Below are 44,403 nucleotides of genomic sequence, written 5' to 3'. Positions count from 1 at the left end.
CTGAAGTTGTTTCAGCGAAGCCTTCGATTATGCACTGTTTTTTCAAACCGCGTCAACTTTCGAAGACTTTCTTCACCACTCACAACCAACGCTCCTGAGAGCACCAGTCGCTTCGAAACACCAGAGGCATTCAGCAGCGAAGCCCACGAGTATATGACAGATTTCGGCTCGTGCAAGCCAAACTGAAAGAAACTTGCAGAAGACCTTGGCCGCCCCGCTCACCGACAGCTTCACGCCTCTTACCTGCCTGCCAGCGTCTCTCCCAGGGACTCCAGCCCCTTCTATATAGAGAGCCATAAAGAAGCCTTCTCCCCCGGCCGCCAGGCGTCGTCACCCGCCCCTCCGATAATCCGTGCCACATGGCACTCATCACACTCCTCGACGCGCAGCTCGCGTTCGGTCACGTCCCGCTGCTGGATCATGCGGACTTCTCTCTTCTCGAATCGGAACGCATCGGCCTGATCGGCCGCAATGGCGCCGGCAAGTCGTCGATGCTCAAGATACTGGGCGGGCTGGAAAAGCCAGACGACGGCACGCTGCAGCTGCAGCAGAACTTGCGCGTGGCCTACGTGGCGCAGGAACCCGCGCTGGACATGGATGCGGACGTGTTCACCGCCGCCAGCCAGGGCCTGGGCGAAGTCATCGCCATCCGTGACCTGTATCTCTCTGGCGCGGATGGACTCGACCTGGACGCCCTGCAGTCCAAGATCGAAGCCTACGACGCCTGGAACTGGGAGCAGCGCGTCGAAGAGACGCTGCACCGCCTCCACCTCGACCCCACCGCGCGCGTCGGCTCCCTCTCGGGCGGCACGCGCAAACGGGTCGCGCTGGCCCAGGCCCTGGTGGCCGCGCCGGACGTGCTTCTATTAGACGAACCCACCAACCACCTGGACCTCGACTCCATCGAGTGGCTGGAGCAGTTGCTGATCGACTTCAAGGGCAGCGTCGTCACCATCACCCACGACCGCAGCTTCCTGAACCGCGTCGCCACCCGCATCGTGGAGCTCGACCGGGGCAAGCTGGGTTCCTACCCGGGCAACTTCGAGCAGTACCTCGTCCAGAAGGAAGAGCAGCTCGCCCAGGAAGCGATCATCAGCGCCAAGGCCGACAAGCTGCTGGCGCAGGAAGAGATCTGGATCCGCAAGGGCGTCGAAGCGCGCCGCACGCGCAGCCAGAGCCGCATCACGCGGCTGCAGGAACTGCGCGCCAGCCGCGCCGCGCGCCGCGAGGTGCAGGGCAGCGTCAACATGGATGTCGCCTCGGGCCAGTCCAGCGGCAAGATCGTGGCCGAACTCACCGACGCCACCAAGTCCTTCGGCGAGAAGACCGTGATCCGCGGTTTCAGCGGCACCATCCTGCGCGGCGACAAGATCGGCCTGCTGGGCCCGAACGGCGCCGGCAAGACGACGCTGCTCAAGCTGATCCTCGGCGAACTCGAGCCCGACAGCGGCAAGATCCGCCGCGGCACCAACCAGCAGGTGGCGTACTTCGACCAGATGCGCGACAAGCTCGACCTCGACGCCACGCTGGAGGACTTCATCAGCCCCGGCAGCGAGTGGATCGAAATCGGCAGCCAGAAGAAGCACGTCAAGAGCTACCTGTCGGACTTCCTGTTCTCCCCCGCGCGCGCCAACTCCCCCGTGCGCTCGCTCAGCGGCGGCGAACGCAACCGCCTGCTGCTGGCGCGCCTGTTCGCGCGCCCGGCCAACGTGCTGGTGCTCGACGAGCCGACCAACGACCTGGACATCGACACGCTCGAGCTGCTCGAAGGCCTGCTGCAGGACTACGACGGCACCGTGTTCCTCGTGAGCCACGACCGCACCTTCCTCGACAACGTGGTGACCAGCACGATCGCCTTCGAGGGCGACGGCCGCTGGCGCGAGTACGAGGGCAGCGTGGAAGACTGGCTGATCCAGTCCAAGCGCGCGCGCGAGATCGCCGAGCAGCGCCTCGCGTCGGCACCACCGCCGCCTCCAGCCGCCGCACCGGTCCCGGCCCCCGCGGCTGCACCCGCCGCCGCCGCCACGGGCGGACCCCGCAAGAAGCTCTCTTACAAGGAGCAGCGCGAACTCGAAGCCCTGCCCGCGCAGATCGAATCCCTCGAAACCGAGCAGAAGCGCATCAGCGAAATGCTCGAACTCGACGGCGGCGCCATCTATGCAAGCGACGCCTCGCGCGCGGTCGAGCTGAGCGAGCGCCACGCCAAGATCGACGACGAACTGCTCGCCGCGCTGGAGCGCCAGGAAGAGCTCGGCGCCGGGCGCTGAGCGCCGTCTTCCCTCACCGGTTGGCCGCCCGTCCCACCCACGGCGGGCGCCAACTCGGCTATACATGCGGCACCGCCTTCCCAAGCCCCCGGAAAGACCCCGCCGCATGCCTTCTTCTTCCTTCCACGCGTTGGTCCGCCGCAGCGTCACGCTGCTGGCCCTCCTGGTGCTCGGCGCCTGCGCGCAGCTGCCGAAGGAGGTGGACCGCCCCGTCTCGACCGCGCTCGCCTCGCCCGACGGCACGGCGCTGGCCACGCTGCTGCGGGAGCGCCGCAACGCCGACAAGGCGCGCTTCGACTCCGGTTTCCTGCTGTTGGGCGGCCCCCAGGCCGCCTACGGCAGCCGGCTGGCGCTGATCGAGAACGCACAGAAGACGCTGGACCTGCAGTACTACGCCATCCACGCCGACGCCAGCACCGGCCGGCTGGTGCGCGGGCTGCAGGCGGCGGCCGAGCGCGGCGTGCGGGTGCGCATCCTGCTGGACGACTTCCACACCATCGGCCGCGACGCGCTGGTGCTCGGCCTGGCCTTCATCCCGAACATCGAGATGCGGCTGTTCAACCCGCTGGCGGGTTCGCGCGGCACCGGCTTCAACCGCATGCTCAACGCCATCGGTGACGTCTCGCGCATCCAGCAGCGCATGCACAACAAGCTGTTCCTGGCCGACAACGTGATGGGCGTGACCGGCGGGCGCAACCTGGGCGACGCCTACTTCGGCAATGCCACCACCGGCAACTTCGTCGACGTCGACGTGCTGGCGGCCGGTCCGATCGTGCAGGACCTCTCGCGCAGCTTCGACAGCTACTGGAACAACGAGCGCGCCTACCCCGTGCAGTCGCTGGTCTCGCGCGAGGAGTTCCAGCGCATCCGCGACCGCGCGCGCCGCATCGACCAGGAACTCAGCGACGAAGCGGCCGAAGCACGCAACCAGCCCAAGCCCCCGGACGGCGAGCCGCGCCCCGGCGCCGGCCCCACGCCCGAGCAACGGGCCCGCGCCTGGGACGAGAAGCCGCTCGATCTGCGCAGCGCCGCCTTCGTCTGGGCCCCGGCCCTGATGCTGGCCGACGCGCCCGGCAAGATCCCGGCCGACAGCGGCCCCGGCGCGGTGCGCAACCCCGACCTCGTGGTGAGCCGGCCCGAGCTGCCCTCGCGCAGCGCCACCGCGCTGGCCGACCTGGCCTCCAGCGGCGACACGGTGGTCGAAGGCCTGCTGCACCTGATCGGCCAGGCGCGCACCGACCTGCTGATCATCTCGCCCTACTTCGTGCCCGGCCCCGACATGCAGCAGGCCTTTGCCGCGGCGCGCGCGCGGGGCGTGCGCATCCGGGTGCTGACGAATTCACTGGCCTCGAACGACGCGCCCATCGCCCACGTCGGCTATGCGCGCCACCGCAAGGCGCTCCTGGCCGCGGGCGTGGAGCTGTACGAGCTGCGCAGCGAGCAGGCCGACTTCGGCAATGTGTTCGGCTCCTCGGGCGGCAGCGGCGCGGGCAGCGTCAGCGGCGAATCGCGCGCGATGCTGCACTCCAAGGTGCTGGTGATGGACGGCCGGCTGCTGGTGGTCGGCTCGATGAACCTGGACCTGCGCTCGCAGCTGCAGAACACCGAGATCGCGCTGCTGATCCGCAGCGGCGAACTCTCGCGCATGGCGGCCGAGCAGATCGAGCGCGGCATGCGCGAGCGCGCCTGGCATGTCGAACTCGCGCAGGGCACGCTGGTGTGGCACGCGCCCGAGGGCAGCGGCCTGCAGGACACGGACACCGAGCCCGACGCGAGCGCCACGCTGCGCTTCCTGCTGCGGCTGTTCGGGCCGCTGGCGCCGGACCAGTTGCTCTGACGGTTCGGCGAGACCCCGTGGGGGTCAGTGCTTGTGCTGGTGCGCACCGCCCGCCGCTGGCGCAGCGGCAGCAGCGGCGCCTTCGGGCGCGCCGACCGGCAGCTTCAGCTCCAGCGTCGTCTTCGCGCCCTTGGCGTCCTCGAACTTCAGGGTCATGGGCACGGTCGCGCCCTTGGTCATCGCGCCCTTCAGGTCCATCAGCATCACGTGGTAGCCACCGGGCTTGAGCTCGACAGTCTTGCCGGCCGGCAGCTCAAGGCCGCCCGCGAGTTCGCGCATGCGCATGGTGTCGCCTTCCATCTTCATCTCGTGCACCTCGGCCACGCCGGCGGCAGGCGTCGAGATGCCGACCAGCTTCGTGCCCGTGGGCGCGGTGAGCTTCATGAAGGCGCCCGTGCCGCTCTGGCCCGGCACCGACTGGCGCACCCAGGCGTCGCGCACGTCGACCGTGGCCACGCCCTGCGCCACCACGTCGAGCTTGGCCGCGGGCGCCTTCAGGCCGGCCGTGGCGCTGCCCGACGCGGGCACTTCGGCCCAGTCGACGCTGCCGACGTCGCAGTCCTGGCGCACCTTGAACCACAGCGGGCCCGGCGTGGCGGGCACCTTGCCGCGCAGCACGAACTCGCCGCGCTCGCTGCCGGGCAACGCGTTCTGCGGCGTCTCTGCCGTCCAGCGCACTTCGCCTTCGGCGCTGCCGGCCTTGGGCGCGTCGAGCTTCCAGCCCTTGCGCGCCTGGGCGTCGGTGAGCACGAAGCCCTTGGGCAGGCGCACCGCGAGGCCGGTGGTGGCCTTGGCGCCTTCGCAGGCGTGGCCGACGCGGAAGGCGGCGTTGTACTCGCTGCCGACGGTGGCGCCGCCCGGGGGCAGGCTCACGTGGGCGCCGGCGGCGCCGGCACCGGCCAGCAGGGCGCAGGCGGCGAGGGTGTGGAACGTAGGGGTCGAAAGCTTCGTCATGGCGGGTGTCCTTGGAGAGGAAAAAGTGAGGATCAAAGGTCGAACTTGAGTTCGGCCACGAAGGTGCGTTGCGGGTACGGGTGGAAGGCCCAGTAGGTCCGGTTGTTCAGGTTGTCGATGCCGACGGCGGCGCTCCACTGGCGGTCGATGCGGTAGCGGATGCGCGCATCGACCACGAAGAACTTCGAGAAGCCCATGAAGGCCATGCCGTTCGGGTCGCTGTTGTCGAGCGTGCCGTACTGCCGGCCGCTGTAGCGCGCGCCGACGGTGTAGCTCCACTTCGCGTCGGGCCGGTAGGTGGCGAGCAGCGAGGCGCGCACTTTGGGCACGCGCGGCTGGTCGCGCCCGACGCTGGCCGGGAAGCCGCGGTTGGCGGTGATCTTCGAATCGGTCAGCGTGAGGCTGCCGCCCAGGTCCAGCCCCTGGATGCCCGCGTCGACCGTGTTGATCGCCACCTCCAGCCCGCGCGTGCGGATGGCGTCGACGTTCTGCACGGTGCTCACGAGGTTGGTGAGCGCCTGGGTGTAGAGCGCGTCCTTCGTGTGCTCGAAGAACAGCGTGGTGCGCAGCACACCGTCGACGCCCCAGCGCTTGAGGTCGCGCTCGGCGCTCAGCTCGGCGGTCCACGAGCGCTCGGGGCGCAGCTCGGGGTTGGTGTTGACGATGCGGTTGCCCTCGATCGAGCCCTGGTAGAGCTCGCTCACGGTGGGCATGCGCACGGCGCGGCCGACCGAGGCCTTGAAGTGCCAGTCGGGCGTGGCCTGCCAGGCGAGCGCGGCCTTGGGCGAGACGAAGCTGTTCTTGCGCGGCGCGAAGTCGAGCAGCCGCGCCGCGTTGCCGAGTTGGCCGCCGTAGGCCTCCCAGCGCTCGTGGCGCAGGCCCAGCGTGGTCTTCCAGTCTTTGGCGAAGCGCCAGGTGTCCTGCACGTAGAGCGAACGCAGCCGCGTGTTGCCGTTGAAGGCAGAGAACGGCGACACGGCCGGCCCGCCGATCCAGTCGCGCGTGTTGCCGATGGCGCTGCGCAGCCGTGCGGTGTCCTGCTGGACGCCAAAGTCGACCACGTGCGCGCCCACGCCTTCGGCCGAGCCTGTGGGCCGCCAGGTGCCCGCGGCCTTGAAGGTGTGCCAGCCGGTGCCGCCCATGTCGGTGGTGCGGCCGGGGCCGCCGTAGAAGGCGCCCGGCAGCGCCGTGGTCGGCGTGCGCGAGGTGTCCCTGGCGTAGTCGAACAGGCTCGCCGCCACCTCCCAGTCGAACACGCCGCCCGTGTGGCTCTTCACCGAGAGGCCGTGCATGTAGTGCGTGAGCGCCGTCTCGGTCGGCGCGAAGGCCGCCGCCGGTGCGTCCAGGTTGTAGGTGCGTCCGCCGAGGTTCACGCGCCCGCCGTACACCGGCTGGCCGAGCGCATCGCGCAGGTAGGTGTCGGTGCTGCCGTGCGTGGTGTTGTGCCAGGCGCCCAGCGTGTAGGTGGCGCGCACCGTGGGCGAGAAGTCGTAGGCCAGCTTGAGCTTGGCCTGCTCCTGGGTCGTGTCGTAGGCGGTGATGCCGCCCAGCAGCCACCACGGCTGGTTCGACGGGTTCAGCCCGAGCACCGCGCCGGTGACGGGCGTGCCCGCGCTGCCCACCGCGCCCGCGCTCACGAGCCGGTTGGCGAACGACAGCGACTGCCCCTTGCTGTGGGTGCGCGAGGCGCCGAGCCACCACGACCAGTCGCCGCTGCGGCTGCCCAGCGAGAGGTCGAGCTGCTGGCCGCCCGGCGATGAATGGCTGTTGTACAGGTCGAAGTTCGAGGTGAAGCCGCTGAGCTTGACGTGCGCCTCGAGCTGCGTGGGCATGCGCGTCACGTAGTCGACCACGGCGCCCACCGAGTTGCCCGGGTAGGCGGCCGAGAACGGGCCGTAGAGCACGTCGACGCGCTCGATCTCGTCGGGCGACACCATGCCCCAGCGCGGCGCGAAGGTGGCGCCGTTGCCCAGCGGGTTCGACAGCATGATGCCGTCGGCGTAGACCATCGCGCGGGCGCTGTTGCCCGTGCCCGAGGCGCGCGTGGCCAGCACCGCGTGGTTGAAGTCGCCGATGTAGCGCTTGCGCACCAGCAGGCTCGGCAGGTACTTGAGCGCGTCTTCGGCGTCGGTCGCGTTGACCGTCTCGGCGATCTGCTCGGCGGTCACGCCTTCGATGGTGGTGGGGATCTGCGTCGGCAGCGAGGTCGGCCGGCCGCCGCTGATGGTGACGGTACCCAGCGTGCGCCCCGGGGCGGCCGCGGCGCCGGCCTCCGGCGGATCAACGTCCGGCGGCGTTTGCTGCTGCGCCCACACCGGCGCGCTGAGGGGAAATGCCATGGCGATCGCCAGGGCGCGGGAGTGCTGCTTCATGGGGAACCGGCTCCACGAACTTCAAGCCAAAGGGACTGCCTGCGCGCACCCGGGGTGCACCGACAGACAGCGCTGTTGCTGATCGCTCAGGCGGAACGCGGAGGCCCACGGGCCGGCAGCGGCGCGGTCGTGGCCGCGGCATGGCGCGCGGCGGGAATGGGTTGAAGCACGCGCCCCAGCGGCAGGGGCGCATCGAACGCGGCCGCCACGAGCGGCGGGGGCGGCGCGCCGGTCAGCACGCACAGCGGGCAGTCCATGTGCGTGGCGCCCATGTCCTGCACGCCGTCTTCGGTGTGCACCACCACCTTGATGGTGCCGGCGCCGGAACACACCAGTTCCATCGCCTGCGGATGCACCACCGGCGACGCCACCGCCACGCCCAGCGACAGCACGAACCACAGCAGCACCCACCGGCCGAGGCGGCCGATCAGGCGGGGGTGGGGGCGCAACGTGTGCATGGCGGTCGCGATTATCGGCGCACTTTGCTGTTGGTGGCCTTGGGGGCGGCACGGGGTGCGGCCTTGCCTTTCGGCGCGGCAGCGGCTTTGGCGGCCGGCTTGGCCCCGCCCTTCGCGGCGGCCTTCTGGCCCGTGCCCTTGGCCGCCTTCTGTCCCTTGACGTTCTTGCCACCGCGCACCGCCTTGCGGGCCGGCGGCTCGGGCGCGGCGAGCGCCGGCATCGGCAGCGCCTGCTGCGCCTGCGCCTCGGTGAGCACCGGCGTGACGCGAAAGCCGCGCGCCGCCATCAGCGTGGGCAGGCCCTGCGCGCCGACCATGTGCAGCGCGCCGACCGCGGCGAACGCGCTGCGCCCGCCCGCATGCAGGCGCTCGATGCCGTCGGCCAGCCCGGGGTTGCGGTCGTCGAGCAGGCGCTTCATGAGACGCTGCTCGGCCGGCGTGTTCAGGCACTCGCACCACTCGGCGTAGCGCGCCAGCCGGGCCGCGTCGCTGCGCGCCCAGACATCGGCCAGCGTCTTGAGCTGGCCGCGCAGCCGGCCCGATTCGAGCTCGTCGAGCATGGCGTCGATCTGCTCGGCCTCCTCGGCTTCGGAGCCGCCGGTGAGCCAGCGCAGTTGGTCGGCCGCGTTCTCGAGCGCGACGATCGGCTTGTTGCTGTTGCGCGCCGAGACGGCCAGCGTCTCGTCGACGCCGAACTCCGCATACAGGCCGTCGGCGCGCGCCGCCAGCGCGGTCAGCGCCGTCACCTGCAGGATGGGCGGCAGCCGGGCGGTCGAGCCCGGCGACACGCAGGCCTCGGCGTTCTGGCGCTCGAGCCGGCGGGCGCGTTCGCCGGTGAGCACGCGCGCCACCGCGGCCGGGTCGGCCGGCTGGCTCAGGGCGCGCACCGTGGCGTCGTCGCGCGAGTCGAGTTCCAGCGCGAGCGTGTCGCTCTGCGCCATCGCCTTCTGCACGGTGGGGCCGGGGCGCACCCATTCGCCGCGCCCCAGGTGCAGGGTGCCGTAGAGCCACGAGGTGCGGCCGTCGCGCTCGATGCGCCACAGCAGGCCGCGGTCGATGCCGTTGCGCAGGCCGATGCCGGGCTTCTCGAGGCTGGCGATGGCCGAGGGCGGGCAGGCGGCGGCATGTGCGGCCACCGCGATGAAACAACCACCGACAGCCGCGAAGGCCTGGCGGGTCAGACGTGCAAGAAGGCGCTGGGGCGCCGGCCGGTCGGTGCCGCGCGACAGCAGGCGCAGCGGTGCGACGAGGGCTCGGAGTATCCGCAAGGCGAGCTCCATGATTGAAAGAAAGTCCGGCATTCTCACAGCACCGCTGCCCATAATCCAAAACCATGCAAAGCATCTTTCACCTTGCCTTCCACGTGCGCGACCTGGACGGTGCCCGCCGCTTCTACGGCGACGTGCTGGGCTGCGCCGAAGGCCGCAGCACCGACACCTGGGTCGACTTCGACTTCTTCGGCCACCAGATCTCGCTGCACCTGGGCGAGCCCTTCGCCACCACCCGCACCGGCCGCGTCGGCGACGCGATGGTGCCCATGCCGCACTTCGGCATCGTGCTCGCGCTGCCCGACTGGCAGGCGCTGGCCGGGCGCCTCGAAGCCGCCGGCACCGAGTTCGTGCTGAAGCCGCAGGTGCGCTTCGAAGGCCAGCCGGGCGAGCAGTGGACGATGTTCTTCTGCGACCCCTTCGGCAACCCGATCGAGGTCAAGGGTTTCCGTTCGCTCGACACGCTCTACGACAAGTGACCCTGCGCCCGCCCGCTTCCGATCTTCGGGCGCCCCGGGCGGCCGCGTCCCTCCTCGGCCCGGCCGCGATCGCATTGGCCGCGCTGCTGGGTACCCCGACGGCCCATGCGCAGCAGGAGTGCGAGCTCAACGGCCAGCGCGTGAGCCCCGCCGACGGCAACAGCACCGCCGGCAAGACCGGCCTGATGCGCTGCAAGGACCGCGGCACCGGCGAGCTCCAGCGCGAGCAGCAGGTGCAGAACGGCGTCTTCATGGGCCTGGTGCGCTTCTATGAAAAGGGCAAGCTCGCGCGCGAGCACACCATCAACGCCAAGGGCAACATGCACGGCCGCGCGCGCGAGTTCGCGCCCGGCGGCCAGGTGCTGCGCGACGCCATGTACGACGACGGCCAGGAGCGCGGGCTGGTGCGCAGCTTCTACCCCGGCGGCCAGCTGCGGCGCGCCACCTTCTACCCCGACCGCGGCACCGAGCGCGCCATGGTCGAGTTCACCGAGCGCGGCCAGATGTCGATGCTGCGCTGCGCCGAAGCGCCGGTGCTGGCGCCGGTGGCCGACGATGCCAGGCTGTGCGGCTTCACGGGCGGGCCGTCGAACGTCGATCTGTTCGACGCGCGCGGCACCCTGCGCTCGCGGCTGTCATACCAGGCGGGCAAGCGCGTGCGCACGCAGGAGTTCTACGACAACGGCAAGCCGTCGGTGGTCGACGAGACCACCGGCAACCGGCGCGTGGAGCGCAGTTTTTCGTCCGAGGGCGTGAAGCGGCGCGAAACCGTGTGGCTGCTGGTCGGTCGCTCGTCGATCCGCCAGCGCGAGCAGGAGTTTTCCGACCGCGGCTCGCTGGTGCGCGACCAGCGCTGGAACGCCGCGGGCGAGCCCCTGAGCGACGACAGCTACCACCTCAACGGCCAGCCGCGCAGCAAGGCCGTCTACAGCGGCGCCGGCAGCGAACGCATGGTCGACGTGACCGAGTTCTACGACAGCGGCCAGCGCGCCGCGCAGGGCCGCTACCTCGCGCCGGGGCGCGGCCGGCAGGTGCCCGTGGGCACGCACCAGCGCTTCAATGAAAAAGGCGAGCTGCTGGCCGAGTCGAGCTTCGACGACAAGGGCCGCGTGACGCGCGAACGCAGCTGGGACGAGAACGGCGAGCTGCAGCGCGACGACGAAGTCTTCGAAGACGGCTCGCGAAAAGCGTTCGCCCGCTAGGACGAACGCCCCTGGGCGGCATCAGTCCAGCTTGATGCCGGCCTGCTTGATGATCGGGCCCCAGCGCTTCGACTCGGCGCGCGACAACGCCGCGAACTGCGCCGGCGTGCCGGGCATCGCTTCCATGCCAAAGTCGTCGAAGCGCTTTTGCACGGCCGGCGTGCTGAAGGCCTTGTTCAGGTCGCTGTTGAGCTTGTTCACCACGGCAGCCGGCAGGCCGGCCGGGCCCAGGATGCCCTGGAACGCGAACACCTCGGTGTTGGGCACGCCCACTTCGGCCAGCGTCGGCACGTCGGGCAGGCGCTTGCTGCGCGCGCCCGAGCCGATGGCCAGCACGCGCACCTTGTTGCCCTGCATGATCGGCAGGCCCGAGGCCAGGTCCAGGAACATGCACGGCACCTGGCCGCCCATCACGTCGGCCATGGCCGGCGCCGCGCCGCGGTACGGGATGTGGGTGATGAAGGTGCCGGTGCGCGCCTTGAACATTTCCATCGCCAGGTGGTGCGGCGAGCCGTTGCCGGGCGACGCGTAGTTGACCTTGCCGGGGTTGGCCTTCACGTAGGCCAGGAACTCCTTGAAGGTCTTGGCCGGGAAGTCCGGGTGCACGACCAGCGCGAGCGGGAACTTGCCGATGGCGCCGATGTAGGTGAAGTCTTTCTCGGGGTTGAACGGCAGCTTGCTGAACAGGTGCTCGTTGAAGGCCAGCACGGCGTTGTCGGCCGACAGCACCGTGTAGCCGTCGGGCTTGCTCTTGGCGACCAGGTCGGCGCCGATGTTGGTCGACGCGCCGGGGCGGTTGTCGACCACGATCTGCTGGCCCAGCGTCTGGCGCATGGCCTCGGCCAGCACGCGTGCGATCACGTCGGTGCCGCCGCCCGCAGGGTACGGCACGACCCACTTGATGAGTTGCGCGGGGTAGTCCTGTGCGTGGGCGAAGGGGGCTGCGGCCACGGCGGCGCCGGAGGCGAGCGTGGCGAGAAGGGTGCGGCGATCCATGAGATCAATCTCCTGTTTTTTGTTCGGAAGCGGACAGCGATGGTACGGGCAGCGCGCGCAACGCGTCGGCCAGCGCGGCGCGGCAGCGCGCCTCGTCGCCGACCTGCTCGAACAGCAGCAGCGCGAGCCGCGCGAGGAACAGCGATTCGCGCTCGGCGCCGGCCTCGGTGATGGCGCGCGCGCACTCGGCGTACAGGCGGTCGCGGGCGTCGGGGTGGAGCGAGGGGGCGGAGGTCGTCATGCGGGAATGTCCTGTGAAGTGGCGACGGCCGCGCGCGCCAGCGCGGCGGGCAGCGCACCGGCCGGCAGCCGGTGCCAGCGCGCGGCCACGTGGCCGTCGGGGCGCAGCAGGTAGACGGCGCCATCGCCGGCGCCGAGCGCGGCGAAGACGGCGGGGGATGCCTGCGCATCGGTGCGGTCGTTGCTCCCCAGGCTGCCGATGGTGCGCACCTCGAAAGGCAAGGCGCCTTGCCGGGCCTGCGCGATGTCGGCGTCGGGCAGCGGCGCCAGGCCCGGCTGCAGCACCAGCAGCGTGAACACCGGGCCGATCCAGTCGGTGAGATGGCCTTGCGCGAGCGGCTGCTCGGGCATCGCCTCGCCCGGCAACGGACCGGCCGGCAGCGCATCGCCCGTGCTCGACAGCGCCGAGCCGTCGTAACGCACGGCCTGCGTCTGGCGCGGGTTGATGAGCTGCGCGATGCCACGGTGCGCCTCCGACAGCGACAGCGCCGCCTCGCGCAGCAGGTCGAAGCCGCGCGAGGGCGGCGACATGAACTCGGTGCTGCGCATCGCGGCCTCGGCGTTGATGTGGAAGGCCGCGATGCGCTCCTGCGAGTACGAATCCAGAAGCGCCGGGCCCGACAGGCCCTGGGCCACGAAGGCCAGTTTCCAGGCCAGGTTGTCGGCGTCGTCGAAGCCCGAGTTGAGCCCGCGCACGCCGAAGATCGGCATCGCATGCGCCGCGTTGCCCGCGAACACGACGCGGCCGTGGCGATAACTGTCGAGCGTCATCGCGCCGGCGCGGTAGACCGAGGTCCACACCGTCTTCCACGGCAGGTGGCCTTCGCCGATGGCGTCGAGGTGGCGCTGCACGAACTCGGCCACCGCCGCGGGCTGCAGCGCGTCTTCGGTGCTCTGGCCGGCGCGCAGCTGGTAGTCGATGCGCCAGATGTCGTCGGGCTGGCGGTGCATCAGCACGGTCGAGCCGGGGTTCCACGGCGGGTCGAACCAGGCGCGGCGCTCGGTCGGATGGTCGCTGTGCAGCTCGATGTCGATGATCACGTAGCGGCCTTCGTAGCCCGTGCCCTCCAGCGCCAGCCCGAGCGACTTGCGCACGAAGCTCTGGCCGCCGTCGCAGGCCGCGAGCCACTGGCCGCGCAGGCGGTAGGCGCCCTCGGCGTTGCGCACGTCGAGCGTCACGCCCTCGCCGTCCTCGTCCTGCGCGAGCGCGGTGAGCTCGGTGCCCCAGCGGATGTCCACGAGCCCCGGCGTCGCGGCGTTGCGGCGCTCGATCTCGTCCAGCAGGTACTGCTCGATGTAGTACTGCTCCAGGTTGATCATCGGCGGCAGCTTCTGCTGCGCGGCCTGCGGCATCTCGAAGCGGAACACCTCGGCCGTCTTGTAGAAGCTGCGCCCCACGCTCCACGGCAGCCCCTTGCCCATGAACGCCGGCAGCGCACCCAGGCGCTCGACGATCTCCAGGCTGCGGCGCGAGATGCAGGCCGCGCGGCTGCCCACGCAGACCGTGTCGTCGGCTTCGAGCACCACGCAGCGCACGCCGTGGTTGGCGAGCCCCAGCGCGAGCGCCATGCCCACCGGGCCGCCGCCCGCGATCACGACGGGGTGGCGGCCGGGCTCCATGCCGTCGGCGTCGAGCGTCGGCAGCCGGGGCGCGAAGCGCGTGTAGTGAAAGGCGCCGACCGAAGGCGGCAGCGCGGTCGCGCAGGCTGGCGGCGGCACGGGGCCGGTGGCGGCGTCGGCGGTACGGGTGGTGGTCATGGAACGGGATTGTCCCGATGCAGCACCCGCGCCAATGTCATAACTTCGTAGGAGGTATTTACCCTAGTCCTCCTTCGAAACCCCATGAAACGCTGGCGCCTCCACCCCGCCGCCGACGCGCAACTGTCGGCGGCCGTCGTCGGCGACGTGCTGGCGGGCATCGGCACGCCACACCTGGCGGCCAGTTGCCTGGCGGCGATGCACCGCGTGATGCCCGTCACCTTCTGCACCGTGTTCGGCGTCGATGCCACCGGCCGCATCGAGACCGTGTCGGCCGCCAGCAGCTACGGCCACACGGCCGAGCGCACTGCCGAGCGCTACGTGGCACAGCGCTTCGACCGGCTCGACCCCCACATGGCCTGGCTGGCCGCGCGCAAGCTGCCCAAGCGCGCGCAGCTGTGGATGGGCCACCAGCACGGCGACGAGGTGGCCGACCCCGCCTACCGCGCCGCCTGCTACGGCGACGTGGGCATCCGCGAGCGCAGCTCGGTGCTGCTGCTGCGCCCGAGCGGCCAGCGCGTGGCCGTGAGCTTCTACCGCAGCCTGGCGCAGCCCGAGTTCGGCGAAACCGACTTCGGCGTCATCGCCGCCCACGCCACCCTGCTGGCCGACGCCGCCAGCGCCCACAGCCGCAGCGCGGCGGCGGTGCACGAGGCGGCCGCGCCCACCCTCGCCTCGCGGCTGTTGACGCTGAGCCTGCGCGAACGCGAGGTGATCGGCCACCTGATGGCGGGCCGCACGGCGAAGGAGACGGCGCGCGTGCTGGGCGTGGAGCTCAGCACGGTGCGCACGCATCAGTACCGGGCGTTCCGGCGGTTGGGGATTCGGACGCAGAAGGAGTTGCTGCGGGGCGCGATGCCCGCGGCCGTCACGGCATCGTGACGATCTGCCGGATGGCCTCGCCGCGCTGCAGGCGGTCGAAGCCCTCGTTGATCTCCTCGAGCTTCAGGCGCCCGGTGAGCAGCCGGTCCACGGGCAGCTTGCCCTGGCGGTACAGCGCGATGAAGCGCCCCAGGTCGCGCCGCGGCACGCAGCTGCCGAGGTAGCTGCCCTTGAGCGTGCGCTCCTCGGCCACGAGGTGCCAGACCGGCGTGTTCAGCGTCTGGATGGCGGCGGGCAGGCCCACGGTCACGGTGGTGCCGCCGCGGCGCGTGACCTTGTAGGCGAACTCCAGCGCCTTGGCCGAGCCCACCATCTCGAGCGCATGGTCGACGCCGCCCTCGGTCATGTCGCGCAGCCGCTTGGCCGCGTCGGGGTCGCTGGCGTTGACGCTGTCGGTGGCGCCCAGCGCGAGGGCGAAATCGAGCTTGTCCTGCGCCAGGTCGACCGCGATCACGCGCGCGGCGCCCGCCGCCAGCGCGCCCATGAGCGCGGCCAGCCCCACGCCGCCGAGCCCCACCACGGCCACGGTCTGGCCCGGCCGCACCTGCGAGGTGTTGACCACGGCGCCGACGCCCGTCACCACGGCGCAGCCGAACATGGCCGCAATTTCCAGCGGCAGCTCGCGGTCGATCTTGTGCAGCGAGCGGCGCGACACCGTCGCGTACTCGGCAAAGGCCGACACGCCCACGAAGTGGTCCATCGGCTCGCCGCGGTACGACAACCGCCGCGCGCCGCCCAGCAGCGTGCCCGCCACGTTGGCCGCGCCGCCGGGCTCGCATAGCGCGGGGCGCCCCTCGGCGCAGGGCGCGCAATGGCCGCAGCTCGGCACGAACACCAGGATCACGTGGTCGCCCGGCGCCAGGTCGGTCACGCCCTCGCCCAGTGCCTCGACCACGCCGGCCGCCTCGTGGCCCAGCACGATCGGCGTGCGGCGCGGCCGGTCGCCGTTGAGGATCGACAGGTCCGAATGGCACAGCCCCGCGGCCGCGATGCGCACCAGCACCTCGCCGGGGCCGGGCGGCGCCAGCTCGACCTCCTCGATCTCGAGCGGTCGGCTCTGGGCATAGGGCGCGGGAGCGCCGAGGCGCTGCAGGACGGCGGCACGGACTTTCATGAGGTCTCCTTGGGTTCGGTCAGGCGGTCAGCTCATCAGGACTTCGCTGCGGCAACCAGCGGGCACTTGCTCTTGGACAAGGGCTGGAAGGCCTTGTCGCCGGGGATCGTGGACAGCACCGTGTAGTAGTCCCACGGGTACTTCGACTCGGCGGGCTTCTTCACGCTCACCAGGTACATGTCGTGCACCATGCGGCCGTCGGCGCGGATCGTGCCGCCCTGCGCGAAGAAGTCGTTCACCGGCATCGCCTTCATCTTCGCGGCCACGGTGGCGCCGTCGTCGGTGCCCGCGGCCTGCACCGCCTTCAGGTAGTGCGTGACCGCCGAGTAGGCGCCGGCCTGGATCATCGAAGGCATCTTCTTCATGCGCTCGAAGTAGCGCCGCGCCCAGGCCCGCGACTCGGGCGTGCGGTCCCAGTAGAAGCCAGTGGCGAAGGTCATGCCCTGCGCCTGCGCCAGGCCCAGTGCATGCACATCGTTGATGAACATCAGCATCGGCACCACGCGCTGCTTGGGCGACACGCCGAACTGCCGCGCGGCCTTGACGGCATTGACCGTGTCGCTGGTGGCGTTGGCCAGCGCGATGGTGTCTGCCCCCGAGGCCTGCGCCTGCAGCACGTACGACGAGAAGTCGCTGGCGTTGAGCGGGTGGAACACGCTGCCGATCACCTTGCCCTGCAGCTCGCCGACGAACTCGGTCATGTTGGCGGCCATGGCCTTGCCGAAGGCGTAGTCCACGCCGATCAGGTACCAGGTCTTGCCGCCCTGGCGGCTCACGCCCTGCGCGGCGCCGTTGGCCAGCGCGTAGGTGTCGTAGGTGTAGTGGACCGAGGTCGGCGCGCAGGCTTCGTTGGTGAGCGCCACCGAGGCGCCGCCAGTGTTGATCGACAGCTTCTGCCGCTCGCGCGCCAGGTTGACCACCGACAGCGCGACGGCCGAGTTGTTCATGTCGAAGATGGCGTCGACGCCGTCGCGGTCGTACCAGGTGCGCGCCAGCGAGGCGCCGATGTCGGCCTTGTTCTGGTGGTCGCCCGAGACCAGCTCGATGGGCCGCCCGAGCACCTTGCCGCCGAAGTCCTCGATGGCCATGCGCGCGGCCTCGACCGAGCCGCGCCCCGCGGTGTCGGCGTACAGGCCCGACATGTCCGACAGCACGCCCACGCGCACCTTGTCGTCGCTGAGCTTCTGGGCGGCGGCCTGCCCGGCCAGCGCCATGCCCATCACCCCCCATGCGCACAGCGCGCGCCCCGCCAGCTTCGGCATGCCCATGGACCTGTCTCCTTGCAGTGAACGGATCGCTGCATCCTAGGCAGCGCCCGCCGCGCAGGGTTGGGCTTTGCGGAACGGGGGCTTCCGGCCAGCCGAACGGGGAGAAACCCCGACAGGGCCTGCGTCAGCCTTCGGCGGCGGGTTCGGGCGCGGTGCCGGTGTCGGTTCCGGCCTGCGGCTTGGTGAGCGACACCGGCGCCTCCACCGGCCGCCCCGCCGTCGACACGATCTCCTGGTCGATCGCGCCGAACAGCGAGCGCCCGTCCAGGCCCTTCATCTCGATGCGGATGGTGTCGCCGAACTTCATGAAGTCGGTGGCGGGCGCGCCGTCCTGGATGGTTTCGATGCAGCGCTTCTCGGCGATGCACGAGTAGCCCTTGGGCCATTCCATGCGGCCGTTCTTCTCGACGCCCTTGTTGCTCACGGTGCCGCTGCCGACGATGCTGCCGGCGCGCACGTTGCGGGTCTTGGCGATGTGGGCGATGAGCTGGCCGAAGTGGAAGGTCATCTCGGGGCCGGCGTCGCACAGGCCGACCTTGCGGCCGTTCCAGCTGCTTTGCAGCGCCAGGTGCACACGGCCGTCCTGCCAGGCCTCGCCGAGCTCGTCCAGCGTGACGGCCACGGGGCTGAAGGCGGTGGCGGGCTTGCTCTGGAAGAAGCCGAAGCCCTTGGCCAGCTCGGCCGGGATGAGGTTGCGCAGGCTCACGTCGTTGGCCAGCATCACGAGGCGGATGCCGTCCAACGCCTGCTCGGGGGTGGACCCCATCTTCACGTCGCCGGTGACGACGGCGATCTCGGCCTCGAAGTCGATGCCCATGGCCTCGCTGGGCACGATCACGTCGTCGACCGGGCCCAGGAAGTCGTCGCTGCCGCCCTGGTACATGAGGGGGTCGGTGTAGAAGCTCTCGGGCACTTCGGCGTTGCGCGCCTGGCGCACCAGCTCGACGTGGTTCAGGTAGGCCGAGCCGTCGGCCCACTGGTAGGCGCGCGGCAGCGGCGCCATGCACTGGGCGGGGTCGAAGGGAAAGGCGTGGCGCGCGCGGCCGTGGTTGAGGGCGTCGTACAGGTCCTGCAGCTGCGGGCTCATGAAGCCCCAGTCGTCCAGCACCTGCTGCAGCCGGCTCGCGATGCCGGTGGCGTAGTGGGCGAGCGTGAGGTCGCGCGAGACGACGACCAACTGGCCGTCGCGCGAGCCGTCCTTCAGGGTGGCGAGTTTCATGGTGCGGGCGTGAGCAAGAAAAAGGGCGCGGCGCCGCGCCCACTAAACTGGTTGAACGGGCGGCAGTGTACCGAGTGGACTTCGTGAACCTCGGCGCCGCAACCCACTCCACACACCCATGTCGACGCACGTCGCGCCCCCACCGCTGTCCCTGGGCCTGCCCGGGCGCCCGTCCTGGCGCGCGCTCGCGGGGCTGACGCTGGCGGTGGCGCTGGTGCACCTGCTGCTGCTCGGGCTGGCGCCGATGGCCATCGGGCCGGAGCCCTCGCCGCTGGCCAGCAAGTTCATCACGCGCACGATCGTGATCGCGCCGCCCGCGGCGGAGGCCCCCGCGGCACCGGCCGCCGCGCCGGTCGCGGCCAAGCCGCCGCCACCGGCCAAGCCCCGGCGTCCGCGCGAGGCGTCGGTGCCCCGCCCCAAGCCGGCCCCGGCCCCCGTGCCGGATGCGCCGGCACAGACGCCGCCCCCGGAAACGCCCGACCAGACCGCGCAAGCCGCTACAGATTCAGGAGCGACCGCCCCCGAGGCACCGGCCAGCGCCCCGGCCGCCGCCACCGGCACCACGGCCGGTGGCACGCAGGGCGGCACGACCACGGCCGGCAGCGGCGCCTCGGGCACCATCGCCGGCACCCAGGCGCTGCGGATCCCGGGCTCGGTCACGCTCGATTTCGAAGCCACGGGCCAGAAAGGCGCCTCGCCGCAGCGCGGCGTGTTCGGCGAACTGGTCTGGCTGCAGGACGGCACCCGCTACGACGGGCGCCTCACGCTCAAGGCGGTGTTCTTCACCCTGCTGAACTGGCACAGCACCGGCAAGATCGGCCCCTCGGGCCTGGAACCCGAGCGCTATTCGGAAAGCCGCAAGGCCGAGGTCGCCTCGCATTTCGCGCGCGACCAGGGGCAGATCATCTTCAGCAACAACGCGCCCCCCGTGCCCCTGCAGCCGGGTGCGCAGGACCGCATGAGCGTCATGATGCAGCTGGGCGGCCTGCTGGCGGCCAGCCCGGGGCGGTACCCGCCCGGCACCCGGATCTCGGTGCAGACCGTGGGCGTGCGCGACGGCGACGTGTGGGTCTTCGAGGTCGGCGGCGAGGAACAGCTGAGCCTGCCGGCCGGGGAATTCACCACGCGCAAGCTCACCCGCACGCCCCGCAAGGATTTCGACCGGAAACTGGAGCTCTGGCTGGCGCCGCGCTACGGCTACCTGCCCGTGCGCATCCGCCAGACCGAGGCAAACGGCGACTTTGCTGACGCCCAATTGCGCAAACCCCTACCCGAAGCGCCCGCCAATTGAGGCAAAAAGGCTCACATATCAACGGCGCGAGGACAACTGTTCTTGAAACTGGCGCGTTGATTGCTATCTAACCCCCATGAACGCCATCGACATCCTCACAGGGCCCGCCATGAACATGCTTTACGACTCCGAGTCCTTCGTCGTCGTGCACGTGCAGCCGAACGACGGCGACGAGCCCAGCACGACGCCCAACGGCCCCGTGCTGGAACGCCACGGCTTCGAGATCGTGGACAAGCGCTCTGGCAAAGAGGTGTACCTCGACGGCTCCTGGGCGGAACTGTTCCAGCAGCAGATCGCCGCCTGGCAGCTCAACACGCCCACGCAGGAAGAGGTCGAGGACACGCTCGAAGGCTATGCCGAGCTGGCGCACACGCCGGTGCTGGTGCACTGAGCGGCCTGCCTCGCCCGAACGAAACAAGCGCCCCGCAGGGCGCTTTTTCTTTGGCGGTGTACTGCGCCGTCAGCGCTCGGTCCAGCGGTACATCGGCCCCACGATCAGCAGCACCGCCACCAGCCGGCACACCTGGAAAGCCGTGACCACCGGCACGCCCAGCTGCAGCACCTTGGCCGTGATCGACATCTCGGCGATGCCGCCGGGCGAGGTGCCCAGGATCATCGTGGCCGGGTGCAGCCCGGTCGCCCCGGCCAGCAGCCAGGCCGCGCCGGCGCACAGCACCAGCATGCCGACCGTGCCCAGCGCCACCGAGCCGAGCCAGCGCGGCGCCGTGTGCAGGAACTCGCGGCTGAAGCGCACGCCCAGGCTCACGGCAATCACCAGCTGCGCGGTGTTCGACAGCCAGGTCGGCACCGCCGACAGCGACTGCCCCGCGACCGTGAAGCCCATCGCCACCAGCAGCGGCCCCATGAACCACGGGTTGGTGCGGCCCAACGCCCGCATCACGAGCCCGCCCGCGCCGGTGGCCAGCGCCAGCAGGGCCAGCCCGGCCGGGTTCACCTCGCGCACGCCGGGCGGGTTGATCTCCAGGCCGTGCAGCCCGCTCCACTGCATCGCGAACGGGATCGTCACCGTCACCACCATCAGTCGCAGGCTGTGCGCGGCGGCCACCAGGTCGGTGCGCGCACCGGCCGATTCGGCCAGCAGCGTCATCTCCGAAGCGCCGCCGATGGCGCCTGCGAAGTAAGTCGTGGCTCTCATGGATTTCGCCGGCACATGCGGCATGCGTGCCGCGTGCACGCGATGCAGCCAGCGGCCGAACCCCCAGCCCAGCAGCAGCGCCCAGCCGATGGCCAGCAGGATCGCCCACCACACGCCGGCCACCAGCGTCACCACCTGCGGCGTGAAATACAGACCCAGCGCGGTGCCGATGACCCACTGCCCCAGGTTGCGCAGCGGCGTGTGACTCGCGGTCGGCTGGCCCGCGATCGAGGCCAGCGACACCGCGAACAGCGGGCCGATCATCCAGGGCAACGGGGTGTGCAGGGCGACACAGGCGAGTGCGGCGGCCAGCGCCAGCAGCAGCGTGGCCAGCACGCGAAGGGGAAAACGAAAGGACACGGGCAGAGAAAGCAGCGGAAAAGGACGACAGCCCGGTGCGGGGCGCCGGGCATAGTATGGCGGGATGCCTCCTCGCCCTTCCCGTGCTTCCCGGTTCCTCGCGCCCCTGGTCGCAGCCGCCCTGCTCGCCGGCTGCGCCGCGCTGTCCGCCGAGGCGCCCGTCGCGCGCCGCGTGGCGGCCCTGCTGCCGGCCGATGCGCTGCTGCTCGGCGAACAGCACGACGCCCCCGAACACCAGGCCCTCGAACGCGAGACCGTGCAGGCCCTGGCCGAGCGCGGCCAGCTCGCCGCGCTGGCGCTCGAGATGGCCGAGGAAGGCCGCAGCAGCGCCCGCCTGCCCACCACCGCGACCGATGCGCAAGTGCAGACCGCCCTCGGCTGGAACGACAAGGCCTGGCCCTGGACGCGCTACGGCCCCACGGTGATGACGGCCGTGCGTGCCGGCGTGCCGGTGGTCGGCGCCAACCTGCCGCGTGCGCGCATGAAGGACGCGATGGCCGACGTCTCGCTCGACGTGCAGCTCAACGGCGAGGCCTACGCCGCGCAGCAGGAGGCCGTGCGCGAGGGCCACTGCAAGCTGCTGCCCGAATCGCAGATCGGCCCCATGACGCGCATCCAGGTCGGGCGCGACCGCGCCATGGCGCAGGCGCTGGTAAAGGCCCGCCAACCAGGCAAGACGGTGGTGCTGATCGCCGGCGCGGGCCACGTCACCAAGGTGCTGGGCGTGCCGCAGCACCTGCCGACCGACGTGTCGGTGAAGACGGTCCACCTGCAGGCCGGCGGCCCGGCCGAGGACGACACCGACGCCTACGACGCCACCTGGCGCACGCCGGCGCTGCCGCCGGTGGACTACTGCGCGGGCGTGCTCAGGCGAACTTCCTGATCGAATCCGCCAGCGTGTTGACCAGCGTGTCGATGTGCTGCTTCTCGACGATGTAGGGCGGCGCGATCACCAGCACGTCGCCCGCGGGCCGCACCAGCGCGCCCTTGTGGAAGCAGTCGAGAAACACCTCGTAGGCGCGCTTGCCCGGCGACCCGGCGATGGGCGCGAGCTCCACGGCCGCCGCCAGGCCCAGGCTGCGGATGCCCACCACGTTCGGCAGGCCCTTGAAGGTGCTGTGGAAGGCATCGCCGAGCACCTTGCCCATCTCGCCGGCGCGCGCGAACAGGTTCTCTTCCTTGAACAGGTCGAGCGTGGCAATGGCGGCGGCGCAGGCCACCGGATGGCCCGAGTAGGTGTAGCCGTGGAAGAACTCGACCACGTGCTCGGGCGCATCCGTCTTCATCATCGCGTCGTAGAGCTTGTCGCGGCAGATCACGCCGCCCAGCGGAATCACGCCGTTGGTCACGCACTTGGCGAAGTTCAGCATGTCGGGCACCACGCCGAAATAGTCCGACGCGAAGTTGGTGCCCATGCGCCCGAAGCCGGTGATGACCTCGTCGAAGATCAGCAGGATGCCGTGCTTGTCGCAGATCTCGCGCAGGCGCTTCAGGTAGCCCTGCGGCGGCAGGTACCAGCCGGCCGAACCGGCCACCGGCTCCACGATGATCGCGGCCACATTGCTCGGGTCGTGCAGCGGCAGGATGCGGGTTTCGAGTTCGACCAGCGGGTCTTCGGTCCACACCGGCTCCGCGTTGTGGATGTAGGCGTGGTTCACCGGGTCGTGGATGAAGCGCATGTGGTCCACGCGCGGCAAAAAGGCCGAGCCGAACACCTTGCGGTTGCCCGGAATGCCGCCCACCGACATGCCGCCGAAGCCCACGCCGTGGTAGCCCTTCTCGCGGCCGATGAACACGTTGCGGTGGCCCTCGCCGCGCGCGCGGTGGTAGGCCAGCGCCACCTTCATCGAGGTGTCGGCCGCCTCGGAGCCCGAGTTGCAGAACAGCACCTTGTTCAGGTCGCCCGGGGCCAGCGCGGCGATCATCTCGGCCGCCTTGAAGGCCTTGTCGTTGCTGACCTGGAAGGCGGTGGCGTAGTCCAGCGTGTCCAGCTGCTTCTTGATCGCCTCGTTGATCGGCTTGCGGTTGTGGCCCGCGCCCACGCACCACAGCGAGGAGATGCCGTCGACCACCTTCTTGCCGTCGTGCGTGGTGAACGTCATGCCGTCGGCCGCCACGAAAACCCGCGGGTCCTTCTTGAAATGGCGGTTGGGCGTGAAGGGCAACCACTGGTTGTCCATGTTGAAGTCCTGGAAGGCCATGTCTCGCTCCTGCGGTTATGTGGGGAGGGAAAATCGCGATTCTGGCACCCCTGCCACAATCCTGCCCCTGATGACGACCACTACGCCTGCCTACATCCTGAACCTCTCCTGTCCCGACCGGACGGGCATCGTGCACGCCGTGTCGGGCTTCCTGCTCGAGCGCGGCGCCAACATCGAAGAGGCCGCCCAATACAACGACCACGGCACCGGCCTGTTCTTCATGCGCGTGCGCTTCGCCTGCGGCGACCACAGCGAAGCCGTGCTGCGCGAGGAGCTGAAGGCCTTCGCCACCGGTTTCGGCATGAGCCTGCAGCTGCATGCCGCCGCCGACCCGATGAAGACCGTGATCCTGGTCAGCAAGGAAGGCCACTGCCTGAACGACCTGCTGTTCCGCTGGAAGAGCGGCCTGCTGTCGATCGACGTGCGCGCCATCATCTCGAACCACCGCGACTTCTACCAGCTGGCCGCCAGCTACAACGTGCCCTTCCACCACATCCCGGTGACGGCCGCGACCAAGGCACAGGCCGAGGCGAAGCAGCTGGAGATCATCGAGGCCGAGGGCGCCGAACTCGTGGTGCTCGCGCGCTACATGCAGATCCTGAGCAACGACCTGTGCAAGAGCCTGGCCGGCCGCGCGATCAACATCCACCACTCGTTCCTGCCCAGCTTCAAGGGTGCCAAGCCCTACTACCAGGCGCACGACCGCGGCGTGAAGCTGATCGGCGCCACCGCCCACTACGTGACGGCCGACCTCGACGAGGGCCCGATCATCGAGCAGGACGTGGCCCGCGCCGACCACACCGACACGGTCGAAGACCTCACGGCCCGTGGCCGCGACACCGAAAGCCAGGTGCTGGCCCGCGCCGTGAAGTGGCACAGCGAGCACCGCGTGCTGCTGAACGGCCACCGCACGGTCGTGTTCCGCTAACCCACTCCATCGCCGCTCCCAGATGCGCCTGCAGCTTCCGCTTTTCGCCCTTGCTGCCGCTCTGGCAGCGCCCGCCACCTTCGCCCAGGACGCCCGCGCCGGCGGCGCCCCGCTGGCGCCCGACGCGCTGTTCGCGCGCGTCTCGCCCAGCGTCTGGGTGGTGCAGGCCAGCGACGCCCAGGGCAAGGTCCTGGCCACCGGCAGCGCGGTCGCCACCGGCCCGGGCACGGCCGTCACCAGCTGCAAGCTGCTGGCCAAGGCCAGCGCCGTGGCGCTGCGCCGCGACAACGTGAGCTACGGCGCCGTGCTGGAGCTCCCGGACGTCGAGCGCGACCTGTGCCAGCTGCGCATCGCGAACCTCGTGTCGCCGACCCTGGGCGTCGTGCCCGCGGGGGCGCTGCAGGTCGGGATGCCGCTGTACGTCATCGGATCGCCGCGCGGGCGCGAACTCACGCTCGGTATTTCCATGCTCGGCGGCGTGCGCCGCAACGCCGCGGGCGCGCTCGAGTCGCTGCAACTGGCCACGCCGACCGAGGCGGGCCTGGCCGGTGCCGGCCTGTTCGATGCGCAGGGCCGCCTCGTGGGACTGGTCGCAGGATCGGCCCCGGCGACCCTCGCCATGCCGGCCGCATGGATCGCGGAACTGCCGACACGCGGCCAGCGGGCCATCGAGCGCCTGGCCTCGCAGCCCGCGCCGGCCAGCGTGTCGCTGCAGCGCCCGAGCCTCGTGGAGTACCAGCTGCACGACCGCCTCACCAACACGTACCGCAAGGTGATCTACCGCGCGGACACGGCCACCACCTCGGACGACCGGCTCAGCTTCAACAACGGCGGCTGGATCGAGAAGCCGGGCGGCGAGGTGATCGGCGTCACGACGGCCGTGGCCGGTGAGTTCGACAGCGTCATGCCGCCGCGCGGCTGGGCCCGGCCGACCCTGGAACAGGACGCCGCCTGGGCCACGGAATACGACGCCACCATGGGCGGCACGCGCATCAAGATGGACCTGCGCGCCCACGTGGTGGACGACGCCGCCATGCTGCCGGTCAACGGCCGCGAGATGAAGGTGGTGAAGATCGACTACCGCGGCCACACCCAGCGCTTCGCGAACGCGGGCGCCTGGAGTGGCAACCAGTACGGGACCTACCGCGCCAGCGTGTGGTTCTCGCCGGAGCTGGGCCGCGTCGTCCGCTTCGAAGTGCAGACGCGCGGCGGTGCGAGCGGCGGCGCGTTCCAGGTCAGCGAAGTGCTCGAGCTGGTGAGCATCCGCTAGCCCCGGGCGCGCGCCGCGCGCTCTCTATCGATCAATTGCGGTACGGGTTGTCCGGACGCCGGTCCTGGCGGTTCGGCACGCCGTCGCCGTCGCGGTCCCAGCGGCCGCGGTTGTATTCCCAGCGGCCATTGTTCTCGCGCCATTCCGGCGCGCGGTAGGCATAGCCCGGGCGTGCGCGCACGTACATCCCGCGCACCCACACATGGCGACCGCCACGCCACTCATAGTGGCCCGGCGACCACACATAGCCACGACGCGGCGGCGGCATGCGCTCGTAGCGCGGCGGGGGCGGCGGCCCCTGGATGGTGATCACCGCCTGCGCCTGCGCGGCCGTGGGAACGGCCAGGGCGCCCACCGACAGCAGCGAAGCGGCACCGATGGAAAGAGCGACTGCGAGTGTTTTCATGAGAAAGCCCCATGGTTGTTGGAGGAGCCTTCATGCTGCCGGGACCGTGTGAAGCGCCTGTAAGCGCTGCGCGAAATCTTGTGTAGAGCTGTTTCGCTGCCGCAGACGCGCTTTATTCCTGCAATTCGCGCAGGTCGATGGCCGCGGCCATGGCCGCGTGGCCGGCGCGGTTGGGATGCAGGTGATCGCCGCTGTCGAATGTCGGATTCAGCTGACGCGGCGCGGCTGGGTCGCGCAGCACGGCATCGAAGTCGACCACGCCATCGACGTCCTGGCGGCTGCGCACCCAGCGGTTCACGGCCTCGCGCATGGCCTCGTTGGCGTCGGTGCCGTAGATCGTGTTGCCGAAGGGCGGCACGGTGCCAAGCAGCACCTTCACGCCCTTGGCGCGCGCCTGCTTGACGAGCTGCCCCAGGCCCTCGGTGACACGCTCGGCCGTGGGCACGTCGTGCGGCGGCACCTTCAGGCCGGGGATGCCCGCGAAGATGGCGCGGCCGATGTCGTTGGTGCCCAGCAGCACGATGACGTGCGTCACGCCGCTCTGGCCCAGCGCGTCGCGCGCAAAGCGCGACAGGCCGTCGGGACCGATGCCGTTCACCAGCAGCCGGTTGCCGCCGATGCCGGCGTTGATCACCGACACCGCGTGCGCGGCCTGCGGACTGTCACGCAACCGCGTGGCGAGCATGTCGGGGTACGAACCGTCGCCCGACTCGCCACCGCCCGCGGTGATCGAATCGCCGAACGCGACGACGGTGCGCACGGGTCGGGTGGTGAGCACATCGAGCCCGGTCACGATGTGGCTCATCGGCAGCGCCGCCGGCTTCGGCAGCCGGGGCGACGCCACGACGTTGCCGTTGGCCAGCCAGCCCGTGTCAGTGGACAGCAGGTACATCGTGGCGAACGGTGTCGCGCGGTCGAGAAAAAGACTCACGGCCACGGCCTGGCCCGCCGCAACGTTCAGCGCCACGCCGTCACTCCATGCTTCCGCGCCCGGCGCCACGGTGACGGTGGCGCGGCCGCCGAAACGCAGCGTGCGCAACGAGGCCGGCGAGATGGCGTCGCCGCCCGTGCCCAGTGCCACGGTGGCCGCGGCGATGCGCAGCGGCGTCTTGCCGAAGCGGTTCGACACCCGCACGCGGATGCGCTCGCCGTCGATCGTCGGGCGCATCATCTGGCGCAAGGTCTGGCCGCGGAACACATGGTCGCCCGGTCCGCCGATGGCGGCCGTGGCGGGGTTCGCGTCCAGCTCGGCGAAGTCGAGCACCGCCACGGCCCAGCTCGCCACCCAGCGCGCTTCGGCCGGCTGGCGTGCCGCCTGCTCGACCTTCTCCGCCCACACCGCCTGCACACCCACGAGCAACACCGCAAGGCCGAGAACGGCCATCCAGTGTGCAGGGGAAAAGGCGGCGTCGCGCAGACGGACGCGCCAGCGGGCAGGAAGCTTCATGCGTGCAAAAGCGGCCCAGTGTACGGAGCCGCCTTGCCCGCGCCAGTGACGAGGTCTAACCTAAAGTTACCAAGTGTCGACGTACGCCGAGACCGCCTCGGCCGGCCGCGTGGCCGACGCCAGGCCGCGCACCAGCCAGGTGCGCGTGTCGGCCGGGTCGATCACCGCGTCGATCTCCAGCGTCTGCGCCATGTGGATCGCTTCGCCGTTCGCGTACTGCTGCGCCACCAATTGCTTGAACAGCGCGTCGCGCTCGGCGCCCTCGGGCACGGCCGCGAGTTCCTTGCGAAAGCCCAGCCGCACCGCGCCTTCGAGGCCCATCGCGCCGAACTCGCCGGTGGGCCAGGCCACGGTGAACACGGGCGCATCGAAGCCGCCGGCGGTCATGGCCTGCGCGCCCAGGCCGTAGCCCTTGCGCAGCACCACCGCGAAGAAAGGCACGCGCAGGTGCGAGGCCACCATGAACATGCGGCACACGTGGCGCACCTGCGCCTGCGCCTCGACCTCGGGCCCGACCATGAAGCCGGGCGTGTCGCACAACGACACGATCGGTAACCCGTGGGCATTGCACAGTTGCATGAAGCGTGCGGATTTGTCGGCCGCCTCCACGTCGATCGCGCCGCCCAGGTGGTGCGGGTTGTTCGCCATCAGGCCGACCGGCTTGCCCTCGATGCGTGCGAGCGCGGTGACGATGCCCGCGCCGAAACCCGCGCGCAGTTCGAGCAACGAGCCGGTGTCGGCCACGCCGCGCATGGCGGCGCGCACGTCGTACACGCGCAGCCGGTTCTCGGGCACGACGTGGCGCAGCGTGCGCGGATCGGCGCACTGCCAGTCGGTGGTTGGCCCCTGGAAGTACGACAGGTACTGCTTGGCCGCAGCGACTGCAGCCGCTTCGTCTTCCACCAGGATGTCGATCACGCCGTTGCGCGACTGCACGCTGCTCGGCCCGATCTGCTCGGGCGCGAAGGTGCCCAGGCCGCCGCCTTCGATCATCGCGGGGCCGCTCATGCCGATGTTGCTGCCCTTGGTGGCAATGATCACGTCGGCGCAGCCCAGCAGCGCCGCGTTGCCCGCGAAGCAGCGCCCATGCACGATGCCGACCACCGGCACCTTGCCCGACAGCGCCGCGAACTGGCTGAAGGTGTGGTTGTTCAGGCCCGCGACGATCGGCATGTCGGTGTCGCCCGGCCGCCCGCCCCCGCCCTCCGCGAACAGCACGACCGGCAGCTTGAGCTGGTGCGCCACCGCGAGCAGCCGGTCGGTCTTGTGGTGGTTGCGCATGCCCTGCGTGCCGGCCAGCACGGTGTAGTCGTAGGCCAGCACGGCGCAGCGCGATTTCTCGGGGCCGAACTGCTTCGCGTTGATGCTGCCCAGGCCCGTCACCATGCCGTCGGCCGGCGTGTTGGCGATGAGGTCTTCGAGCGTGCGGCGGCGCGTCTGCGCGGCGATGGCGAGCGCGCCGTACTCGATGAAGTTGCCCGGGTCGCCGGCCATGTCGCACAGGTCGGCGATGTTCTCGCGCGCGGTGCGCCCGCCCTGCGCATGGCGCTTGTCGACGGCCGCCTTACGGTTCGCATCGAGCGTGGGCGCATGGCGGTCGATGACCTTCTGCAGATCGGGGCGAATCGTGTCGAGGTCGTGCGCGACGCGCGCCTGCGCTTCGACGCCCTGCGCATCGACGGCCTCCAGCCGCACCAGCGACTGGCCTTCGACGAGGTAGTCGCCGGGCGCGGCCAGCAGCGCCAGCACACGGCCGGCCACGGGCGCGTGCAGCAGGTGCTCCATCTTCATGGCCTCGAGCACACCGAGCTGTGCGCCGGCGGGCAGCACGTCGCCCACCGCGACCTCGAACTGCACCAGCTTCGCGGGCATCGGCGCCTTGACGGTGAGGCCGTCGTCCTCTGCGTCGTCCGGCACCGGTGCACTCGCGGCGACGGGCGCGGTCACCTTCTTCGTGTGCTTCTCGAACGCCTTCGCGTCGGCAAGCAGATCACCCAGGTGCGCTTCCACGAAGCGCGTGTGCACCGCCTGCGTCGCGAACTCGGGCCGAGCGGCAATGGCGCACAGCAGCGGCAGGTTGGTGGCGATGCCGTCGATGTGGCATTCGTCGAGCGCGCGCAGCGAGCGGCGCAGCGCGTCCGCGAAACGCGGCGACGGCGAATGCACGATGAGCTTGGCCAGCAGCGTGTCGTAGTGCGGCGAAGGCGCCAGGCCTGCGTAGCCGTGCGTGTCGACGCGCACGCCGGGGCCGGCCGGCAGGTCGAAGCGCGCGAGCGTGCCGCCCGCGGGGCGCGCGTTGCCTTGCGCATCGAGCGTCTCGGCGTTGATGCGCCACTGCACCGCGAAGCCGCGCTGCGGCGCCGTGCGGTCGGCTTCCACGCCGAGCGCGCCCAGCGTGTCGCCCGAGGCCACAGCGATCTGCAGCTGCACGAGGTCCAGCCCCGTCACGGCCTCGGTCACCGTGTGCTCGACCTGCAGGCGCGGGTTCGCCTCGATGAAGACGAAAGGCAGGGTGGTCGACGCCGCATCGACCAGGAATTCAAAGGTGCCGAGGCCGCGATAGCCCACGGCCTTGGCCATGCGCAGCGCGGCCTGCGTGACCTGCGCGCGCAGCGGCTCGGGCAGCGAGGGGCTGGGCGCGATTTCGACCAGCTTCTGGAAGCGGCGCTGCAGCGTGCACTCGCGCTCGCCGAGGCTGGCTACGGCGTGGCCATCGCCGAGCACCTGCACCTCGATGTGCCGCGCGTTGCGCATCAGGCGCTCGACGTACACGCCCTCGATGCCGAACGCCGCCTTGGCCTCGGACATGCAGCGCGCATGCGCCTCGGGCAACTCGTCGGCGTTCAGCACCGCACGCATGCCACGCCCGCCGCCGCCGCCGATGGCCTTGACCATCACGCCCGCGCCCTGCGCATGCTGCTCGGCGAAGAAGGCCTGGGCCTGCGCAAGCGTCACCGCGCCGGCGCTGCCGGGCATCACGGGCACGTCGCACTGCGCAGCCAGTTCGCGGGCACGGGCCTTGTCGCCGAACAGGCCCAGCTGCTCGGGCGTGGGGCCGATGAAGACCAGGCCCGCGTCTGCGCAGGCCTGTGCGAAGTCGGCACGCTCGCTGAGGAAGCCGTAGCCGGGATGCACCGCATCGCAGCCTTGCGCCTTCGCCACCGCGATCAACGCGGCCACGTCGAGGTAGGCCGAAGGGCCGGTCGCGTCGAGCGCCACCGCCACGTCGGCCAGCTGCACATGCAGCGCGGCGGCATCGTCGCGCGCATGCACCGCCACGCTGGCGATGCCCAGGTCGCGCAACGCGCGCACCAGGCGCACGGCGATCTCGCCGCGGTTGGCAATCAGAACTTTGGAAAACACGCGAGGAAGCCTTTCAGGTCTTGTCTTTGAGCAGGCGGCGCAGCACCTTGCCTGCGCCCGTGGTGGGCAATGCATCGATGAAGCTGACGGCGCGCGGCGCCTTGTAGCTCGCCATGTTCTCGCGCGCCCAGGCCACGAGCGCGTCGGCCTCGAGCGCGGCGCCGGGCTTGCGCACGATGAAGGCCTTCACGACCTCGCCCTTCTCGGGGTCGGGCTGCGCGATGACCGCTGCCTGCGCCACCGCCGGGTGCTTGATGAGGATGGTCTCGACCTCTTCGGGGAACACGCTGTAGCCCGAGACCTTGATCATTTCCTTGAAGCGGCCGATGAAGGTGAGGTAGCCGTCGGCGTCGAGCTTGCCCATGTCGCCCGTGTGCACCCAGCCGTTGCGCAGGGTGGCGGCCGTGGCCTCGGGCTTGTTCCAGTAGCCCTTGAACGAGCCGGCGCTGGTGAGCACGATCTCGCCGACCTCGCCCGTGGGCATGTCGGCCTGGGTCTCGGTGTCGATGATGCGGATGGTCACGCCCGGCACCGGCACGCCCTGCGTGCCCCAACGCGGCGCCACGTGCGGCGTGTAGGTGTCGCAGGTGTGGGTTTCGCTCAGGCCGTAGGCGGCCTCGAACGAGCTGCAGTGGTTGGCGTGCGAACGCCACTGCGCGGCCAGCGGTTCGGTGAAGGCGATGCCGAAGCTGGTCACCGGGTTCATCTTCAGGCTCGACAGGTCGAAGCCGGCGATGTCGGGCACCTGCATGCAGGCCACGTTCATCGGCGCGATGCTGTACCACCAGCTCACTTTGTAAGCGGCAATGGCCTGCAGCACGGCGCGCGGATCGAAGCGGTGCATCAGCACCGAGGCGGCGCCGCTGAGCACGGGCACGTTGACGCCCATGAGCATGCCGGCGATGTGGTACAGCGGCGCGATCGACAGCAGCACGTCGTCTGGCCCCACGCCGTTGCAGTCGGCCGCGGCGCGCGTCTTGAAGAGCGCGTTGCCGTAGCTGAGCATCGCGCCCTTGGGCAGCCCGGTGGTGCCCGAGGTGTAGGTCATGAGCGCGATGTCGTCCATGTCGATGGCGACGGGCTGCGGCGTGGCGCCGCTGCGCATCACGGCGAGGAAGTCTTCGCAGCCTTCGGGCACGGTGCGTTCGGCCGTGCGCTCGGCGGCCAGTTCGGCCGGCAGGTCGAGCGTGGGCTCGGCGGGCAGCAGGTCGGCGTAGTGCACCACGAACACGTGGGCCAGTGCGCTCTCGGCCTGCACCTTGCGCACCACCGGCACCAGCGGCGCGGCCGCGACGATCACGCGCGCCTTCAGGTCGTTGACCTGGTAGGCCAGCTCGTGCTCCTTGTTGAGCGGGCCGCTCGGGCAGACGATGGCGCCGATCTTCTGGATGCCGAAGTGCGCCACCAGGTACTGCGGACAGTTGTTGAGGAACAGCACCACGGGTTCGCCCTTGGCCACGCCCAGGGCCTGCAGGCGTGCGGCGAAGGCGTCGCTCGCGCGGTCGAGCTCGGCCCAGCTCAGGGCCTGGCCGTACCAGAGGCAGGCGGTGGCGTCGCCGCGCGCGCGTGCGTGGTCGCGCAGGTAGGCGTGCAGGGGCTGCTGCACGCGCGGCGGCAGCTCTTTCAGACGTACGGGGGTGGCGGGCGTTGTCTCCATGGCGTCACTTTCTCAGGGTTATCGATAGCCGCCTGCGCATGGCCGGCGCTTGCCAATGCGGCATGGTGCACGAACAATCCTACCCATGGGTATAACTTCCGCGACACCGAACAAACCCTCTGCCACGCACACGGCGCAGCCGCACCTGCCGCAGGGCACGGGCCGCCAGCGCGCGGCCACGCAGGGCACCGACCTGCAGCGCGAGCGCATCCTGCAGGCGGCGGCGCAGCTGTTTGCCGCGCAGGGCTACGCCAACACGACCATGGCGCAGATCGTGCGCGAGCTGGGCGTGACCAAGCCCTTCGTGTACTACTACTTCCGCGACAAGCAGGAGATCTTCGAGACGCTGTCGTGGCGCCCCGCGGTCGACTGCTTCACCGCGCTCGACTTCGCCGCCGCCGACCCGCGCCGCGCGAGCGAGAAGGTGATGGAAGGCATCGAGCGGCTGATCCGCGCCACCATCGCGCACCACCCGGTGGCCTTCTTCGCGTACCGCGAGCCGCAGGTGTACCGCCCCGAATACCTCGAAGCGCAGAAGAAGCTCGCGCACCACTTCTACGACCTGCTGTGCCCGCTGCTCGAAGAAGCCCGACGCGACGGCGACCTCGACTTCGACGAGACCAAGATCACCGCGCTCGCGGCCTGCAGCCTGCCGGGCTTTCTCTACAGCTGGTACCGCCCCGGCGGGCGCCTCTCGCCCGACGAGGTGGTGGCACAGCTCACGAAGCTGGCCAGCCGCGTGATCGGGCTGCGCGCGAAGAACTGATCCCGTCTTTCACACACCCTCCGGAGACACTTCATGAAGCTCACGCATGCGCCTTTGGCGCGGATCGCCCTTGCCTCTCTGTTTGCCATCGCCGGCACGGCAGCGCAGGCCCAGCAGCCGACCTACAAGATCGCCTACATCGATCCGCTGTCGGGGCCGTTCGCCAACGTGGGCGAGCTGATGCTCATGCACACGCAGTACGCCATCGAGGACATCAACGCCAAGGGCGGCGTGCTCGGCGGCATGAAGCTGCAGCTGCTGCAGTTCGACAGCAAACTCTCGGCGCAGGAAAGCCAGAGCGCGCTGCAGGCGGCGATCGACCAGGGCGCCAAGGCGATCGTCACGGGCGGCTCGGGCTCGTCGGTGGTGACAGCGCTGGTGCTGGCCGTGGCGCGCTGGAACCAGCGCAACCCGGGCAAGGAACTGATCGTGCTGAACCACTCCTCGATCGACCCCGAGATGACCGGCAAGGGCTGCAGCTTCTGGCACTTCCAGACCGAGGCCAACACGGCGATGAAGATGAAGGCGCTGGCCAACTACATCAAGAAGACGCCGGACGTGAAGAAGGTCTACCTGCTGAACCAGGACTATGCCCACGGCAAGCAGTGGGCCAGCTACGGCCGCCAGCTGGTGGGCCTGGCGCGCCCCGACATCCAGTTCGTCGGCGAGACGCTGCACCCCATCGGCCGCGTGAAAGACTTTGCACCCTACATCGCCAACATCAAGCAAAGCGGCGCCGACTCGGTCATCACCGGCAACTGGGGCCAGGACATGACGCTGCTGCAGAAGGCCGCGGGCGACGCGGGCTACAACCTGCGCTACTTCAACCACAGCGCGGGCTCGGTGCCGGGCACCGTCACCGCCGTGTCGCAGGCCAAGACGGGGCAGCTCACCTGGGTGGCCGAATGGCACCCGGGCCAGGCCGACACACCGAAGGTCGATGCACTCGCCAAGGCCTACAAGGCCAAGACCGGCAAGGACTTCCTCGCACCGCGCATCGACCTGACGCCGCGCCTGCTGGCCGCCGCCATCGCCAAGGCCGGCAGCGCCGACACGGTGAAGGTGGCGCGCGCCCTCGAAGACCTGAGCTTCGACTCGGTGGTGGGCCCGGTGCGCATGCGCGGCGAAGACCACCAGCTGCTGCTGCCGCAGGTGGTGAACACCATCGCGCCGGTGGACGGCAAGGCGGTGAAGACGGGCTGGGAAGGCACCAACTACGGCTTCCGCACCGATGCGGTCTATACCGGGAACGAGCTGGCGCAAGGCACCGACTGCAAGATGGTCCGACCCTGACTGAGTTCTTTCCGGGGACGTGCCCGGGCCACTGTGAATAGCGATCACGCTGACGGCGTGATCGCCCCCTGCGCCGCGTCATTGTTTCCTAGGGAAACCCCGTCCTGCCCACCCCCTGTGCCATCGGGATACTCCGGATTCGCATCCCGGACATCCGAAGCGGGTCCATACCGAAGGCACAACAAGGTACACCATGGCAGGAAAGAACTCGCTCCATCCGATCCCCCATCCGGCGAAGAAACCCTTCGTCGGCAATCTGCTGTCCATCGGCTCCGACTCGCCGGTGCTCGACATGTGGAAGATCGCGCAGGACCTCGGCGGCATCTACTGGCTCGACATGCCGGGCATGCCGGTGATCGTGGTGTCGTCGCCCGCGCTGGTCGACGAGCTGTGCGAAGAGCCGCGCTTCGACAAGAGCACACGCGGCGCGCTGCGCCGGCTGCGTGCCGCGTCGCACGGCCTCTTCACCTCCGACACGCACGAGGAGACGTGGTCCAAGCCGCACAACATCCTCTTGGCCAACTTCAGCCAGCGCGCGATGCAGGCCTACCACCCGATGATGCTGGACATCGCGGGCCAGCTGGTCACCAAGTGGGAGCGCCTCAATTTCGATGAAGAGGTGGACGTGGTGCGCGACATGACCGCGCTCACGCTCGACACCATCGGCCTGTGCGGCTTCGGCTACCGCTTCAACTCGTTCTACCGCGAGGGCTTCCATCCTTTCGTCGATGCGATGGTGCGCACGCTGGAGACGGTGCAGAACCGGCGCGGCATTCCGCTCGAGGAGCTGATGCTCAAGAAGGAGCTGGCGCAGCAGCGCAAGGACATCCGCTACATGCACAAGATGGTGGAAGACATCATCGAGGAGCGGCGCGCCAGCGGCGCCGACATCGCCACCAAGCCCGACCTGCTGAGCTACATGATCGCGGGCGTGGACAAGAAGAGCGGCGAGAAGCTCACCGACAAGATGATCCGCGACGAGTGCATCGAATTCCTCATCGCGGGCCACGAGACCACCAGCGGCCTGCTGTCGTTCGCCATCTACTTCCTGCTGAACAACCCCGAGGCGATGGCCAAGGCGCAGGCCGAGGTCGACAGCGTGTTCGGCGGCGACACCACGCAAAAGCCCACCTACGCGCAGGTCAACCGGCTGCAGTACGTGATGCAGGTGCTGAAGGAATCGCTGCGCCTGTACCCGACCGCGCCGGCGATCTCGATGCGCGCGAAGGAAGACACCAAGATCGGCGGCCAGTACACGATCAAGAAGAACAACATGGTCATCATGCATGCGCTGGCGCTGCACCGTGACAAGGGCATCTGGGGCGAGGACGCCGACCAGTTCAACCCCGACCACTTCAGCCGCGAAGCCGAGCGCGAGCGGCCCGTGAACGCCTTCAAGCCCTTCGGCAACGGCCAGCGCGCCTGCATCGGACGGCAGTTCGCCCTGCAGGAGGCGGTGCTCACGCTGGGCATGATCCTGCAGCGCTTCAACCTCGTCGATCACACGGGCTACAAGCTCAAGATCAAGGAAGCGCTGACGATCAAGCCCGAGAACTTCAAGATCAAGGCGCTGCTGCGCGACCCGGCCTCGCGCCCGCGCGGCACCGTGGAGACAACGGCCGCGCCCGACGCGCCGGCCAAACCCGCCGCGCGCAAGCCGCAGGCGGCGCGCCACGGCACCTCGCTGCTGGTGCTGCAGGGCTCCAACCTCGGCACCGCCGAAGACCTGGCGCGCCAGCTGGCCGAGGCCGGCGAGCTGCGCGGCTTCTCGACCCAGCTGGCCTCGCTCGACGACTACGCCGAGCGGCTGCCGGCCAACGGCGCGGTGGCGATCGTCTGCGCCTCGTACAACGGCGTGGCACCCGACAACGCGGCCGAGTTCCACCGCTGGCTCGACAAGGCCGACGACTCGCTCAACGGCGTGCGCTTCAGCGTCTTCGGCTGCGGCAACACCGACTGGGCCGCCACCTACCAGGCGGTGCCGCGCCGCATCGACGAACGGTTGGAAGCCTTGGGCGCCGCGCGCGTGCACGCGCGCGGCGAAGGCGATGCGCGCGAAGACATGGACGGCGCCTTCCAGGACTGGAGCGACGCGCTGTGGCCCGCGCTGGTGAAGACCTTCGACATCAAGAACGGCGCCGACACGCCGGCCGAGGCCGAGCCGCTGTACACGCTCGAAGAGCTGCCGCCGCCGCAGAAGAACGCGCTGGTCGATGCGCTGGGCGCCGTGCCGCTGCGCGTGATCGAGAACCGCGAACTGCAAAGCGCCGGCGCCAACGGTGAAGCCGGACGCTCCACGCGCCACGTCGAGTTGATGCTGCCCGAAGGCGTGAACTACGTGCCCGGCGACCACCTGAGCGTGGTGCCGCGCAACAGCCCGGCGCAGGTCGAGCGCGCGATGGCGCGCTTCGGCTTCGACCGCTCGGCGCACGTGCGCCTGTCGGCGGTGCCGGGGCGCAAGGCGGCGCTGCCGGTGGACCAAGTGATCGCGGTCGATCGCCTGCTGGGCGACTACGTCGAGCTGCAGGACGTGGCCACGCGCAAGCAGATCGCCACGCTGGCGGCGCACACCGAGTGCCCGTTCACCAAGCCGAAGCTGCAGGCGCTGTCGGGCAGCGACGAGGCCTCGCAGACCGCGTACAAGGCCGAGGTGCTGCACAAGCGCAAGTCGCTGCTGGAGCTGCTCGAGGAGCACCGTGCCTGCCAGGTGCCGTTCGCGGTGTTCCTGGAAATGCTGTCGCCGCTGTCGCCGCGCTACTACTCGATCTCCTCGTCGCCGACGATGACGCCGGGGCGTTGCAGCGTGACGGTGGGCGTGGTGAGCGCGCCCGCGATGTCGGGCAACGGCACCTTCGAGGGCGTGTGCTCCAACTTCCTGGCGCGCGCCGAGGCCGGCGACACGGTGCACGGCGTGATCCGCGAGACCACGGCCGAGGGCTTCCGCCTGCCGGAGGATGCCAACCGGCCGCTCATCATGATCGGCCCGGGCACCGGCCTGGCGCCGTTCCGCGGCTTCCTGCAGGCGCGCGCGTCGCAGGTCGAACGCGGCGACGCGCTGGGCGAGGCGATGCTGTTCTTCGGCTGCCGCCATCCCGAGCAGGACTTCATCTACGCCGAAGAGCTGCAGGCCTGGTCGCACCGCGGCCTGATGAAACTGCACACGGCCTTCTCGCGCGCCGGCGACCGCAAGGTCTACGTGCAGGACCTGATCCGCGAACAGGGCGCTGCCGTGTGGAAGCTGCTCGAAGCCGGCGCCGTCGTGTACGTGTGCGGCGACGGCTCGCGCATGGAGCCCGACGTGCGGCGCACGCTCAGCGACCTCGCGCGCGAGCACGGGCAGGACAGCGCGGCGTGGATGGACAGGATGATTGCCGAGCAGCGCTACGTGCTCGACGTGTGGGCCGGGGCCTGAAGAGCCCACTCTGGAGCCCCAAAGAAGAAGACCGGCATTCGCCGGTCTTTTTTCATTGGGAGCTTTCGCCCCGGGTCAGACGTTGCGGTCCGGGTCCGGGTACACCAGCGGCCCGAGCATGCCGCGGTTGAACGGCTTCCATTCGCCCTCGGGCTGCGCCAGCCGGTCGGCCACCGCATAGAGCACGGCCGGGTGCGCGCCGAGCCCCAGGTGGCTCGCGACCACCTCGATGTTCTCGGACTGCGGGCCGGTCTTCTCGAGGCTGCAGCGCCATGCGACGACGCCGTCGGTGCGGCTGAAGATCGAGGTCGTGGGCACGGGCGGCGTGGGTTCGACGAACTTCATGCGGCGCGGGTCGTGCGAGCTCTGGCCGCTCACGCCTTCGTACACGCGCCAGGCGTTGGTGGCGCGCGGACTGCCCGAGAACGGGCTGCCCAGCGTGATGACGTTACGGATGAGGTCCTTCTGCGCCGAGGCCAACAGCCGCGCATAGACGCCGCCCAGGCTCCAGCCGATCACGCTGACCTTCTGGCCGCTCTTGTCGGCCAGGGTCTTGAGCAGGTCGACCATGCCGTCTTCGACGCCGGCGCGCGGGCCCAGGTTGCGGCCCTGGCCCCAGCCGTGGGCGTCGTAGCCGCGGCTGCACAGGTAGCGGCGCAGCAGCAGCGTGGACACGTCGCTGGCCACCAGGCCCGGCAGCACGAGCACGGGGTGCCCGTCGCCGCGCGGCGCGAGCTGCAGCAGCGGCCACATGGCGAGGCCGGCGCCGGTTTCCCAGAGGGCGCGCGCTTCGGCCAGCAAGAGCAGGCGCGACGGCGGGGCGATGGGTTCGTGGGTGGCGGTGGTCATGATGGCGGCTTCCTTTCTGTTTCTTTCTTCTGTAGGACGACGATGGGGGTGCGAAGTTGCATGCCCCGTCGGACGACGACTTCATTTATCCGAGGTATTTGCCCCTCAGGTAATCAAGATAAGCCCTCGATTCGCTGGAAACATACGGAGAAACCAGCGTGAGTGTGTAGAAAGCCGCCAAACCGGGGTCGGCCTGCGCCAGCGCGTCGCGCCCCGGCACCAGCCGTTCGAACGAGAGCCAGCAGGTGGTGGTGAAGACCATCTGCAGCGCGAGGATGCGCGCCTGCTCGGCGCTGGTCTCGATCACGCCCGAGGCCACCAGCCCTTCGCACAGCGTCTGGGCGGCGAGCAGGTTCTGCGCGGTCATGGCCTGGGCGCGCTGTCCCAGGGCCGGGTACTCGCTGGCCAGGAAGGCCATGTCGCGGTAGATGAAGCGGTATTCGTCGATGGCCTCGAAGCGCAGGTGCAGTGCGAGCCACAGGTCGTCGATGGCGGCAATGGACGCCGACGAGCCGTTGAGCACCTCGAGCCGCTGCTCGAAGCGCCGGAACAGCCATTCGACGATCAGCTGCTTGGCCTTGAAGTGGTAATGCAGGTTGCCCGGGCTCATGCCGAGCTCGGCCGCGATCTTGTGCGTGGACACGGCCGGAAGGCCTTCCGCGTTGAACAGCGCAAGGCTGGCCTGCAGGATGCGATCGCGCGTGGTGTTGGAGCTGGCCACAAGCGGCGTGTTGCGTGCGTTGCGCGCCGCTCAGCGCTTGCCGCCGGAGCCGCCTGAACTGACGCGGGGGCCGGACGGTTTCTCGAGTGTCGCGAGGCGTTCGCGCAACTGCGCCACCTCGTCGCGCAGGGCCTGCACCTCGTCGGCGCTGGGCATGCCCAGGCGTTGCAGGGCCGTGGCGACACGCTGGTCGAACACGTCCTCGAACTTGCGGATGCCGAAGGTGTCCAGGCTGGGGAAGCCGCGCGTCAGCGCCGCCTTGGCACCGGCCGCGTCGGCCTTGCCGTGCCCGATGCCCAGCAGGCCTTCGATCACGTTGGCCTGGCGCTTGGCGACATCGTTGCGCACGTTGTCCAGCGCCTTGAGGCCTGCGCGCAGCAGGGCTTCGGCCTTGTTGGTGCCCGCAGCAGCAGTGTCTGCGGGCGGTGTTTTCGCAGCCGGTGCCGTCTTGCGGGGCGCGGCTTTCTTCTTCGCCGCCGGAGCCTTCTTGGCAGGCGCCGCCCTCTTCTTCAACTTTGCAGTGTCATCGGGACGGGTCGCCATGCGGTGGGTGCTCCAGGGGCGGTAGAAATGAAAAGGGCGCGGTCAGCGCCCCGGGATCAGGCCGCCTTGCGGGCAGCGCGGCGAACCGGCTTCTTGGCCGCAGCGACCTTGGCCTTCACGGTGCGCACGGGAGCGGCTTCTTCGGTGCCGCTCACACGGGCTTCGATCTGCTTGGTGCCGGCGACGATGCGGTCAGCGATTTGCACCGACACGGTGGCGAAGGGCTGGTTCACGGCCGACAGGGCGTTCAGCACGGTGGTGGCAGCGGGCGATTCGATCTGGGCGACGCGGTTGGCGACGGTTTCGATGCCGCTGGTGGTGCCGGCAGCGACGCGGTCCATCGCGTTCACGATGCGGCTGGTGTCGATGTCCAGGCGGTTGGCCAGGAAACCATGCACCTTCTCTTGCGCGCCGATCAGGTTGGCCTTGATCTGCTCGCTCACCAGCGGGATCTGGCGGTTGCCCAGGAACTCGCTGTAGCGCGAAGCGGCACCGCCCAGCAGGCGTTGCACGCCGGTGCGGTAGGCACCGACCAGGGTCTTGCCGGCGTCGTTGTACTGGCCGACGACGTGGATGGCGGCGGAAGCGATGTTGGTTTGCGTGGACATGTGAGATTTCCTTGAAGTTGATGGGCTCGCGGGGAATCGCGATGGGCCAATCATCTTCCGCAGGGCCTAGGCCTGGAAAACTAGAACGGTCGGAAAACTAGTCCAACTGCCCCAATTTTTTGTCCAGGCCGGGCCGGCCCTGTCGATCATGCCGCAGCGGCGCGCGGCGATGCGGCGGCCTTGCGGGCCGCGGGCCGGGGTGCGGCCTTCTTTGCCGCAGCCTTCTTCGCAGGGGCTTTCTTCGCTGCCGCCTTGACCGGTGCGGCCTTGGCAGGGGCCTTCTGCGCCGTCTTCTTGGCGGCGACGGCCTTCACCGGTGCCTTCTTGCGCGCCGCCGGCTTGCGGGCCGGCGCAGCGGCCTGGGCCTCTTCGTCGGCTTCCGGGGCGGGGGCGGCCACGGGCTTGGGCGGTGTGGCCGGCGCGCCGGAGACGGCCGGGTGCTTCTGCGTCAGCTCCATCAGCAGCTTGTGCTCGGCCAGCAGGTAGTCGCCGATCTCGGTGATGTCGGGCACGGCGCGGCGGCAGGCGATCAGGCCGTAGTCCATGCGGCCGTTGTAGCTTTGCACGGTGACGTTGAGCGCGGTGCCGTGGCTGGCGATCGACACCGGGTAGTAGCAGGTGACCAGCGCCCCCGCGAAGTACATCGGGAACGGCGCGCCCGCCACGTTCGAGACGGCCACGTTGGCCGCCGGCGGCAGCAGGTTGACGATGCCCGAGCGTCCCACCATCGAGGCGATGCCCGACACCAGCCAGGGCGCGGCGAAGGTCGGGAAGTCGTCCAGGATCACGGCCTTGAAGCGGTTCATCGTCGACTTGGACGAGTTCGACGAGGCGTTGATCGCCTTCAGCCGCTGCAGCGGATCGGTGATGTCGGTGGCCAGGCTCACGAGGATCATGCTGGCCTGGTTGTTGGCCGTCTGGTCGCCCGCCTCGCGCAGGCTCACGGGCACGCCGGCCACCAGCGGCTTGGCCGGCAGCTCGTTGTTGTCGGCCAGGTAGTGGCGCAACGCGCCGGCCACGGTGGCCAACACCACGTCGTTGAGCGACACGCCGAAGTGCTTGGCGATGTACTTGGTCTCGGCCAGCGAGATGGTGCGCCCGGCGAAGGTGCGCTGGTTGGTGATCGACACGTTCAGCGAGGTGCGCGGCGCGAAGAGGTTGAACTTCTTCGGCGCGGTGGCGGCCGCCTTGTCGGCCGCCTTCTCGTCGGGCTGGGCCAGGCCGCCGATGGCGCGCGCGATGGCCGGAGCCATCTTGAAGAGCTTGACGTACTGCTGCGCCGTGTTGCGCAGCGCCGCCGTGGCGAGCTCGGCCATGCCCAGCTGGTAGCCGTTGCTGCGCGGGCGCGCACGCGGCGGCTTGATCACGCGGCCCGTGGCCTCGAGGTCGAAGATGGCCTTGCCCAGCTCGACGCCGGCCTGCCCGTCGATGCCCGCGTGGTGCACCTTGGTGTACAGCGCCACCTGGCCGCTCTTGAGGCCGTCGATGATGAAGAACTCCCACATCGGCCGGCTGCGGTCCATCAGCGTGGAATGCAGCCGCGCCACGTACTGCTGCAGCTGGCGGTTGGTGCCGGGCTTGGGCAGCGTGATGTGGCGCACGTGGTAGTCGAGGTCGATGTCGTCGTCCTCGACCCACACCGGATTGGTCATGTCGAAGGGCATCAGCGCGAGCTTGCGCGTGAACACGTCGGCCAGGTGGATGCGGCTGGCCATGAAGGCCTTGGCGTCTTCGTAGAAGTCGCCCTTGTAGCCCTTGGGCAGGTCCAGCACGTTGAGGGAGCCCACGTGCATCGGCATCTCGGGGGTTTCCAGGTGCAGGAAGGTGGCATCAAGACCGCTCAGGTGTTTCATGTGTGGTTCTCCTCGTTGGGGCATGCGCCGTCCGGCAGGATACCGTGGGCATCGCGTTCGTGGGCCTTCGCTTCTTCAGTGTTTCCACCGGGGGAAGGCACGCCCGGGACAGGGGTTTGCCCCAAGGATGGCCGGGGCGCGCATCCACATGTAATGAAAAAATCGACGCGCCTCGAATGCAGCAACAACTGCTCACAGGCCGCCGCATTCACGGGGGCTTCGTACACTGTGCCGCATGACCTCTGCGCACAACGACGACCCCCATCTCTGGCTCGAAGACATCGACGGCGAAGCCGCTCTGGACTGGGCTCGCCAGCAGAATGCAAGCGCCGTTCACACCTATGCGCAGTCGCCGGCCTTCCAGGCGATCGAGCAGGGCCTGCTCGAGGTGCTCGACTCGGACGCGCGCATTCCGATGGTCAGCAAGATCGGTGCGCTGTACTACAACTTCTGGCGCGACAAGGCGCACCCCAAGGGCCTGTGGCGCCGCACCACGCTCGATGAATACCGCACGCCCGAGCCCGCGTGGGAGACCGTGCTCGACCTCGACGCTCTGGCCGCGCAGGACGGCGAGAACTGGGTCTGGCACGGCGCCGACTGCCTCGAGCCCGCGTACGAGCGCTGCCTCATCTCGCTGTCGCGCGGCGGCGCCGACGCCGACGTGGTGCGCGAGTTCGACCTCGTGAGCATGTCGTTCGTCGAAGGCGGCTTCGCGCTGCCCGAGGCGAAGAACCACGTCACCTGGAAAGACATCGACCACCTGTACGTGGGCACCGATTTCGGCCCCGGCTCCATGACCAGCTCGAGCTACCCGCGCCTGGTGAAGGAGTGGCAACGCGGCACGCCGCTGGCCGAAGCCGTCACCGTGTACGAAGGCGCGCACGAAGACATGTCGGTGAGCGCCTGGAGCGACCACACGCCCGGCTTCGAGCGCGACTTCGTCTCGCGCCAGATCGACTTCTACGACAGCGAGACCTGGCTGCGCGCGTCCGACGGCACGCTCGCCAAGATCGACGTGCCCGACGACGCCAACACTGGCGTCACGCGCGAGTGGCTGCTGATCGAGCCGCGCGAAGATTGGACCGTGGCCGGCCGCACCTACATCGCCGGCTCGCTGCTGGCCGCGCGCTTCGACGACTACATGGCCGGCGCGCGCGAACTCACGCTGCTGTTCGAGCCCGACGACACCACCGCGCTGGACGACTACTCGTGGACGCGCCACCACCTCATCCTCAACGTGATGCACGACGTGGTGAACCGCCTCGAGGTGCTCACGCCGCCGGCGGACGGCCTGGGCGACTGGGCGCGCGACAGCCTGGGCGGCGCGCCCGCGCTCTCGTGCGTGGCGGCCGGCGGCATCGACGAGACCGAGAGCGACGACTACTTCCTGACCGTGAGCGGCTTCCTGCAGCCGACCACGCTGTACATCGGCACCCTCGGCCAGGGCGAGCCGCAGCCGCTGAAGCACAGCCCCGGCTTCTTCGACGCCTCGCGCTTTCGCGTGAGCCAGCATTTCGCGACCTCGGCGGACGGCACGCGCGTGCCCTACTTCGAGATCGCCGCGAAAGACCTCGTGGCCGACGGCACGAACCCCACGCTGCAGTACGCCTACGGCGGCTTCGAGATCTCGCTGGAGCCGAGCTACAGCGGCGGCATCGGCCGCGCCTGGCTCGAACGCGGCGGCGTGTACGTGGTGGCGAACATCCGCGGCGGCGGCGAGTACGGCCCGCGCTGGCACCAGGCCGCGCTGCAGGAGAACCGCCTGCGCACCTGCGAAGACTTCGCGGCCGTGTCGCAGGACCTGTTCGCGCGCGGCATCACCTCGCCGGCGCACCTGGGCGCCATGGGTGGCAGCAACGGCGGCCTGCTCATGGGCAACATGCTCACGCTGTACCCGCAGCTGTACGGCGCCATCGTGAGCGAGGTGGCGCTGCTCGACATGAAGCGCTACACGCAGCTGTCGGC

Annotated in this window: 35 protein-coding genes (1 of these 35 cut by a window edge); 14 read left to right on the top strand and 21 right to left on the bottom strand. The window is 69.9% G+C overall.

The window, feature by feature from the left end:
* Positions 1-359 precede the first annotated feature (359 nt).
* Positions 360-2,267, top strand: coding sequence for an ATP-binding cassette domain-containing protein (locus VHAB30_RS30810; RefSeq protein ID WP_159279694.1), 1,908 nt, complete (start codon positions 360-362; stop codon positions 2,265-2,267).
* A gap of 106 nt (positions 2,268-2,373) precedes the next feature.
* Positions 2,374-4,104: a phospholipase D family protein gene (locus tag VHAB30_RS30805; RefSeq protein WP_159279693.1), complete on the top strand. Its 1,731-nt coding sequence runs from the start codon at positions 2,374-2,376 to the stop codon at positions 4,102-4,104.
* A gap of 24 nt (positions 4,105-4,128) precedes the next feature.
* Here the strand turns inward: VHAB30_RS30805 and VHAB30_RS31355 are convergent, their stop codons facing one another.
* From VHAB30_RS31355 to VHAB30_RS30785, 4 genes are all read right to left on the bottom strand, one after another.
* Positions 4,129-5,058 (bottom strand): copper chaperone PCu(A)C, encoded by a 930-nt coding sequence (locus VHAB30_RS31355; protein WP_159279692.1) that lies wholly within the window; start codon positions 5,056-5,058, stop codon positions 4,129-4,131.
* A 32-nt stretch (positions 5,059-5,090) separates the two neighbouring features.
* The gene (locus VHAB30_RS30795) at positions 5,091-7,430 is read right to left on the bottom strand and encodes a TonB-dependent receptor (RefSeq protein WP_159279691.1); all 2,340 of its coding nucleotides are present in this window, start codon (positions 7,428-7,430) and stop codon (positions 5,091-5,093) included.
* A gap of 86 nt (positions 7,431-7,516) precedes the next feature.
* Positions 7,517-7,888, bottom strand: a complete 372-nt coding sequence (locus VHAB30_RS30790; protein WP_159279690.1) for a DUF2946 family protein — start codon at positions 7,886-7,888, stop codon at positions 7,517-7,519.
* An 11-nt stretch (positions 7,889-7,899) separates the two neighbouring features.
* Positions 7,900-9,156: a TraB/GumN family protein gene (locus VHAB30_RS30785; RefSeq protein WP_159279689.1), complete on the bottom strand. Its 1,257-nt coding sequence runs from the start codon at positions 9,154-9,156 to the stop codon at positions 7,900-7,902.
* A 65-nt stretch (positions 9,157-9,221) separates the two neighbouring features.
* Here VHAB30_RS30785 and VHAB30_RS30780 point away from each other — a divergent pair, with 65 nt between their 5' ends.
* Together VHAB30_RS30780 and VHAB30_RS30775 are read left to right on the top strand one after the other, a co-directional pair.
* Complete coding sequence (locus VHAB30_RS30780) at positions 9,222-9,635, top strand: VOC family protein (RefSeq protein WP_062482861.1); 414 nt, start codon at positions 9,222-9,224, stop codon at positions 9,633-9,635.
* A 2-nt stretch (positions 9,636-9,637) separates the two neighbouring features.
* Positions 9,638-10,837, top strand: coding sequence for a toxin-antitoxin system YwqK family antitoxin (locus VHAB30_RS30775; protein WP_159279702.1), 1,200 nt, complete (start codon positions 9,638-9,640; stop codon positions 10,835-10,837).
* Between the two features lie 21 nt (positions 10,838-10,858).
* On the opposite strand, the gene VHAB30_RS30770 is transcribed toward VHAB30_RS30775, so the two are convergent.
* From VHAB30_RS30770 to VHAB30_RS30760, 3 genes are read right to left on the bottom strand one after another with little or no spacing between them, the layout of a single operon-like run.
* Positions 10,859-11,833, bottom strand: coding sequence for a Bug family tripartite tricarboxylate transporter substrate binding protein (locus VHAB30_RS30770; RefSeq protein WP_062482864.1), 975 nt, complete (start codon positions 11,831-11,833; stop codon positions 10,859-10,861).
* A gap of 4 nt (positions 11,834-11,837) precedes the next feature.
* Positions 11,838-12,074 carry a hypothetical protein gene (locus tag VHAB30_RS30765; protein WP_095746954.1) on the bottom strand — a complete coding sequence of 79 codons (237 nt, stop codon included), beginning with the start codon at positions 12,072-12,074 and terminating at the stop codon, positions 11,838-11,840.
* Complete coding sequence (locus tag VHAB30_RS30760) at positions 12,071-13,831, bottom strand: FAD-dependent monooxygenase (RefSeq protein WP_159279688.1); 1,761 nt, start codon at positions 13,829-13,831, stop codon at positions 12,071-12,073. Before VHAB30_RS30760 ends, VHAB30_RS30765 begins: the two co-directional genes overlap by 4 nt.
* A gap of 84 nt (positions 13,832-13,915) precedes the next feature.
* Here VHAB30_RS30760 and VHAB30_RS30755 point away from each other — a divergent pair, with 84 nt between their 5' ends.
* Positions 13,916-14,713, top strand: a complete 798-nt coding sequence (locus VHAB30_RS30755) for a helix-turn-helix transcriptional regulator (protein ID WP_159279687.1) — start codon at positions 13,916-13,918, stop codon at positions 14,711-14,713.
* On the opposite strand, the gene VHAB30_RS30750 is transcribed toward VHAB30_RS30755, so the two are convergent.
* From VHAB30_RS30750 to VHAB30_RS30740, 3 genes are all read right to left on the bottom strand, one after another.
* A complete protein-coding gene (locus tag VHAB30_RS30750) occupies positions 14,700-15,827 on the bottom strand; it encodes a zinc-dependent alcohol dehydrogenase family protein (RefSeq protein WP_070063846.1) in 1,128 nt (375 codons plus the stop codon). The genes VHAB30_RS30755 and VHAB30_RS30750 overlap by 14 nt on opposite strands.
* A 35-nt stretch (positions 15,828-15,862) precedes the next feature.
* Positions 15,863-17,089 carry an ABC transporter substrate-binding protein gene (locus VHAB30_RS30745; RefSeq protein WP_159279701.1) on the bottom strand — a complete coding sequence of 409 codons (1,227 nt, stop codon included), beginning with the start codon at positions 17,087-17,089 and terminating at the stop codon, positions 15,863-15,865.
* Between the two features lie 130 nt (positions 17,090-17,219).
* Complete coding sequence (locus VHAB30_RS30740) at positions 17,220-18,314, bottom strand: fumarylacetoacetate hydrolase family protein (RefSeq protein WP_139701322.1); 1,095 nt, start codon at positions 18,312-18,314, stop codon at positions 17,220-17,222.
* A 118-nt stretch (positions 18,315-18,432) separates the two neighbouring features.
* On the opposite strand from VHAB30_RS30740, the gene VHAB30_RS30735 reads away from it, so the two are divergent.
* Together VHAB30_RS30735 and VHAB30_RS30730 are read left to right on the top strand one after the other, a co-directional pair.
* The gene (locus VHAB30_RS30735) at positions 18,433-19,605 is read left to right on the top strand and encodes a DUF3108 domain-containing protein (protein ID WP_159279686.1); all 1,173 of its coding nucleotides are present in this window, start codon (positions 18,433-18,435) and stop codon (positions 19,603-19,605) included.
* A gap of 109 nt (positions 19,606-19,714) precedes the next feature.
* Entirely contained in the window at positions 19,715-19,996 is a 282-nt protein-coding gene (locus tag VHAB30_RS30730; protein ID WP_062478455.1) for a BTH_I0359 family protein, read from the top strand.
* A 69-nt stretch (positions 19,997-20,065) separates the two neighbouring features.
* Here VHAB30_RS30730 and VHAB30_RS30725 read toward each other — a convergent pair whose 3' ends face one another.
* A complete protein-coding gene (locus VHAB30_RS30725; protein ID WP_159279685.1) occupies positions 20,066-21,121 on the bottom strand; it encodes an AbrB family transcriptional regulator in 1,056 nt (351 codons plus the stop codon).
* 64 nt (positions 21,122-21,185) lie between these two features.
* Between VHAB30_RS30725 and VHAB30_RS30720 the strand changes: the two genes are divergently transcribed.
* Complete coding sequence (locus VHAB30_RS30720; protein WP_159279684.1) at positions 21,186-22,004, top strand: ChaN family lipoprotein; 819 nt, start codon at positions 21,186-21,188, stop codon at positions 22,002-22,004.
* Here the strand turns inward: VHAB30_RS30720 and VHAB30_RS30715 are convergent.
* Positions 21,988-23,322, bottom strand: a complete 1,335-nt coding sequence (locus VHAB30_RS30715; protein WP_070063840.1) for an aminotransferase class III-fold pyridoxal phosphate-dependent enzyme — start codon at positions 23,320-23,322, stop codon at positions 21,988-21,990. The two genes, VHAB30_RS30720 and VHAB30_RS30715, sit on opposite strands and share 17 nt — an antisense overlap.
* 70 nt (positions 23,323-23,392) lie before the next feature.
* Between VHAB30_RS30715 and purU the strand changes: the two genes are divergently transcribed.
* Together purU and VHAB30_RS30705 are read left to right on the top strand one after the other, a co-directional pair.
* On the top strand, positions 23,393-24,250 hold the full coding sequence (gene purU / locus VHAB30_RS30710) for a formyltetrahydrofolate deformylase (RefSeq protein WP_062478396.1): 858 nt from the start codon (positions 23,393-23,395) through the stop codon (positions 24,248-24,250).
* Positions 24,251-24,272: 22 nt separating this feature from the next.
* On the top strand, positions 24,273-25,520 hold the full coding sequence (locus VHAB30_RS30705; protein WP_159279683.1) for a S1 family peptidase: 1,248 nt from the start codon (positions 24,273-24,275) through the stop codon (positions 25,518-25,520).
* A 31-nt stretch (positions 25,521-25,551) separates the two neighbouring features.
* On the opposite strand, the gene VHAB30_RS30700 is transcribed toward VHAB30_RS30705, so the two are convergent.
* From VHAB30_RS30700 to VHAB30_RS30685, 4 genes are all read right to left on the bottom strand, one after another.
* A complete protein-coding gene (locus tag VHAB30_RS30700; protein WP_159279682.1) occupies positions 25,552-25,926 on the bottom strand; it encodes a YXWGXW repeat-containing protein in 375 nt (124 codons plus the stop codon).
* A 112-nt stretch (positions 25,927-26,038) separates the two neighbouring features.
* Complete coding sequence (locus VHAB30_RS30695) at positions 26,039-27,373, bottom strand: GDSL-type esterase/lipase family protein (RefSeq protein ID WP_235926972.1); 1,335 nt, start codon at positions 27,371-27,373, stop codon at positions 26,039-26,041.
* Between the two features lie 66 nt (positions 27,374-27,439).
* Positions 27,440-30,736 (bottom strand): carboxyl transferase domain-containing protein, encoded by a 3,297-nt coding sequence (locus VHAB30_RS30690; protein ID WP_159279681.1) that lies wholly within the window; start codon positions 30,734-30,736, stop codon positions 27,440-27,442.
* Between the two features lie 13 nt (positions 30,737-30,749).
* A complete protein-coding gene (locus VHAB30_RS30685) occupies positions 30,750-32,393 on the bottom strand; it encodes an AMP-binding protein (RefSeq protein ID WP_235926971.1) in 1,644 nt (547 codons plus the stop codon).
* 85 nt (positions 32,394-32,478) lie between these two features.
* On the opposite strand from VHAB30_RS30685, the gene VHAB30_RS30680 reads away from it, so the two are divergent.
* The 3 genes from VHAB30_RS30680 to VHAB30_RS30670 all read left to right on the top strand — a co-directional run bounded on the left by VHAB30_RS30680 (position 32,479) and on the right by VHAB30_RS30670 (position 37,864).
* Positions 32,479-33,159 (top strand): TetR/AcrR family transcriptional regulator, encoded by a 681-nt coding sequence (locus VHAB30_RS30680; RefSeq protein WP_159279680.1) that lies wholly within the window; start codon positions 32,479-32,481, stop codon positions 33,157-33,159.
* 33 nt (positions 33,160-33,192) lie between these two features.
* Positions 33,193-34,452 (top strand): branched-chain amino acid ABC transporter substrate-binding protein, encoded by a 1,260-nt coding sequence (locus tag VHAB30_RS30675; protein ID WP_159274664.1) that lies wholly within the window; start codon positions 33,193-33,195, stop codon positions 34,450-34,452.
* Positions 34,453-34,645: 193 nt separating this feature from the next.
* Positions 34,646-37,864, top strand: a complete 3,219-nt coding sequence (locus VHAB30_RS30670; protein WP_159279679.1) for a bifunctional cytochrome P450/NADPH--P450 reductase — start codon at positions 34,646-34,648, stop codon at positions 37,862-37,864.
* 75 nt (positions 37,865-37,939) lie between these two features.
* On the opposite strand, the gene VHAB30_RS30665 is transcribed toward VHAB30_RS30670, so the two are convergent.
* The 5 genes from VHAB30_RS30665 to VHAB30_RS30645 form a co-directional block, all read right to left on the bottom strand.
* Complete coding sequence (locus VHAB30_RS30665; RefSeq protein WP_095950078.1) at positions 37,940-38,713, bottom strand: esterase/lipase family protein; 774 nt, start codon at positions 38,711-38,713, stop codon at positions 37,940-37,942.
* Positions 38,714-38,798: 85 nt separating this feature from the next.
* The gene (locus tag VHAB30_RS30660) at positions 38,799-39,434 is read right to left on the bottom strand and encodes a TetR/AcrR family transcriptional regulator (RefSeq protein WP_159279678.1); all 636 of its coding nucleotides are present in this window, start codon (positions 39,432-39,434) and stop codon (positions 38,799-38,801) included.
* Between the two features lie 30 nt (positions 39,435-39,464).
* Complete coding sequence (locus VHAB30_RS30655) at positions 39,465-39,947, bottom strand: phasin family protein (RefSeq protein WP_235926970.1); 483 nt, start codon at positions 39,945-39,947, stop codon at positions 39,465-39,467.
* Positions 39,948-40,033: 86 nt separating this feature from the next.
* Entirely contained in the window at positions 40,034-40,585 is a 552-nt protein-coding gene (locus tag VHAB30_RS30650) for a hypothetical protein (RefSeq protein WP_159279676.1), read from the bottom strand.
* Positions 40,586-40,731: 146 nt separating this feature from the next.
* Positions 40,732-42,438, bottom strand: a complete 1,707-nt coding sequence (locus VHAB30_RS30645; RefSeq protein ID WP_070063828.1) for a WS/DGAT/MGAT family O-acyltransferase — start codon at positions 42,436-42,438, stop codon at positions 40,732-40,734.
* A gap of 235 nt (positions 42,439-42,673) precedes the next feature.
* Between VHAB30_RS30645 and VHAB30_RS30640 the strand changes: the two genes are divergently transcribed.
* On the top strand, positions 42,674-44,403 hold the 5' portion of the coding sequence (locus VHAB30_RS30640; RefSeq protein ID WP_159279675.1) for a prolyl oligopeptidase family serine peptidase. Its footprint extends 322 nt past the window's final position; only the first 1,730 of its 2,052 coding nucleotides appear in the window; the start codon lies at positions 42,674-42,676; its stop codon lies beyond the right edge, outside the window.

It is taken from the genome of Variovorax boronicumulans, assembly GCF_009811375.1.
Lineage (GTDB): Bacteria > Pseudomonadota > Gammaproteobacteria > Burkholderiales > Burkholderiaceae_C > Variovorax > Variovorax boronicumulans.
The sequence above is the reverse complement of the archived record's forward strand: the minus strand, read 5'-3'. Positions and strand labels throughout refer to the sequence as shown.

Bases quoted from the DNA above. Each gene is read 5' to 3' on its own strand.
- VHAB30_RS30780 (WP_062482861.1), top strand. From the start codon at position 9,222: ATGCAAAGCATCTTTCACCTTGCCTTCCACGTGCGCGACCTGGACGGT.
- VHAB30_RS30670 (WP_159279679.1), top strand. From the start codon at position 34,646: ATGGCAGGAAAGAACTCGCTCCATCCGATCCCCCATCCGGCGAAGAAA.
- VHAB30_RS30810 (WP_159279694.1), top strand. From the start codon at position 360: ATGGCACTCATCACACTCCTCGACGCGCAGCTCGCGTTCGGTCACGTC.
- VHAB30_RS30745 (WP_159279701.1), bottom strand. From the start codon at position 17,089: ATGCCGAAGCTGGCGGGGCGCGCGCTGTGCGCATGGGGGGTGATGGGC.
- VHAB30_RS30805 (WP_159279693.1), top strand. From the start codon at position 2,374: ATGCCTTCTTCTTCCTTCCACGCGTTGGTCCGCCGCAGCGTCACGCTG.
- VHAB30_RS30740 (WP_139701322.1), bottom strand. From the start codon at position 18,314: ATGAAACTCGCCACCCTGAAGGACGGCTCGCGCGACGGCCAGTTGGTC.
- VHAB30_RS30675 (WP_159274664.1), top strand. From the start codon at position 33,193: ATGAAGCTCACGCATGCGCCTTTGGCGCGGATCGCCCTTGCCTCTCTG.
- VHAB30_RS30790 (WP_159279690.1), bottom strand. From the start codon at position 7,888: ATGCACACGTTGCGCCCCCACCCCCGCCTGATCGGCCGCCTCGGCCGG.
- VHAB30_RS30685 (WP_235926971.1), bottom strand. From the start codon at position 32,393: ATGGAGACAACGCCCGCCACCCCCGTACGTCTGAAAGAGCTGCCGCCG.
- purU (WP_062478396.1), top strand. From the start codon at position 23,393: ATGACGACCACTACGCCTGCCTACATCCTGAACCTCTCCTGTCCCGAC.
- VHAB30_RS30760 (WP_159279688.1), bottom strand. From the start codon at position 13,831: ATGACCACCACCCGTACCGCCGACGCCGCCACCGGCCCCGTGCCGCCG.
- VHAB30_RS31355 (WP_159279692.1), bottom strand. From the start codon at position 5,058: ATGACGAAGCTTTCGACCCCTACGTTCCACACCCTCGCCGCCTGCGCC.
- VHAB30_RS30770 (WP_062482864.1), bottom strand. From the start codon at position 11,833: ATGGATCGCCGCACCCTTCTCGCCACGCTCGCCTCCGGCGCCGCCGTG.
- VHAB30_RS30665 (WP_095950078.1), bottom strand. From the start codon at position 38,713: ATGACCACCGCCACCCACGAACCCATCGCCCCGCCGTCGCGCCTGCTC.
- VHAB30_RS30680 (WP_159279680.1), top strand. From the start codon at position 32,479: ATGGGTATAACTTCCGCGACACCGAACAAACCCTCTGCCACGCACACG.
- VHAB30_RS30695 (WP_235926972.1), bottom strand. From the start codon at position 27,373: ATGAAGCTTCCTGCCCGCTGGCGCGTCCGTCTGCGCGACGCCGCCTTT.
- VHAB30_RS30645 (WP_070063828.1), bottom strand. From the start codon at position 42,438: ATGAAACACCTGAGCGGTCTTGATGCCACCTTCCTGCACCTGGAAACC.
- VHAB30_RS30730 (WP_062478455.1), top strand. From the start codon at position 19,715: ATGAACATGCTTTACGACTCCGAGTCCTTCGTCGTCGTGCACGTGCAG.
- VHAB30_RS30735 (WP_159279686.1), top strand. From the start codon at position 18,433: ATGTCGACGCACGTCGCGCCCCCACCGCTGTCCCTGGGCCTGCCCGGG.
- VHAB30_RS30705 (WP_159279683.1), top strand. From the start codon at position 24,273: ATGCGCCTGCAGCTTCCGCTTTTCGCCCTTGCTGCCGCTCTGGCAGCG.
- VHAB30_RS30765 (WP_095746954.1), bottom strand. From the start codon at position 12,074: ATGACGACCTCCGCCCCCTCGCTCCACCCCGACGCCCGCGACCGCCTG.
- VHAB30_RS30750 (WP_070063846.1), bottom strand. From the start codon at position 15,827: ATGAAAGTCCGTGCCGCCGTCCTGCAGCGCCTCGGCGCTCCCGCGCCC.
- VHAB30_RS30720 (WP_159279684.1), top strand. From the start codon at position 21,186: ATGCCTCCTCGCCCTTCCCGTGCTTCCCGGTTCCTCGCGCCCCTGGTC.
- VHAB30_RS30650 (WP_159279676.1), bottom strand. From the start codon at position 40,585: ATGTCCACGCAAACCAACATCGCTTCCGCCGCCATCCACGTCGTCGGC.
- VHAB30_RS30715 (WP_070063840.1), bottom strand. From the start codon at position 23,322: ATGGCCTTCCAGGACTTCAACATGGACAACCAGTGGTTGCCCTTCACG.
- VHAB30_RS30755 (WP_159279687.1), top strand. From the start codon at position 13,916: ATGAAACGCTGGCGCCTCCACCCCGCCGCCGACGCGCAACTGTCGGCG.
- VHAB30_RS30700 (WP_159279682.1), bottom strand. From the start codon at position 25,926: ATGAAAACACTCGCAGTCGCTCTTTCCATCGGTGCCGCTTCGCTGCTG.
- VHAB30_RS30795 (WP_159279691.1), bottom strand. From the start codon at position 7,430: ATGAAGCAGCACTCCCGCGCCCTGGCGATCGCCATGGCATTTCCCCTC.